Genomic DNA, 44,112 nt, shown 5'->3' with positions numbered 1-44,112 from the left:
TTCTCAAGAAACGGACGCGTACTTCCTCACCAGAACCCGTTCCCGGATCCTCGTTCAGAGGCGTTCATTTCGTCTTGCGTTCTTTCGTTGTGTCTTAATTCTTTCAGCCGTTCAAGTCTCTGTCAAATTGACCGGACTTGCTCGACCTGCGGTAATTAAGTCGCGCCCCGTTTCCGGGACAACCCCTCTAACTTACTCCCAGGCCCGATTCTTGTCGAATCGACCTTCCGTGGACGCGGACGTCCGCCGGAGTGGCAGTGTCTGGAGGTGGCCCCCGAGTGAGGCCGACGATCAACGCCGTCCTCGTGGGACTGGTGAACTCTATGTACGGCTCCCGGAACCGTCAAATCGGCGGCCCGCCCCTCGCCGACAAGGCATGGTGGGTAGGTATTCCGGCGTGCGAGATCAAGCCGTGCCGAGAGCACTCATCCTCCTGGTGGGCATCGCCGGCGCGGTGATCGCCCTTTTCGGACTTCGCGAGATCAATTCCATCGTCGGGCCTGTCGTGCTGGCGCTCGTGCTGGTCATCGCCGTCGCCCCGGTCCGCAGTTGGCTGGCGGCCCGGCGGGCGCCCATTTGGGTCCAGGTGGCAGTGCCGTTCCTGATCGTGGTGCTGGTGCTGCTCGGCATGGTGGGCATCCTGACGATCTCCGCCACCCAGCTCGCGTCACTGCTGCCGACGTACGCCAAGCAGTTCGAGGAGCTGCTGGCCGCGTCGGAGCACTGGGCCGGCACGCACGGTCTGGGCAACGACGTGCTGGGCCGGGCGGTGCGGGCGCTCGATCCCGGCAGGATGCTGGGGCTGGCGCAGAGCCTGCTCGGCAGCCTGATCGGCGTGCTGTCGAGTCTGTTCCTCATCGTGGTGCTGCTGCTGGCGATGTGCCTCGACGCACCGGCGACGGCGCGGATCCTCACCACCGGGGAGGGGAACAGGCCGCAACTGGTGACGGCGCTGGCGACGTTCGCGCACAAGACACGGCGGTATCTCATCGTCTCGACCGTGTTCGGGCTGATCGACGCCGTTCTCGACGTCATCGTGCTGTCGTTGCTGGACGTGCCGTTGCCGCTGTTGTGGGGGGTGCTGGCGTTGATCGCGAACTACATCCCGAACATCGGGTTCGTCATCGGGCTGCTGCCACCCGCGCTGCTGGCGCTCCTGCACGGCGGTGTGAAGACGATGGTGCTGGTCGTCGTGGCGTACATCGTCATCAACGTGGTCACGCAGTCGTTCATCATGCCCAAGTTCCTGGGGGACGCGGTGGGGCTCTCGACCACGATGACGTTCCTGTCGCTGATCGTGTGGACGTTCATGCTGGGGCCGCTCGGCGCGATCCTGGCGATTCCGCTCAGTCTTCTGACGCGGGCGTTGCTGATCGACAGCGATCCGAGCGCGAAGTGGGCGCAGGCGCTGGTGTCAGGGAAGATGCCGAACGGGTGAGACCAGGCGGCCCAGCGGGACGCCGCTCAGCCGCTTCACGTCGTGGGACAGGTGGGCCTGGTCGGCGTAGCCGGCGCGGACCGCCACCTCCGCCGGTGGCACGCCCGCGCGGGCCAGGGTGAGCGCGCGCTGGAAGCGGACGATGCGCTGGAGGGTCTTGGGCGAGTAGCCGAAGGAGGCGACGCTGCGGCGGTGGAGCTGGCGTTCGCTGAGGCCGAGGGTCCAGGCGACGTCGCGCACGCTGCGGCCCATGCGCAGCGCCCTGGCGATGGCGGGCGCGGCCGGGTCGGGGTCGGGGGCCTCGCGCAGGCGGGCCGCGACGGCGGCGCGCATGGCGGCCAGGCGCGCCGCCATGCCGGCGGGGTCGGTATCGGTACGGGCCCTCCACGAGGCGGTCGGTGCACCCTCCCGGCGGGAGGCGGCCCCGGCGGGCTCGAAGGCCGCGCCGCCAGGTGCGAAGGCGTCGGACGCGAGCCCCGCTCCAACGGACGCGAGCGCCGGGCCCGGTGCGAGAGCCGACTCAGGTGCGAAGGCCGGATCCGACGCGAAGGGCTGGGCGAGGGTCGGGTCGGTCAGGACGGTGAGGGCGGGGAGGTCGGGCAGGGGGACGCGGCGGTCGAGGAGCTCGTGGACCGGGACGCCGAAGACGGCCCCCACCGCACCCGGCCGGAAGCGGACTCCGACGAAGGTGTCACCCGCCGCCATCGGGGTCGGCACCGGCCCGGTGTCGGGGCCGGCCACGAAGAGGCCGCCGGGGCCCCAGATGAGGTCGACGCAGGCGTCGGGCACCACGAGTTGCGTGGTGTCGCCCTCGCTGACCTGCTGCCACACGCACACGACACGGCCGGCGAGGTCGTCGCCCGGGTGTCGTTCCGCGTACATGCGTCCAACGTATGCGACGCCACCGACAGAACCGGTTCAGGCGGGCAGGCGGCCGTACGCGCGCAGGGTCTTCAGGTGCTGGACGGTCAGGTAGCCCGCCCATTCGTGCGCCACGATCGGGGTCCAGACGGCCCAGTTCGGGTACCAGCCGCCTTCCTCGTCCTGCCCGTCGGCCAGGGCGTCGAGGTGGACGTCGAGGATGGCGGCGTCGAAGAGGGGCAGGGCCGACGGCGTGGGGGCGAGGTCGAGCGGATAGTGCACCGCGCCGTCGGCGTGGGTGTCGAAGGTGACCGTGGCCAGGACGGCCTCGCGCAGGCGGGCGAACTCGGCCAGCGCCCGTTCCCGGTCGGGGACGTGTTCGAGGAACACGAGGAGGGCGCGGGCCTCGTACGAGGTGGTCTGCGTGAGCGTGGCGATGCGTGACCAGCAGAAGTCGGTCGCGGGCCCGAGCCAGGGGTGGGTGACGCCGTGCTTGTGCAGGAGCCCGGCGAGCGCGGCGGTGGGGTTGAGGTTGCCGGGCGGGTCGTCGTCGGTCTGCCACCAGGGCGCGCGCGGCGTGTCGCGGACGGACGGCAGCACGAACGGCACCCCTCCCCCGGCGGCCGTGATGCCGACCAGGTAGTCGCAGGCGGCGGCGACCATCGGGGAGTCGAAGGCGTCGAGCTCGTCGAGGATCCAGAAGGCGACCTCGACCGGCTGCGGCTGGCTGCCGGCGCCGCGCAGGTCGGGCTCAAGGGCGTTGCCGAAGCCGCCGTCGGCGTTCTGGTGGCAGCGCAGGGCGTCGAGCACGCGGTCGCGGGAGCCGGAGGCGAACAGGGCCTCGAACCGCAGCCGGTCGATCAGCCTGCCGTGCAGGCGGAGGAAGTGTGCTGCCCGGTCAAGTGTGTCCATGTCGTCCTCCGTCGTTGGGCGCTTGCCTTGGCGAAGCTACCCGACCGGGCGGGACGGGCTCTTGTAGGAATCGGACACGCCGGGGTCACTTCATGTGGAAGACCGGGCCGCGCGGCCGGAAGGGCAGCGGCGCGCCCTGCGGCACGAGGAAGGCGTGCTCGCGGCGGATGCGCAGCACGTCGCACTGGCCGTCGGTGATCAGCAGGATCGGGCCGTCCGGCGGGAAGTCGTCGGCGCGTTCGAGCAGCTTGACGCCGGGCTGGAGGATCGTGCCGCCCCGGCCGCGTACCCTGACCCGGCCGGCGATCTCCTCGACCGGCAGGTAGCCGGCGTCGTAGGCCATGGCGTCGCAGAAGACGACCCTGGCCCGCGGCACGTCGCGGGCGGCGGCGTAGGAGGCGATGGCGCCGAGCGCCTTGCCGAGCAGCCTGACGTCCATGGAGCCGGAGGTGTCGAGCACGACGCCGAACGTCTTCTTCCGCACGACCTCCTCGGGCCGTACCCGGCCGGGGCGCGGGATGCCGGGGCTGGAGGCCTGGCGGCGGGAGGCGCGGGCGTACGAGCGGCGCGTCTCCTCGGGCTGGAAGTGCTCGTCGAACCAGCGGGCGAGCTGGGCGTCCCAGGGCAGGGGCGGCTGGTCGAGCGCGCGGATCTCCTGTTCGAGCCCGGCGGGCAGCAGGCCGCGTCCGCCGGAGTGGTGGTAGGCCAGGCCGGTGGACAGGGCGTTGCGGTAGTAGTCGTCGAGGTCGACGTAGTCGTGGGCCTGGCGGGGTGGGCGGTCGAGCACGTCGCCGGCGCCCTGGCCGCGCAGGGTGGCCAGCTTGCGCATGCGCCGCAGGTCTCCGGCGATCCGGTCGTAGACGGCCTCGGCGGACATCGCGCCGAGCGACTGGTCGAACAGCAGCCCTTCGGGCATCTCGCCGACGCCCATCTCGACCAGCCAGCCATTGATCACGTAGTCGCAGGCGACGTTCCACAGGTACGGGTCGCGCATGCCGACCCGTTCGCCGTGCCGCAGGGCGGCGTGCAGCATCTCGTGGGCCAGCACGAAACGCCATTCGTGCTCGGTGTGCGCGGCCAGCGGGTTGACGTAGATCTCGCCCGCCTCGGCGCTGACCGCGGCGATCGCGATGTCCCAGGCCCTGGCCAGCTCGGCGTCCGAGACGATCTTCATGCCCGCGGCCAGCGCGCCGAGCAGCGGGTACGACGACATGAACCAGCGCAGCGCGTTGTCCCAGGGGCCCTTGACGTGGCCTTCGGCGGGGGTGCGCGGCGCGCCCACGCGGTCGAGCGCGGACGTGGCGGACCAGGCGATGCCGATCGCGAACGCGCGCTGGAAGTCGAAGTGCGCGGCGTCCTCCTCGGTGCCGACGTGGAAGTCGGGCAGGCCGAGCGGCTGGAAGCGGGGCGGGACGCCGATCCTGCGCCATCGTTCGGACAGCGTGACCTCGTCCTCCTCGGGCAGCTCGTCGGGCAGCGGCGCGGGGCAACGTCCGATCTTGACCGTGCGGAGGAAACGATCGACCGCCACGCAGCAGGCGGCGTGGTAGGCGGGCTCGGGCAGGTGGCCGTCGACGTCCTTGGGCGCGCAGACGCGCGGGTCGGCGTGGCCGAAGCCCAGGTGGAGCAGCAGGTGGGCGAAGACCCACGCCCACTCCTCGGCGGGGGCGCGGCGCTTGGAGTGGAAGGTGACGTCGCCGTCGTCGCCGACGACCGCCCACGTCTCGGGTGACAGCCGGCAGTCGGCGTCCTCCAGCAGGGTGTTGCGGAAGCCGGCGAACATCGGGTGGCGCTTGACGGCGGCCCAGCCGTTCATGACCTCGGCCCGCCAGGGGTCGACCTTGGGCTTGTGGCGGCTCACGAGCGGGCCGCCATGAGCCGGGGCACGTCCCTGCCGATCTCGACGAGGAACCACGTGGGCAGCGCGGGCGCGCCGTCCGCGTCGTTGGCGATGACGAGCTGGGCGCATTCGAGGGAGATCTCGGCCAGCTCGACGAGCAGCGTCTTGGCACGGAAGCCCAGGTCGCGGCCGCGGGCGGAGGCGCCGCGCTTGTCGGCGGGCAGCTCCTTGATCAGGCGGGCGCGGAAGGTCTCGGCCAGGAAGTAGAGCAGGTCGCGCTCCTCGGGGCGGCGCGGCCAGGGCGCCTCGCCCTTGAGCACGGCGTCGAGGTCGTAGGCGTGCCGGACGGTCTTGACGTAGGCGCGGAAGGCCGAGGCGTGGGCGGTGGTGAGGGTGCCGAAGGCGAGCATCGCGATCGTGTCGTCGCCGACGTCGTCGCCGTAGGAGGTGAGCACGTCGGAGAGCATGTGCCAGGCGCGCGGCGAGGAGAACGGCTCCTCGGTCTTGGGCGGCGGGCTCCACAGGTGGTCGGGGCGCTGGACGAGGTAGTCGACGATCCACGGGTGGATGCCGGCGTCCGCCGCCCACTTCAGCCAGTCGTCGGCCGAGGCGCGCAGGTGCACGTGGACGAGGCGGTTGATCAGGGCCGAGGCCATCGGGCGGGCCAGCGCGTTGTCGGTGGCCCGGTTGCCGGCGCCGATCACGACCGAGCCGGGGGGCAGCTCGTACGCGCCGATGCGGTGGTCGAGGATCAGCGAGTAGAACGCCTTCTGCACCTCGGGCGCGGAGGCGTTGAGCTCGTCGAGGAACAGGCAGTAGGGCTCGTCGCGGGCGATCGACTCCGGGGGCGCGAACCGGCTGCGCCCGCCGACCAGCTCGGGCACGCCGATCAGGTCCTCGGGGGCGAGCTGGGTGCCGAGCAGGGTCACGCAATCCAGGCCGAGCGAGGCGGCGAACTCGCGTACCAGCGAGCTCTTGCCGATGCCGGGGGCGCCCCACAGGAAGACGGGACGGACGACGGCGACGTGCAGCAGCACCTCCGGGAGCTGCGCCGGGGTGACCGTGACCGTTGCCTGCATGCGTCCCAGGGTGACGAACCGGGCGCGGCGCCGCATCACATTTATTCGTTTGCCCTGGTGGCGCGGACCGGCCTACTGTCGGCGCCATGCATTCCACGTTCTGCACGGCGTTCTGCACCGTGTTCATCCGCATCCGCCACGGCCGGGCTCTGGCCCGCTAGCGGACGACTGACACCGCGCGTCCGCCGGCGCGCCCAGGGCCCTTCGAGACCTGTTCATCTCGAGGACCCGAAAGGGCAGTGCTGTGGCGCAGAACTTCGCGCACGGAAACTATTCACACACCCAGAAGAACGTCAGGAACGGCGGGGGCGCCGGTCGCACGCCCACCGACCGGCTCAGGCGTGAGCTCTCGCAGAACTTCCTGGCCGACCGGCACGCCGTGGACCTGATGGTCAAGGCGGCGGCGCCCGAGGGGCTGGTGCTCGAACCCGGCTCGGGGCCGGGCGCGCTCACGCTGGCGCTGGCCGAGGCCGGGGCGCACGTGATCGGGTACGAGCTCGACCCCCGGCTCGCCGGGCGGCTGGCCTCGCTCACGCGCGACAATCCCCGGATCGAGGTGGTCAGGGGTGACTTCACGGCCGCGCGGGCGCCGCGTGAGCCGTTCGCGGTCGTGGGCAACATCCCGTACTCGATCACGTCGAGGATCGTCGACTGGTGCCTGCGGGCGCGGGAGCTGACCTCGGCGACGTTGCTCACGCAGCGGGAGTACGCGCGCAAGCGCACCGGCGACTACGGCCGGTGGAGCCTGGTCACGGTGTCGTCGTGGCCGTGGTTCGACTGGCGGCTCGGCGACACGATCGGCAGGGAGAGCTTCCGTCCCGTGCCGTCGGTGGACTCGGCGATCCTGCGCGTGCAGCGGCGGCCCGAGCCGCTGGTGAGCGATCGTGCCGGCTACCTGGAGCTGGTGGAGCTGGGCTTCGGCGGGGTCGGCGGCTCGGTGCGCGCCTCCCTGCGTACGCGCCACCGAGGGGTGGACGCGGCGCTCGGCGAGGCGGGCGTGGCCCGCGACGCCGTCGTGGGCCACGTGCACCCGGACCAGTGGGTGGCCGTGTGGCGGCGGCTAAACCGCCGTTGAGGTGATCCTCGGCGGGACCGTGGCGACCCTGTCCTGGGCCGTCGACACACGACGGTTCCAGGGCATGGCCAGCAGCAGCACCGGCAGCAGCACGATGGAGGCCCGCGACCAGTCGCGGTGGAGGAACCACCAGTCGTTGGTGCTGAACTGCGTCATGTACAGGTAGCCGTAGGCGGCCCAGAAGGAGACGCCGACGATGGCCGGCCAGGCCCACCTGGTCGGCCTGGCCACCAGGAACGGCATGAACCACAGCAGGTACTGGGCGCCGAGGCGGGGCGTCATGACCATGAAGACGAGCAGGATGGCCGTGGTCAGGTCGATCGGGTCGGCCCGCCGCCACAGCAGCAGGACGACGATGACGCTGCCGTAGATGAGCTTCGTGCCGAACGAGGCCAGCTCCGGCATCAGGGCCCAGTCGCCGCCGGTGAACCACGGCGTGTAGCCCCATTCGCCGACGATCGGGCGGATGTCCTGGATCGTACGGATGACTGCGGGGATCTGGTCGAGCGTGGTGCCCGCGAAGATCGGCGAGGTGACCAGGAAGAACACCGGGACCAGGCCGGTGACGACGAGCGCGGCGATCCTGGCCCGCAGGTGGGGCAGGAGCAGCAGCATGCCGGGGATCAGCCAGATCGGCCAGCTCTTGGCGCACAGCGCGAGGCCCATCAGCAGCCCGGCCAGCAGGGCGCGCCGCAGGTCGGCCCGGTCGCCGGAGCCGGGCATGAGGGCGCGGCGCAGCATGCCGCCGCGGCCGAGCACCCTGCGCACCGAGGTGCCGACGCCGTAGGCGGCCATGCCCTGGCGCACCCTGGCGACGACGTCGGTGGTGAGGCCGGGACGGTCGGGGGCGCCGGGGCCGCGGGCGACCACGAACGCGGCCACGCCGAACACGAGCGCGACCGGCTCGACCTGGCCGTGGACGCTGGCGATGAGCAGGGCCAGCGGGTTGAGCGCGTACTGGAGGGCGCGCAGGGACGCCTTGGGGCCGCCGGCCAGCTTGGCGACCAGCGGGATCAGCACGATGTCGGCGACCACGGTGACCAGGCGGCCGGCGTACTCCCAGGGGATGCCGAGCCACAGCAGGATGCCGTAGACGTAGGGGATGGTCGGCAGGAAGTGCCAGCCGCCCTCGCTGGCCAGGACCGGGTCCTTGCCCTGGAGCACCGCCTCGCCGGCGGGCTTGAAGCTCTCCATGAAGTCGACGGGTTGCCATGAGTCGATCGCGGAGGTGTACATGATCAGCACCCGGACGGCGATGCCGACGAGGACGGCGGCCCAGAGGGGCGGTCTCCAGTCGCGCCACTGCGCGACGAGGGCGAACACGACACCGGCGACGAGGACTATCCCCGTGAGAACTGCGTAATCCATGGCGGCCCCTAGCCTGCCGTAACAATCTGAGTGCCGCCACCAGGGCTTCCAATTCTTATCCCCGACATGCGGACACGTAACGCGATAGAACATGACTGTCTGTGTTGAACTTTTTCCATGGGGGGATCGCAGGTCAACCAGGCACTGGTCAGGCTCTATTTCGAGGTGAGGGACGGGGTCCGTGACCCGGTCGCGGCCTGGGCGAAACTCACAGGGAACTCTCAGGTCTACCGCGCCCGGCGTGGCGAACGGCGCGTCCCGCTGGACGACGCCACGGCGGCCGAGCTGGCGGCGGCGGCGATTGTGCACACCGCGTCCGAGCACGGTGCGGACCGGGTGGCGGCGCTGGCCACGTCTCCGCTGGCCGGGCTGGTGGACGGGCTGGGCGGCGCGCTGCTGACCGAGCATCCGTGCGCGTCGGAGCAGGTGCTCGGGCCGCGGTTCACGGGGCCGGGGGCCGAGGACTGGGCGCGGGCGGCGTACGTGCTGCTGTGGGGCGAGAACAACCGGCTGGCCCGGACGGCGGACACGCCCTGGGTGATCGCCGGGCGGTACAAGGGCCAGAAGGTGGTGGCGATCGGCACCCATCCGACCCGGCTGTCGGACGAGACGCTGGTCGTGCGGCCGGGCACGGACGGCGCGCTGGCCATGGCGATGGGACACGTGCTGCTGAAGGAGTTCTTCCTCGACCGGCCGCCGTTCGCCGCGCACGCGATGGAGCACACGGACCTGCCGTTCCTGGTGCGGCTGCGGGAGCGTGAGGACGCGTACGTGCCGGGCGGGCTGCTCGGCCGGGCCTGCGACCGGCTCAGCCTGTACGGCGGCGAGGCGGTGCAGGTGCTGCTGCCGCGCTTCGACTTCGGGCCGGGCGTGCTGCGGCGCGGCGTGCCGGTCGTCCGGGACGGCGGCGAGCTGGTGACCACGGTGTTCGACCTGCTGCTGGCCGCCTACGGCGTGGCGCGGGACGGGCTGCCGGGGGTGTGGCCGCAGGGGTACGGGGACCGGGAGCCGTACACGCCGGGCTGGCAGGAGATCTACACCGGGGTGGCCGCCTCGCGGACCGTGAAGACGGCGCGGGAGCTGGGCGTGACGGCGGAGAAGACCGGCGGGCGGTGCATGATCGTGCCGGGACGGCTGGAGACGCCGCACGCCGACACCGCCTACCGGGCGATGCTGGCGCTGCTGGTGCTGACCGGGTGCGGCAGCGGGTGGGCGCAGCCGGCGGGCGGGGCGGGGATCCCGCTGGTGCCGTACCTGTGCCTGCACGCCTGCGGCGAGGACCGCGCGGACGTGGGCGCGCTGAGCTGGGCTCTGTGCGAGGGCCTGTTCGCGCGCCGCACGTCGCGTTCGGTGCTGCTGGAGGCGGTGCGCGACGGGTGGCCGATGGCCCCTTCGCCGCGCGTGCTGGCCATCCCCCGGCCGATCTACCCGCTGCCGCCGGAGGTCGACCTGCTCATCGGCCCCGACGAGCAGTGCGACCTGGCGCCGCCGGACGCGGGCCTGGTGGCCGAGGCGGTCACCAGGCTGGCCGGGCGGACGTCCCGGGCGGACCCGGACGGCACGCCGGCGGACGGGCGCATGCGCCTGCTGGTCGACCACGCCTGGATGCACGAGTACGGCGAGGCGCTGCCGACCTACCGTCCGCCGGGGTTGGGGGTGCCGCTCAAGCCCACCCAGCTCGTCCGGCCGTTCACAGGCCGTTGAGATAGGCCCGGTGGTTCCGTGAGAACTCGAAGGCGTTGTACCTGTCCCAGTTGATCGACCAGGTCATCAGGCCGCGCAGGTTCGGGTAGACCCCGCGTGGCCGGTAGGAGCCGCAGTTGCTGCCCTTGGCCAGGCAGTCGAACGCCTTCTGGACCTCGGCGACGGTGGTGAACCCGTTGCCCGCGTTGGGCGAGGCGGGCAGTCCGATGGCAACCTGGTCCTGGCGCAGCGGCGGGAACACGTTGCCGGCGTTGCCCATGATCGGGAAGCCGGCCAGCAGCATGTCCGTCATGGCGACGTGGAAGTCGGCGCCGCCCATCGTGTGGTACTGGTTGTCCAGGCCGGTGATCGGGCCGGAGTTGTAGTCCTGCACGTGCAGCAGGGTGAGGTCGTCGCGCAGGGCGTGGATGACCGGCAGGTAGGAGGCGGCCCTGCTGTCGGCCGAGCCGTTCGGGCCGGGGCCGTAGAACTGGTAGCCGAGCTGCACGAAGAACGTCTCGGGCGCCATGGTGAGCACGAACTTGGCGCCGTAGCGGCTCTTGAGCGAGCGCAGCGCGGAGATCAGGTTGACGACGACGGGCGTGGTGGGGCTGGCCAGGTTCGTGTCGCCCTGGTTGAGGTAGAGGGAGTGGCCCTCGAAGTCGACGTCGAGGCCGTCGAGGCCGTACCTGTCGATGATGGCCGCGACCGACTCGACGAACTTGTCCCTGGCGGCCGTGGTGGTGAGCTGCACCTGGCCGTTCTGGCCGCCGATGGAGATGAGCACCTTCTTGCCCTGGGCCTGCTTGGCCTTGATGGCGGCGACGAAGTCGGCCTCGGGCTCGACGTTCGGGCACTCGGCGACCGGGCACTGGCGGAAGCGGATGTCGCCGGAGGTCACCGAGGTGGGCTCGCCGAAGGCCAGGTTGATGACGTCCCACTCGGCGGGGACGTCGGCCATGCGGATGTAGCCGGAGCCGTTGGCGAAGGAGGCGTGCAGGTAGCCGACCATGACGCGCTTGGGCAGGCCGCCACCCCCGCCGCCGCCGGTCGTGGTGGTGCCGGTGGCCTCGGGGGTGTAGGCCGAGCAGTTGCCGGCCGCGTCGCAGGCCCGGACCTTGAAGCGGTAGGCGGTGGAGGCGCTGAGGCCGGTGGCGGTGTGGCTGGTGCCGGTCGCGGCGACCGGTGAGCCGCCGTCGCGGGAGACCTCGTACCGGTCCACGCCGACGTTGTCGGTGGAGGCCGACCAGGTGGCGGTGAGCGTGCTGCTCGTCGCGCCGCCGACGGTCAGGTTGCCGGGGACGGTGGGTGCCTGGGTGTCGCCGCCTCCTCCGCCGCCGGGTGCGCCGTCCAGGACGACGTCGTCGGCGACGTAGGCGCTCTGGCCGTACCAGGAGTTGAGGTAGATGGTCACGGACGTGGTGGTGGCGCCGGTGGTGAACGTGGTGCGCAGCTGCGTCCAGGCCGAGCCGGGCGAGCCCCAGGTCTGGGGGTCGGTGCCGCCGGTGCCGGTCGCGCCGAGGAAGACGTAGCCGCCCTGCACCCAGGCCGACAGCGTGTACGACGACGACGGCTGCACCTTGATCTGCTGCTGGCAGCGGGCGAGGTCGGCGCCCGCCGGGGTGGCCCGCAGGGCCTTCGTCCCGCCGTGGACGGGCGAGGTGACGGCGGCGGCGCCGGAGGAGACGCTGCAGGTCCAGCCGGTCAGCCCGTCCTCGAAACCGGGATTGACGGCGATGTTGGCCGCCAGGGCGGGAGTGGCGGTCAGTCCCGCCGTGCCGAGGGCGAGCGCGACCGCCGCCACGGCGGTGCGCCACCTGAAGATGCCGCTCATCCGGTGAACCCCTTGAAGATGTTCGTGAACTCGTAGGGCGACTGGGAGGTCCCGCTGCAGGTCGGGGAGACCTGGCCGTTGGGGCAGCCGCCGTTGTCGCGGGCGGCGGACCAGAAGCCGACGAATCCGATGTGGTTGCTGTTGGCCCAGGTCAGGAGCTTGCGGGCGTCGGCCTGGGTGGTGGTCATGCCGGTGTCGTTCTTGCCGATCATGGGGGTGACGCCGAGCGCGCGCCTGAGCTGGGCGTCGCTCTTGGCGGGCCAGACGCCCTTCATCTGGCCGAGCGTGGCCTGGGCGGCGGCGGTCATCGCGTCGCCCCAGTTGCCGGTGTAGCCGAAGTTCATCAGCATCGGGTTGACGATCACGTCGAGGCCCTTGGCGGCGGCGTCCTGGAGGATCTGCAGCGAGAACGGGTCCACGCCGTAGTCCTGGCCCTGCACGCGCAGCGTGTAGCTGATCACCGTGCCGCGTTCGGTCTGGAGCTGCTTGAGCGCGGTGTTGACCTTGCTCGCGTCGATGCTCGCCTCGACGTCGACGTCCAGGTGGTTGGTGCCGACGGTGTCGAGCACCTTCTTGTAGGCGGCCAGCAGCGCCGCCGAGGTGCCGCAGGCGTGCTCCAGGTACGGTCCGACCGCGCCGCCGCTGGCCACGACCACCTGGCCGCCCTGGGCCTGGAGTGCCTTGACGTCGTTGAGGATCCGGGTGTCGGCGAGCGGGATCGTGCCGCCCCAGGCCGGGTTGCAGCCGCTGCTGTCGCCGAGGACGAAGGCCAGCGTGTAGTTCTTCACGCCGGTCGCGGCGGCCGCGCTCACCAGGGACGGGCTCGTCATCGTGATGTCGATGTAGGGCGCGTACCTGATGTCGCCGGCGGGCGGGACGGTGTCCTTGGACGTGCGGCCGCCGACCGGGGCCGAGTAGGCCGAGCAGTTGCCGGCGGCGTCGCAGGCCCTGACGCGGAAGGAGTAGGCGGTGTCCGGGGTCAGGCCGGTCGCGGTGTGGCTGGTCGTGGTGACGGTGACGGGGGCGGCCTCGTCCCTGGAGACCTCGTAGCGGGCCACCGAGCCGGAGTCGTCGGTGGAGGGCGACCAGGTCACGGTGAGGCTGGTGCCGGTGGGGCCGCCGACGGCCACGCCGCCGGGGACGGTCGGCGCCTGGGTGTCGGGCGGGCCGCCGGGGCCGTCGAGGACGATGTCGTCGACGGTGTAGGCGCTCTGGCCGTACCAGCCGTTGACGTACACGGTCACGGAGGTGGTGTTCGCGCCGGTGGTGAAGGAGGTCTTGAGCTGGCCCCACTGGTTGCCGGGGGCGCCCCACGTGCTGGCGTTGACGCCGGTGCCGGTCGCGCCGAGGAAGACGTAGGAGCCCTGGGCCCAGGCGGAGAGCTGGTAGGCGGTGCCGGGCTTGACGGTCACGGTCTGCTGGCATCGGGCGAGGTCGGAGCCCTGCGGGGTGGCCTGAAGGGCCTGGGCGCCGCCGTGCGCGGGGCTGGTGACGGCCTGCGCGCCGGCGGGGCACGTCCAGCCGCTCAGGCCGGACTCGAAGCCGGGGTTGGACAGGATGTTCGCGGCGGCGGCCGGGGTGGCGTGCAGGGCGGTGAGCCCCAGCGCGGCCAGGGCCGTGGCGGCCAGCCCGCGCAATCTGATGCGGGGTCTCATGGCGGGTCCTTTCGGGGGGTGCGGACCGCGCGCCGGTGCGGCCCGCCACCGAAGGGGTGGCGGGCCGCCTCAGCGGGTCAGAAACCAGCGGTGATCTTGGTGAACTCCCAGTTCTCCTGGGCGATGCCGCTGCAGTTCTCCGCGACGCCGCCACCCGGGCAGGGACGGTCGCGGTTGACCGACCAGAACGCGAGCCTGGTCAGGCCGTGGGAGTTGGCGTAGTCGCGAATCTGGGTCCAGGTGCTCTGGTTGGTGAGCTCCTGCTGGTCCGACAGGCCGTTCATGCCGGAGATGCCCATGTGCGCGTACGCCTGCGCGTCGGTCCAGCCCTGGGCGGTCTTCAGGGCGTTCTTGAGACCTTCGGCCGCGTTGACGGTGTTCTGGTACATGTTGGCGCCGCCGCCGAAGTCGAACGGCATGATCGTGTAGTTGTCGATCGGCACCGCCAGCTCCTTGGCGCGGTTGATCAGGCGGGTGCCGTAGTAGGTCGGGCCGGTGGTCGCGGTGCCGAAGGTCACGGCGATCTTGACGTTCGGGTTGGCCGCCTTGACGATCTTGAGGGCGTTCAGGATGCGGTCCTGGACGGTCAGGTTCTCGAACTCGTCGGTGTTCTCGATGTCGAAGTCCACGACGGCCGGGCCGACGGCGTTGATGACCTTCTGGACCGCGCCGGCGAACAGCTCAGGCGTTGAGCAGTTCGGGCCGAGCTTGTTGCCCTGCCAGCCGCCGAAGGAGACCTGCACGCTGCCGCCGGCCGCCTTGATGGCCGAGATGGCCTGCGCGTCCTGGCCGCCGGACAGCGGGCGCTGCCCGTCCCAGGCCGGGTTGCAGCCGTTGCTGGCCAGGATGAACGCCATCGTGAACGACTTGATGCCGGTCGCGCTCATCACCGTGGTGGGAGAGGGCGGGTCGCCCCAGCCGGTGTAGAGGTAGGGGGCGCCGGGCATCTTGCCGCCGGTCGGGCAGCCGGTCGTGGTCGCCGAGACGTCACGTCCGGCCGACTCGCCCACCGAGTTGTACGCCTTGACCGTGTACGTGTGGCTCTGGCAGGCGCTCAGCCCGGAGATCGTCGTGCTGGTCCCGGTGACGTCGGCCTTCTGGGTCGCGCCCTCGTAGACGCGGTACCCGGTCACCGTGCCGGAGGAGGCGCCCCACGACAGCGCGATGCTGGTGTCGGTCACGGTCGTCGTGACCGTCCCGGGCTGGCCGGGCGCGCCGTTGCCGCCGGGGGTGGTGACGCTGAGCGCGTTGCTGACGCCGGACAGGTTCCCCGCGGCGTCGCGGGCCCGGACGGTGTAGCTGTAGGTGGTCGAGGCCGTCAGCCCGTTGTCGGTGTACGTCGTGCCGGTCGCGGTGCCGACCTGCGTGCCGCCGCGGTAGACGTTGTAGCCGGTCACGCCGACGTTGTCGGTGGAGGCGTCCCAGGCCAGGCCGGCGCTGGTGGAGGTGACGGTGGTCGAGCGGAGGTTGCCGGGCACCGAGGGCGGTGTGGGGTCGCCGCCGCCGCTGCCCTGCTTCCACAGCGCGGGCACGTTCGGCGGCTCCCAGCCGGGCTGGGAGGTGTGGCCCTGGAGGGCCACGTAGTCGACGCCGTTGTAGGTGACGGACGCGCCCGTGGCGTAGGCCGTCCACGGGGCCCAGGCGGCGGCCAGCTGCTGCTGGGCGGCGGCGCTGTAGGCGGTGGGGACGCCCGTGGCGAGGCCGGCCCCCGTGAGGGCGATGGCCAGGCCGGCCACCGAGGCGATCATCCTGCTACGTAATCTCATGGCATTCCCTGAAGGTGCGGCTTGACGGTCTTGGAGAAGGACCAGTTGTTGCTGGCATCCCAGTTGATGGACCAGGTCATCGCGCCCCGGATGTCCGGGTAGGCGCGCGGCGGCACGAAGGATCCGCAACTGGTGCGCTTGGCCAGGCAGTCGAGCGCCTGGTTGACGAGGGAGGGCGAGACGACGCCGCCACCCGCGGCGCCGGGCCCGGCCGGCAGGCCCAGCGCCACCTGGTCGGGGCGCAGGCCGTTCTCCAGCTGGATGCAGGCCAGGGCGGTCATGAAGTTGACCGTCCCCTGCGAGTAGGCGGCGGCCTGGTCGCAGCCGAGCATGGAGCCCGAGTTGTAGTACTGCATGTTGACGACCGTGAGGATGTCCTTGATGTTCAGGGCGAGCTTGAAGTACTCCATCCCGGTCGACTGCATGTCGATGGTCTGCGGGGCCATCATGATGATCAGGCCGCTGCCCGCCTTCGAGCGCAGCGAGCGCAGGGCCTGGCCCATGTAGGTGGCGTTGAGGCCGTTCTCCAGGTCGATGTCCACGCCGTCGAAGCCGTAGTTCTGCATCAGCGCGTACACCGTGTCGGCGAACTTCGTCGCAGCCGTGCCGCTGGAGACCTGGACGCGGCCGGCCTCGCCGCCGACCGACAGGATGACCTTCTTGCCGCGCTGGTGCAGCGCCTGCACGTCGGCCTTGAACTGGGCGTCGGTGTAGCCGCCGAGCGCGGTGGACAGGCCCGGGTCGACCGAGAAGACGACCTCTCCCGCGGTGGAGGTGGCCTCGCCGAAGGCGACGGCGACGACGTCGTACTCGTTGGGCACGGCCGACAGCTTCAGCTCGGTGGCGGCGTTGACGAAGTTGTGCCAGTAGCCGGTGAGGAAGTGCTTGGGCAGCGGGTCCGTCGGGCAGCCCGGCGTGGTGAAGGAGGCGGCGTCGCTGGGCGGGCCGTCGCCGGTCGCGTTCGTCGCGGTGACCGTCACCGAGTACGCGGTGCAGGCGGTCAGGCCGGAGAGGGTGGAGGAGGTGCCGGTGACGGTGGCGACCAGGGAGCCGTTGAGGCGGACCTTGTAGCCGGTGGCTCCGGCGACCGCCGGCCAGGTGGCCGTGGCGCCGGTCTGGGACGTGCCGGTCACGGTGATCGGGCCGGCCTTGCCGGGCACGCCGGTGCCGCAGCCCGTGGTGGTCGCGGTCACGGCGTCACCGGCGGCCGACTCGCCCGCCGAGTTGTATGCCTTGACCGTGTACGTGTGGTTCTCGCACGTCCCGAGCCCGGAGATCGTCGCCGTGGTGCCGGTGACGGTGGCCTTGACGGCGCCGCCTTCGTAGACGCGGTAACCGGTCACCGTGCCGGAGGAGGCGCCCCAGGAGAGGGCGATGCTGGTGTCCGTGCTGGTCGCGGTGGCCGTCCCGGGCTTGCCGGGGACCTCGACGGTCGAGCCGCCGCAGGAGGAGCCGTTCAGCGTGCAGCCGGTGATGCCGGGGAAGCTCCCCGGGGCGCCGTTGAAGCCGAAGCTCGTGCTCGCCCCGGCCGCCAGCGGCCCCGCCCAGCTCGGCGCGGTGAACGTGTAGTGCTGGCCGCTCCTGGTCATGACCGCGTCCCAGGCGGACGGGATGGAGAACCCGGCGGGCACGTCGAACTGCACGTTCCAGGTCAGGGAGGCGGTGGTGCCGTTGACGACGGTGACCTTGCCCTCGAAGCCGGACCCCCAGTCGGCGACCTTGACGAAGGTCGCGGTGGCGGCGGCGGCTTGGGCGGGCAGGGCCAGGAGACTCAGTGCGAGGGTCGCGAGCGCTAAGAAGATCGCGCGAAATCTCACTGTCGATTTCCGTTCTTCTGGCGTGCCGTACGGCTTGCACCGGGGGGTGAGAGCGCAAGCCGTACGGCACGGACCCGTGGAGATGAGACACGGGCCTTTCGGGGGGTGTTCGGCGCAGGCCGGTGGAACGGGGGCTCATGGAGCTTGCAGCGGCAGTCAGAGCCGACGCGTGCGGGCCGGGCGGCACCGCCGCTCCCGCGGCCAGGAGAGAATGGGGGGTGGCCACGCCCGCAGCGCCGGGGGCGTGGGAGAAGGGTCGTTCGAGCGGATGTCTCCGCAGCTCAGAAGCGAATCATGCGGGCGGCGAGCGGGTCATGGGCCATCCGATCCATGATTTCTTTTAGGAAAGTTTCCTAAGAGTTGTCGCGATCGTAGCCTTGACACCCATTGCTTACAAGACCCAATCCCGTGACGGCCCGCGACGTGCCGAAACGCGGGGCGCCGGCGCGAACGACGACGCCCCCTCGCCCCGGACGGGGATCCGGAACGAGGGGGCGCTTGGGGTCAGGTCAGGGCTGCTGAGTGATCTTGACGTCGTCCACGCCGGCCTCCACCAGGGAGGCCCCCGAGGCGTCGGCCGCGTCGATGAGGATGCGGACCGTCTGGCCCGCGTACGGGGTGAGGTCGGCCGTCGCCACGGCCCAGGCGCCATTGCGGTTGGCGGCCGCGCCGGCCTGCTGAAGCACGGTGGTCGTGGTGCCGCCGACCACGCGGACCCGGAAGTAGTCGGCGCTGGAGGCGTTCGAGCCGTGCGCCAGGTACCACGACAACGACAGGCTCAGCGTGCCCGTCGAGGGCAGCGTGATGGGCGGCGACTGGATCGAGCTGACGCCGCCGTCGAGGTCGTAGTCACCGGCGGCGGTTCCCGCCAGGCGGCCGGTCACCAGGTCGTTCGTGCCGCTGACCGTGGTGCCGAGCTGCTTGGCGCCCGAGGAGGTGGTCGCCTCGGGGTCGCCGCGCTCCCACGCGCCCGTGGTGGCGGTGTCGGTCCCGGACGGGTTCACCGTCCAGCCCGTCGCCGTCTCGAACGTGTCGGACCAGACCGTCGTCGGCGGCGTGCCGGTGCCGCAGTACTGGGCCTCCTTGCCGATGATCCGGTAGACGCAGTCGGAGTACTCCAGGAAGCGCAGCACGGCCTCCTTGTTGCGGGTGGTCTGCGGGACGATCTGCTCGTCCGGCGGGTAGAAGCCGGGGCTCGCGCCGACCGGATACATCTCGAACGTGAAGCTGAAGATCTTGTACGTGCCCCACATCCAGTCGTCGATCGTCCCGTCGGTGATGTAGAGGTCGCTGGACTGCTCGGGTGTGTAGTTGTTGGTGGCGGCCATGTTCTGACCGAGCGTGGCGTGGGCGTCCCGGTCGTCCTGGGTCAGCCCGGGGGCCGTGTCGTTGTAGGTGAAGCCGTAGGGCCACAGGACCAGCTCGCTGTAGGTGTGCCAGTCGAGGTTCGTCCTGATCTGCTGCACACCGCCGACGACCCGGCTGCGCACCCAGTCGGCCGCCGCCTTGACCTCGGGGGCCGACTCGCCGCTCGCGCCGCGGTAGGTCTCGCTGGAGGTCGAGCCCGAGGAGCCGCCGCAGCAGCCCCACTGGTAGGCCCAGTTGCGGTTGAGGTCGGTGCCGACGGCCGAGGAGCCGGAGTTCGGCTGCCGGTTCTTGCGCCAGGAGCGGTAGGTGCCGCTGGCGATGTCGTACTCGCCGCCGTCCGGGTTGAGGTCCGGCATGATCCAGATCTCGCGGGTGTCGACCAGGTTCGTGATCCTGGGGTCGGTGCCGTAGTTGTCGGTCAGCAGGTGCATGATGTACAGCGCCATCTCGACCGTGAGGTGCTCGCGGGCGTGCTGATGAGCGGTGAACAGCACCTCGGGCTCGGCCTCGTCCGTGCCCACGTTGTCGCTGATCTTGACCAGGCGCATCGGCCGTCCCTCGTACGAGGTGCCGAACGTGCTCTGGCTCATGATCCCCGGATGCGACGCGACCAGGGTGTTGATCTCAGTCGTCATCTCCGCGTAGTTGTGGTAGCCGGAGTCCGACGGCGGGAAGTCGAACGCCCCGACGGCCGACGGGGGCGCCGGGCGCGGGGCCTCCGCCACCCGGTAGCCGAGCCGTCTGATGGCCGCGAGCTCGGTCGGCGTGGCGGTGACCAGCACCGAGTCCGCCTCCACCTCCTCGATGGCGGCGCCGGTCGCCGCCACGGCGCTGCGCTGCCGCGCGTCGGCCGGGCCCGAGACCCGGTACTGCTTGTTCGCCGGTGGCTCCGCACCGGCCCCGGCGCCGGTCATGCCGGTCAGGCAGACCATGCTCAGGACCGCCAGCAGGGTGAGTAATCGGCGTTTCACCTCGTCCTCCTCGCCCGCGCGGGACTGGGGGGTTTGACCCGCGCCTGAACCGAGAGTGAAGACGAACAGTGCCCTAGGAAAGGCCCAATTTTCCGTCGAACCGGATCAGCGTCTCTTCCAGCGGTTTCCTGGCAAGATCGGGCACTTCGGCGTCGGGGGCGGCGTACCCGACGGGGAACAGGATGTAGGGCCGCTCGTTGGCCGGGCGTTCGCAGATGTCGGTGAGGAAGGCCATCGGGTTGGGGGTGTGGGTGAGCGTGGACAGGCCCATGGCGTGCAGGGCGGTGATGAACAGGCCGCAGGCGATGCCCACGCTCTCGTTGACGTAGTAGTGCTTGACCTTGCGGCCGCCGGGGCGCACGCCGTACTTCTCGGCGAAGCACACCACCAGCCAGGGCACGACCTCCAGGTAGCCCTTGTCGGAGGTGGTCTCCAGCGGCGCCAGCGCCTCGCGCCACTCCTGCGGCAGCCGGCCGCCCTCGTAGTTGCGGCGCTCCTCCTCCTCGGCGGCCTCGCGGATGCGCCGCTTGGTCTCGGGGTCGCCGATCGCCACGAACTTCCACGGCTGCTGGTGCGCGCCCGACGGCGCGGTGTTGGCCGCCCGTACGGCCAGCTCGACGCACCGGTACGGCACCGGCTCGTCGCTGAAGAAGCGCACGCTGCGCCGCCGGTCGGCCAGCGCGTGGAACTCCTCCCCGCGCTTGATCATCTCGTCGGCGTCGTAGCGTTCGGGCCGGTAGGGGACGAACGGATACTGGTGCTCCATAAGATCCGCAGTCTCCGCACGACCGGCGGGTCTGACAACACCGCTCGCCGTATGCTGCCGATCTGACAGCCGAGTGGGCTTTTGGGAGGCGAATATGCCGGCACGTCGCCGCGGGCTCGACGATCTGGACCTGCGTGTCCTCCGCCTGATCGCCGACCGGCCGCGCAGCGGGCTGCTGGAGATCGCCCGGCTGCTCGGGGTGGCGCGCGGGACCGTACAGGCCAGGCTGGACCGGATGGCCGCGGACGGGGTGATCACCGACTACGGCCCGAACCTGTCCCCCGCCGCCCTCGGCTACCCGGTGCAGGCGTTCACCACCCTGGAGGTCGAGCAGGCCGCCCGCGAGCACATCTCCAGGACCCTGGAGTCCATCCCCGAGCTGCTCGAAGCCTGCATCGTGACCGGTCCGGGCGACGTGTGGTGCCGCATCGCGGGCCGCGACAACGAGCACATCCAGCGGGTCATCGACCAGATGCTGACGATCCCCGGCGTGCGCAGGAGCACCACGGTCATCACGCTGTCGACCGTGGTGCCGCACCGGGTCCAGCCGCTGGCGGCGGCTGACAGGTAACTGCCAGGGCGCTGCCAGCGTGCCCCTCGACAGTAGGGACATGACATACGCGATCGAAGCGGAAGGGCTCGTCAAGCGGTACGGCGACAAGACCGCGCTGGACGGCGTCGGCCTGCGGGTCAGGACCGGCACCGTGCTCGGCGTGCTCGGCCCCAACGGCGCGGGCAAGACCACCGCCGTACGCATCCTGGCCACCCTCGCCGCCCCTGACGCCGGCCACGCCACGGTCGGCGGGTACGACGTCGTCACCCAGGCCCGCCGGGTCCGCGAGCTGATCGCCCTTACCGGCCAGTACGCCTCGGTCGACGAGAAGCTGACCGGCACCCAGAACCTCGTGCTCGTCGGCCGCCTGCTCGGCCTGTCCAGGCCGGCCGCCAGGGCCAGGGCCGCCGAGCTGCTGGCCAGGTTCGGCCTGGAGGAGGCGGCGGGCCGGGCGGCCGGCGGGTACTCGGGCGGCATGCGCCGCCGGCTCGACCTGGCGGTCAGCCTGGTCAGCCGGCCCCGGATCCTGTTCCTGGACGAGCCGACCACCGGCCTCGACCCGCGGGCCCGCGGCGACCTGTGGGACGTCGTCAGGGAGCTGGTCGCGGACGGGGTGACGGTCCTGCTGACCACCCAGTACCTGGAGGAGGCCGACCAGCTCGCCGACGACCTGCTGGTGGTCGACCGCGGCCGGGTGGCGGCGAGCGGCACGCCGGCCGAGCTCAAGGCGCTGGCCGGCGGCCACCGGCTGGACGTCCGGCCGCTGCGCGCCGACGACCTGGAGAAGGCCGGCTCGATCCTCGGCGTGGCAGCCGTGGACGGGCTGCTCAGCGTCCCCGTGCACGACCTGGCCGCGCCACCCGACCTGCTCGGAAGGCTGGACGACGCCGGGATCGTGCTGGCCGAGCACGCCCTGCGCCTGCCCTCCCTCGACGACGTCTTCCGCACACTCACCGGAGCAAGCTCATGACCACCGCGCTCTCCCAAGGGCTGACGCTCGCCTGGCGCAGCCTGATCCCGCTGAGGAACAACCCCGGCCAGCTCGCCGGGCTGCTGCTCCAGCCCGTTTTCATGATCGTCATCTTCGTCTACCTGTTCGGCGGGGCGGCCGGGGGTGACCGGGCCGGGGCGGTGTCGTACATGCTGCCCGGCGTGCTCGTCCAGGTCGCGCTGATGGCGACGATCACGACGGGCATGAACCTGGCCACCGACATCGGCAACGGCGTGTTCGACCGGTTCAGGACCATGCCGATCGCCCGATCGGCGCCGCTGGCCGGACGGATCATGGCCGACCTGCTGACCCTGCTGATCACCATCGCCATGTCGCTGGCCGTGGGGTACGCCGTCGGCTTCCGCGTGCGGACCGATCCGCTGAGCGCGCTGGCCGGGGTCGGCCTGGTGCTGCTCATGGTGACGGCCCTGAGCTGGGGGTCGGCCTGGATCGGGCTGGTGGCCAAGTCGGTCGCCTCGATGCAGGGCATCGCCACGGCCGTGCTGCTGCCGCTCACGTTCGGCAGCAGCGCCTTCATCCCCGCCACCGACCTGCCGGGCTGGCTGACCTGGTGGATGGGCGTCAACCCCGTCTCGCACCTGGCCGGAGCCCTGCGCGGCCTCATGGTGGGCGGTCTGGCGGCCTCCGACGTGTGGATCACGCTCGGCTGGGCCGCCGCGCTGCTCGCCCTGTTCGCGCCCTTCGCCCTGCGCGCCTACAACCGCAAGGTCCGGTGATCGAGACCGCTTCGCGGGGCCGGGGCCGGACGGCACGCTCTCCCTATGTGGTGCCGCCGACCAGCGAGTGGAGGTCGTCCAGCGACAACGCCGCGCCCTCGGCGAAGCGGCGGCCGAAGAGCTCCTCGCCCAGTGCCTTCTCGGCCGCCGCGCGTCCCTGCGCGGTCTCGGGCGAGGTGTCCTGCGGGACGAACGCCGACGCGCCGCCGAACAGCACCGCCGCCCGTTCCTGGTCACCCGCGGCCTGCGCCGCCAGCGCGAACCCGGCCAGCGTCATCGACAGCAGCGGGCGGTCCGGGCGGACGTGCCCGAGCACGTCGAGCGCCTGGCGGTGCCGGGCGAGCGCGGCCTCCAGGTCGCCGGCGCGGGCCAGCACCCTGCCGTAGGACGTCAGGTACATCGCCGTGAGCTGCGGCACCTGGGGTGCCGCCGCCACGGCTCCGCTCATGTCCCGGTAGATCGCCAGGCTCCTGTCCAGGTCGCCGCGCCGCGTCTCGTACGCGGCCTCGCCCAGGCCGAGCAGCACCAGCGTCCACGGGGACGTCTCCTCCCCCACCCGGGCCCTGGCCAGGGCGAGGTCGGCGCCCGCGCCGTCCAGGTCGTCCACCCGCAGGCGGACCTGGGCGAGCCGGATCAGGGTGGAGATCGACTCGTCGTCGCTGACCCACTCGCTGGTCAGCGACCAGGTCTCGGCGATCAGGTCGTCGGTCGGGGCACCGCGCTCGGCCCGCAGGTCGGCCAGCCCCAGCAGCGCCTCGCTCAGCCCCCACCGGTCGCCGAGCCGCCTGAACCCCTCGACCGCCTGCTCCAGCTCCCGTTCACGCTCCGACGCCGAACGCATCCGGCCACCGATCATCAGGGCCGCGGACGACAACCACAGGTCGTCGCTGCCGGCGTACTCGCCGAGCAGCGCGGCCGCCTGCTCGTCCCGTCCGGCCGCGGCGGCCATGACGACCCTGCTGATCAGCAGCAGCGGGTGCACGGGCCCCTCCTGGACGGCCCGCTCCACCAGCGCGTCCATCCGGGTCGACAGCTCGGTCATGGCCGCGCGGTCGTTGCTGATCGTCCCGAACATGTCGATCCCGTAGGCGAACATGCAGGCCGTGTACGCCGCGGCGAGCCCCGGGGGCGGCGTGTCCCCGGCCAGGTCGAGCGCCTGCACGGCCCACGCCGCGCTCTCCCGCCGGTAGCCGCACATCCACCAGTACCAGTTGAGCGCCCCGCACAGCCGCAACGCGGGCCCGGCGTCCCCCCGGTCGATCAGCCAGCGCAGCGCCGCCGCGAAGTCGTCGCGTTCGGCCGCGAGCCGCTCGATCCACGCCACCTGCGTGGCGGTACGCAGCTCGGGCACCGCGCGTTCGGCCAGGTCGAGCAGGTGGAGGGCGTGCCGGTCGCGGTACTCGGCGGTCTCGCCGGCCTCGGCCAGGCGTTCCAGGGCGTAGGCGCGGATGGTCTCCAGCATCGAGTAGCGGCCTTCGGGCGAGACGCGTACCAGGGACTTGTCGGCCAGCGCGCCGAGCACGTCGGCCGTGCCGCCGCACACCTCCTCGACGGCCTCCAGGGTCGCGCCGTCGGCGAACACGCCGAGCCGCCTGGCCAGCACACGTTCCCCCTCGTCGAGCAGGTCCCAGCTCCACTCGACGACCGCCCTCAACGTCTGCTGGCGCGGCAGCGCGGTACGGCTTCCGCCGTCCAGCAGCCTGAACCTGTCGTCCAGGCGGTCGGCGAGCTGGCGTGGCGTCATCGTCCGCAGCCGGGCGGCGGCCAGCTCGATCGCCAGCGGCATGCCGTCGAGCCGGCGGCAGAGCGCGACCACGGCCGCCGCGTTCTCCTCGTCCACGGCGAACGACGGCCGGGCCGCCGCCGCCCGGTCGACCAGCAACCGCACCGACGGGTACGCCGTCGCCTCGTCCGCCCCGGCCCCCACCGGCGGCGGTTCGAGCGGCAGGAGGGGCACCAGCCGCTCGCCCGGCACGTTGAGCGGCTCCCTGCTGGTGGCCAGCACCCGCAGCGCCGGGCACTCGTCGAGCAGCCGCTCCACCAGCACGGCCGCCGCCGTCACCACGTGCTCGCAGTTGTCCAGCACGACGAGCAGGGGCCGCCCGCCCAGCGCCTCGGCGACCTGCTCGACCACGTCGCGGGCCTCCTCGGGCGGCCGGTAACCGGGACGGTCGTCGCGCAGGCCGAGCGCGTCGAGCACGGCCCCGGGCACACCGGCCGGCTCACTGACGGGCCCCAGCTCCACCATCCACGCCCCGGCCGGCCACCCCCCACGGGACTCCACGACGGGCTCCCCGGCGGGCTCCCCGACGATCCGCCGTCCATCGCGCCATCCGGCCGTCCGGGGCGTGCCGGGTCCTTCCGTCACTGGTCCGTGGGGTTCCGGGGCGAGGCGGAGGGCCGCTTCGGTCGCCAGCCTGGTCTTGCCCGCGCCGCCGGGGCCGACGAGCGTCACCAGCCGGTCCCGCCCGAGCAGGTCGGTGAGCCGTGCGAGCTCGGCCTCCCGGCCGATGAAGCTGGTGCGCGGCTTGCGTACGTTTCCCTTGGGCCTGCTCCTGGGCCAAGCGGCCGGAGGCGATTCGGCCGACAACACGGCCAGGTGCGCGGCCCGCAGCTCGGCGCCCGGATCGACGCCCAGCTCGTCGGCCAGCCGGTGGCGGGTGCGCTCGAACATCTCCAGCGCCTCGGCCTGCCGTCCCGACGTGGCCAGCCCGCGCATGGCCAGCCCGACCAGCCGCTCGCGCAACGGATGCGCCGCCACCTCGGCGGTGAGCTCGACCGGCCGCCCGTCCGCCAGCAGGCGCTCGGCCCTGGCCTCGACCGCCGCCAGCCGCTCCTGCTCCAACGCGGTCGCCACGTCGGCCAGGTACGGGACCGACGTCAGATCCGCCAGCGCCGCCCCCCGCCACAACGCCAGCGCCCGTTCGGGGTCCTCGCCCGCCAGCCGCCGGAACGCCAGCGCGTCCACCTGTTCGGCGGGCAGCGCGAGGGCGTACCCGCCGGGGCGGCTGTCGATCACCTCGTCCGGCCTGAGCGCCGCCCGCAGCCGCCTGACCAGCGTCTGCAGCGCGTTGGCCGCGTTGGCGGGCGGCTCCTGCGGCCAGAGCACGTCGATCAGGCGCTCGGCGGTGACCAAACGGCCCGCTTCGAGCGCCAGCACGGCCAGCAGCGCCCGCAGCCGGAGACCACCGACCGCGACCGGCCCTCCGTCGCCCTCGACCTCCAACGGCCCCAGGATGGATATCCGCACGCACCACATCCTGCCCTGCCTGCGAACATGCTCAGGTAGAGGTTTTTCTACCGCCCTTTCTTCCACGGATAAGTTCTTTCCACCGTCAAGCGCCTGCTGTCCGTTATTTGTCAGCACACAGTGTCATCAGCCGCTAACGTTCCGCGCATGATCTCCCTCCAGCACGAGGCGCTGCATCGCGTCTTCCGTGACAATCCAGAGCTCTACACGAGCGTCTTCAAGGTGCTCGACATCCCCTTCCCGTCCCCGACCGAGGTCGCGGTGGTGGACACCGACCTGACCGAGATCAAGCCGATCGAGCGGCGCGCGGACACGATCATGATGTTCACGTCCCTGGAGGGACGGCACGTGGTCATCAGCGAGTCGCAGTCGAAGCCCGACGAACGCAAGACCGCCGCCTGGGCGCACTACATCAGCCACGTGCACGTCAAGTTCAACTGCCCGGTGACGCTGCTGGTGATCTGCCAGGACGAGGCGACCGCCACCTGGGCCGCCGCCCCCAAGACGATCGGCCTGCCGGACTGGCCGACCCTGTCCGTCCGCGCGGTCGTCGTGGGCCCGCACAACATCCCCGTGATCGACGACCTCGCCGAGGCGGTGAACGACGTGGTGCTCACCATGTTCTCGGCGCTCACCCACGCCCGTTCCGGCGAGGTCACTGCCATACTGGAAGTCCTGGCAGACGCCTTGGACACCACCGACACCACCAGCGCCGGACACATCGCCGAACAAACCGAAGTAGGCCTCGGAAACACCGACGCCCGACGAATCTGGAGAGATCTGATGGCGACCAAGACCTACCGCTACCAGTCCGAGTACGCCCAAATGCTCCGCGCCGAAGGGAAGGCCGAAGGGAAGGCCGAAGGGAAGGCCGAGGGTGAGGCTGCAGTGTTGCTGCGGCTGCTCGACCACCGGGGCGTGGTGGTTCCCGACGCCGTGCGGGAGCGCATCACCTCCTGCACCGACACCACGGTGATCGAAGCCTGGGTCGACAAGGCCTTCTACGCGACCAGCCTCTCCGACATCTTCGGCGTGGACGACGAGCGGCAGGAACAGGGCTGACGGCGGCCATGACCTACCGCTACCGATCCGAGTACGCCGAGATGCTCCGCGCCGAAGGCCAAGTGCACGGCGGAGTCAGAGCACTGCTTCTGTTGCTCGACCATCGTGGTGTGGTGGTTCCCGACGCCGCGCGGAAGCGCATCACCTCCTGCACCGACACCACGGTGATCGAAACCTGGATCGGCAGGGCCGTCCACGCGACCAGTCTCTCCGACGTGTTCGACGACGGCGGTCCGGTCAGGCCTGGAGGAGTGTGAGCACGCCGGCGCCGATCAGGGCGACGGCCCACATGCGGTCCACGTTGAACCAGGCGCGGCGCAGGATCGTCAGGCCGAGCACCTCGTAGACCACCACGGCCACGACGCCGGCCACCACGAACATGGCCAGCGTGTGGAGGGCCGCCACCGCCAGTCCGCCTGAGACGGCGTGGCCCGCGTGGCCCTCCGCCCGCATCCCGGTGAGGACGGGCAGCAGCATCAGGCCCGCCCCGTGGGCCGACGACATCAGGAACGACCACCCGGCGAGCTGGCCGAGCGACAGTCGCATGCCCACCCAGCGGAAGTGGCGGTTGGACAGCAGCCGCCACAACCCGAACGCCACCAGTACCAGCCCGCCGATCACCGGCAGCGCCGCGCCCGTCACCACGGAGCCGGTGGCGGCCACCACCAGGGCGACCAGGGCCACCGACGCCAGGTGGCCCAAGGCGATCACGGGGAGCGACTGCAGCAGCAGGTCACGGCTGCGCTCCTGGAGACCGCGGGCCACCGCGAAGAGCCAGCCCATGGCCGGGTTCAGACCGTGGAAGGCCCCGAGCAGCAGGACGGTCGCGGTGCTCATGGCAGGCATGGTCACGGTCGGCAGAACCTCACCTCGGGCGGGACGACGGAAAGCAGGAACCACAAGGGGCAGCGCGACGGGGAGCAGGAACCCGTCAAGGGCGGGAGGACGGGGGGCGTCGGGGCGGAACCTTGGCCGCGGGTGGGGTCAGGGGTAGCAGTAGGAGTCGGAGGAGGCGTCGCCGCCCTGGAGGCGTACCTGGTGGGGGCGCAGGCCGCGGAAGGCGTCGCCGTGGGGGAAGAAGCGGGTGTCGAAGGTGAAGGAGTCGGCGTCCACCTTGGCGAGCCAGGCTCCGACGCCCTCGGGGTAGAACTGGTCGTCCCAGGAGCCGTACAGGGAGTTGGTGAGGTAGACGCGGCGGCCGTCGCGGCTCACCTCGACCATCTGGGGGCCGCCGCGCAGCGGCAGGCCGGGTTCGGCGGGGTGCGGGGTGCGCCGGGTGATGCCGCCGATGCGCAACGACCCCAGTTCGACCGGCTTGTACGGGTCCGACACGTCGTACTGCTTCAGCTCTCCGGTGCCCCAGCATGAGACGTAGAGGCGCTGGTCGTCCACGGACAGGGCGATGTCGGTGACCAGCGGCGGCACGGCGGCGAACGGCTGGAGCACCGGCGGCAGCAGGGCGGGGTCGGCCGGCTCGGCGGGGATGGTGATGACCTGCCGCGCCTGCCAGCGGCCGTCCTCGTGGAACCACAGCCAGACGGAGGCCGACAGGTCCTCCACGCTGGTGACCACGCCGACGAAGCCGTACAGGCGGGTGGGGTCGTGGGCGGGGCGCAGCTCCAGCGGCATCTGGTACTGGTCGCCCAGGTCCACCTCCTGGACGTGCTTGCGCTTACGCAGGTCCCAGAAGTGCAGTTTGTGGCCGTACTTGCGGCCGAGCAGCAGCTCCCCGACCACGCCGTCCTCGATCATGGACGGCGTGCCCCACTCGGAGGTGATCAGCACGTCGTGGTTGATGTGCCACCAGAAGTCGTAGGCCAGGTACTGCGGCCCCCGGTCCAGCTCCCACCGGCCGAGGACCTCGAAGGAGGTGTGGTCGAGCACGGCGATCCCACCGGGCCCCTCGGCGCCGTCCGCGCCGCCGAGCGCCGAGACGTACAGGCCCTCGGGCCCGCAGTGGACGGTGTGCGGGCGGGAGTAGCCCGCCCGCCTGGCCAGCGACTCGGCGTCGATCACCTTGACCAGCTCGGGGCTGACCCGGTCCTTGGTGTCGTAGATGTGGATGCGCGAGGAGCGCAGCCCGGGGACGACCAGGTAGCGCCGCTCGACGTGCGGGTGCGGCGCGTTCGGGCACAGGGCGCTGCTGCAGGCGTTCCAGCCGAAGTGGTGCAGCTCGTCGCCGGTGCCGGGCAGGTCGGTCCAGCCGACGATCGTGCCGTAGGCCGGGGAGGCGGGGTCGGTGTCGAGCACGGCCAGCGCGTCCGGACGCTGCGCCGACCTGTCGAAGGCGGCGACGTAGGCCAGCTTCTCCACGGGGGCCTCGACGGCGTCGCGCGGGGAGGGGTAGAACGTGGGGTCGGGGGTCCAGAGTGCCATGACACCAGATATTCACGAGTATCCCTACCCGGTCAATAGGCATGCGCGTCGCAATGAGCGACCACCAGGCGACTGAATCGGCATATATCACGCGATACCGTTAAGCGTGTTCTTCGGTATCACGGACGTCTGGACCTACGTCGTCGGCGCCTTCTTCATCGTGCTGCTCCCCGGCCCGAACTCCCTGTACGTCCTCAGCTTCGCCGCCCAGCACGGCGTCCGGCAGGGCTACCGGGCCGCGATGGGCGTGTTCCTCGGCGACACCGTCCTGATGGTGCTCGCCGCCGCCGGGGCCGCGTCCCTGCTGCGCGCGACGCCCGTGCTGTTCACCGTCGTCAAGTACGCGGGCGCCGCCTACCTGGCCTGGCTCGGCTTCCAGATGATCCGCGGCGCGGTACGGGCCTGGCGGGCCGGTCCGGCGACGACGGCCGACGCCGCGGCGGCCCCCGTACGGCAGGCGCGGCCGTTCCGCAAGGCCCTGACGATCAGCCTGCTGAACCCGAAGGCGATTCTGTTCTTCCTGTCGTTCTTCATCCCGTTCGTGGACCCCGGTTACAGCGCCCCCTGGCTGTCCTTCCTCATCCTGGGCGCGGTGATCCAGGTCTTCAGCGTGCTCTACCTCACCACGCTGATCTTCTCCGGAACGTTCCTGGCCGCCCAGTTCCGCCGGCACAAGAAGCTCAGCGCGGGCCTGACCTCGGGCGTCGGCGCGCTGTTCCTCGGATTCGGCGCCAAGCTCGCCACGGCGTCACTCGGCTGAAAGCCGGGTTCAAGGGTGGACTGGTTTCGTATGGAACAGCTGGAACGCGTCAAAAGCGGCAGTCCTACTCACCGGGCTCCGGTACGGTAGGCCACCGGCCTTCGGGGTCGCACTCGTCGGTGACGAGGACCGGTCCATCCGGCAAGCCTTGACCCCCGAAGCCCGGGTAGACGCTGATCGTCGGCCTATCTGCGGAGCAGCCTTGAACCACCATCCGGTCGCCCTCCCCCGTCTGACCGCGCTCGCCCGTCAGGCGGCCCCCCGCCTGCTCGAAGGTGTGGTCGCCCCCCTGCTGGTGTTCTACCTCGCCATGGTCGTGCTGGGCTTCAAGTGGGCCCTGGTGGCCACGGTCTCCTGGGTGTACCTCGGCGTGGCCTGGCGGCTGGTCAGAGGGGTCAAGGTGCCCGCCACCATGTTCCTGGCCGCGTTCGCGATCACGGTACGGGCCCTGGTGTCGTTCTGGACGGGCACCTGGATGTGGTTCTTCATCCAGCCGGAGCTGGGCACGATCTGCATCAGCATGGTGTTCCTGGCCTCCGTCCGGCTCAACCGGCCGCTGGTGCAGAAGCTGACCCTCGACTACATCCATCTGCCGTCGGCGGTGCTCAAGCACGAGCGGGTGCGCAGGTTCTTCGCCAGGATCACGCTGCTGTGGGCGTTCGTGCTGCTGGCCAACTCGACGCTGAGCATCTTCCTGGCCGTCTACGAGAAGCTGGAGGGCTCGCTGGGCGCGTTCATGGTGCTGCGCACCTCAGCGGTGGCCGTGATCAGCGGGCTGGCGATCACTTTCTCGATCCTCGCCTTCAAGCGCGTCCTGGCCCGGCTGCACGTGGCCCACGCCTGACCGTTCGGCCAGCAGGAACGCTCCGCACATCCCCATGACCAGCCCGGTCAGCATGCCGAACAGCTCGGCGAAGTCCGCGACGCCCGTGCCGCCGTAGGCCAGCGGGCCGCCCGTGGACCGGACGATCATCGAGAACAGCCCCCAGCCGAACAGCGAGCCCGACCCCAGCCAGGCCAGAACGAGCGGCCGCCAGAACGGCCCGTTCCCGCGCCGCCTGACCAGGGCCACGAGCGCGACCGCCCCGCCGACCGCCAGTACGGCCTTCACCCCGTTCTGGATCGCCTGGGCGGTCCCGTCGAACGCCAGGACGACGCGCAGCACCGCCACGGCGGCCGCCGCCAGGAGCGCACCCCAGGCCACCACCTCCTGCAACGACCGGGTCGCACTCGGGAAGGGCGAGCGGACCGGGGTGACGAAGACGGCCGGCCAGCGGTCGCGGGCATAGAGGGCGAAGGCCGTCATGAGGGCCAGGCCCAGGGTGATGAAACCGCCGTAGACGACCAGGTAGACCCACGTCCGGATGGGGCCGCCGCTGAAGACGTCCAGGCCGCCGACCAGCAGGATCAGCGGGGTCGTGACGGCCAGCACCGACAGCAGGCCGGTGCCCACCCACAGCGGCAGCAGCACCAGCCAGGCGGGCAGCCGCATGCCCCAGCGCATGGTGAAGGCCAGCGCCAGCAGCAGGCCGACGGCCTCCATGGCGAAGGTCAGCGCGTTCATCCCCATCATCTGCCCGCCCTCCATGAGCGCGGGGTCGGAGACGCCGACGGAGTCGCCGGTCAGCCAGAGCGTCTTGATCGTGAGATAGGGCAGCGTGGCGGCGACCGCCACGATCGAGGCGGTGAGCCGGCCGATGCCCGCTCGCTGTTCTGTCATGCTCCGATCGTGCGGCTCAGGCGGGCTCTTCTCCTCCCGAGCGGCGGGGATCCGCCTCCCCCGCGTGGGGGAGCTCGACGGCCAGGCTGAAGCCGTCGCCGTCGGGTCCGGCGGTCAGCGTGGCGCCGGCCAGCCGTACGCGCTCGCGCAGCCCCGCCAGGCCCAGCCCGCCGGACCGGGCGCTGGGACGCGAGCGCGGCGGGCCGTTGCGCACGACCACCCGGTGCGGCGCGACCGACACGGCGACCGCCGCCCCCGGCGCGTGCTTGGCCGCGTTCGTGAGCCCCTCCTGGACGACGGCGTGCGCCAGCTCGGACGACGCCCCCGGCGCCAGGTCGAGGGTGATCGACATGCCGGAGTCGCGGGCCCGGCCGACCAGCTCGGTGACGTCCTCGTCCACCGGGGACAGCGGGGCCGCCTCGGCCTCCTCGCGCAGCAGGCCGATGATCTGGCGCAGCCGCTCGGTCGCGTCGGCCGCCGCCATGCGCAGCTCGCCGGCCGCCTTGACCTGGGCCGGGCCGAGGCCGGGGGCGACTTCGAGCCCGCCGGCGCGGACCGCGATCAGCGCCAGGTCGTGGCCGAGCGAGTCGTGCATCTCGCGGGCGATCCTGGCCCGCTCGCGCAGCCGCGCCTGCGCCTCGACCGACAGCCGCGCCTGCCGCCGCTGCTGGAGCAGGCCGCGCCGGAGCAGCCCCAGCAGGTACGGCACCGCGTACGTGCCGACGAGCCCGGTGCCCATCGACACCCACAGTGCCAGGTCGCCGCCCTGGACCAGCACGACCGCGCACCCGACGGCCGTGATCAGGCAGAACAGGGCCCCGGCGGGCCACAGCCGGGCCATGCGCCGGCCGGTGAGGTAGGCGTACCAGATGATGAACGGCGAGGTGGCGAGCAGCGGGAGGATCTTCACGTCGCGCCGGGGCAGCAGCCACGTCAGGTCCACCGTCGCGAAGCCGTCGGTGAAGCGCCACGGGCCGAGCGGCAGCAGCAGCACCAGTGCCGCCAGCGGCCAGGGCCGGCCCACGAGCACGGCCAGCGCGGCGAGGCCCACCCTGGGCAGGGTCACCATCGCGAACGCGGCAGGGTCGACGAACGGGTCGGGGCCCATGGCGGTCACGAAGATGCTCAGGACGACCCAGAGCAGCAGGTCCGAGACGACCTGACGGCGATTCTCACGGCGCAGACGGTTCACGCACCGACGGTATCCGCCGCCGGCCGGGGCGCGTCCCGCCCGAAGGTCATCCGGCACCCCTGACGAAAGTCAGGGTGGGGCCTGCCGCACCGGTCACGGTGGGGCTAGCTCCACCTGAAAGGCGGATACCTCCTCTCCTGTTTCCGGGGCGCGCAACCGGTTTGATCGTGGGTGTCACGCGGAAGTCGCAGGTCCGCCCCTGACGAAAGTAGGGGGTGACGCGTGCCGATGGTCCGATGCGCCACGACCTGCGGAATTTCTACCTTCATGGGGTAGGCGGCCCTGACCCTCCTAGGGGAAGGGCCCGCGTTCGACCGGGGGCATCCCCGATGTCCCCGGTCCGCTCACACCGACAGGCTTTGTGAGTGCCCTGACGATCGGAGTCCACCCATATGTCGCACGCCATTCTCGACCTGGTCCAGCAGGTGATGTCATCGCCATGGTTGTACGTGGCGCTGTTCGCCCTGGCGCTGCTCGACGGTTTCTTCCCCATCGTGCCCGCCGAGACGTCGGTCATCACCGCGGCGGTGTTCGCCGCCTCCGGCCAGACCAACCTGGCCCTGGTGATCGTGGTCGCGGCGCTCGGCGCGTTCGTGGGCGACCACGTGTCGTACCTGATCGGCAACAAGTCGGCCAGGCGGCTGCGGGACAAGAAGGCGTTCGTCTGGGCGCGCGGCGCGCTGGCCGAGCGGGGCGGAATGGTGCTGATCGTGGCCAGGTACATCCCCGGCGGGCGCACCGCGACGACGCTGACCATGGGCGCCGTGGGTCATCCGCTGCGCTCGTTCACGTTCTTCGACGCCATCGCGGCGAGCTCGTGGGCGGTGTACTCCGGGCTGATCGGCTTCTTCGGCGGCATGGCCTTCGAGAACGACCCGATCAAGGGCCTGCTGCTGGGCCTCGGGATCGCGCTGTCGATCACCGGGCTCGTCGAGCTGGTGCGGTGGGTCAGGAAGCGGCGCGCCACCCAGCCTTCCCCGGAACGTCTTCCGGCGGACACGTCCGTTTGACCCTGTCCGGCAACCATCCGTCTGAAGGGAGTGAGCAATGAGTGTGCTGGCCGCGGCGATCGCGCTGGTCGGTTCGCTGTTCTTCGCGCTCGGAGCCGCGCTGCAGCAGTTCGAGGCGGCGGGCTCGGCGAAGCCCGCTCTGCTGACCCTGCTGCGCAGGCCGCGCTGGCTGCTCGGCGGCGTCTCCATCGTGACGGGCGGCGGCCTGCACATCGTCGCACTCGGGCTCGGCCCGCTGACCGTGGTGCAGCCGATGGGGGTGGCCAGCCTGCTGTTCGCGCTGCCCATCGCCGCCGCGCTGCACGGGCGCAGGCCCTCCGGCAAGGAACTGGCCGCGGCGGGCGTGGTCGCGGCGGGGCTGATCGGCCTGGTGCTGCTGGTGCCCGAGTCCGACGGGCCGACGTACCTGGCGCCCACGGGCGTACTCACCCTGCTCGCCGTGTCGGGCGTCGCGACGGTGCTGCTGTGGGCGGGCTCGAAGGCGGCCTCCCCCGCCGGCCGCGCCGCGCTGCTCGCCACGGGCTCCGGCGTCCTGTACGGCGCCACCGCCACGCTCATGCGCGTGCTCGTGGACGGCGGCTGGAACTGGTGGTACCTGCTGGCCCTGCCGGTCCCGCTGCTGCTGGCGCTCATGATGCTGCAACGCGCCTACGCCGTCGGGCACTTCGGCGTCTCCTTCGCCTCGCTGCAGATCGCCGACCCGCTCACGGCGGTGGCGTTCGGGGCGCTGCTGCTCGGCGAGCCGCTGCCGTCCGGCATCGCGCCGATCGCGGCCGCCGCCCTGACCGCGGCCGGCACGGTCGCCCTGGCCCGGACGACCCCGCTGGAGGCGCGCAACGACCTCGCCTGACCTCCTCCCCCTGCCCCTCCCCTGACCGAAACCCCCTGTTCGCCCCTCGGCCCTCCCCCAGCCGTCCCCCCTTGTGAAAGCGGAGTCACCGTCATGGCCATGCCCCTGCAGAACGTCACCGACCACGCTCACCTCGCCCCCGCCCCCGAACGTCCCCGCCGCGTCCTGATCTCGACCGACACCTATCCCCCCGACGTCAACGGCGCCGCCTACTTCACCCACCGGCTGGCCACCGGCCTGGCCGCGCGCGGCAACGAGGTGCACGTGGTGTGCCAGTCGGAGGCCGGCCCGGCCAGCGCCGACGTGGTGGACGGCGTGATCGTCCACCGGCTGCGCTCGGCCCCGCTGCTGGTGCACCCGACCATGCGGGTCACCGTGCCGACCAGGCTCGACCGGCTGGTCGCCGACATCGACCCGGACGTGCTGCACACCCAGGGCCACTTCGTGGTCGGCCGGGCCGCCATCGCCGCCGCCCGCCGCCGCGGCGTGCCGGTCGTGGCCACGAACCACTTCATGCCCGACAACCTCTTCCAGTTCGGGCACGTCCCCGAGGCGCTGCGGACCAGGGCGGGCCGGCTGGCCTGGCGCGACTTCAGCCGGATCTTCAAGCGGGCCGACCACATCACGACGCCGACCCCGCTGGCCGCCAAGCTCCTGGCCGACCAGGGCTTCTCCCGCGACGTCGAGGCCGTCTCGTGCGGCATCGACCTGGCCAGGTTCCACCCGCACGCCGAGCCCAAGTCGTGGGCGCGCCGGCGGTTCGCGCTGCCCGACCGGCCGACCGTCCTGTTCGTGGGCCGCCTGGACGAGGAGAAGCACCTCGACGAGCTGATCCGCGCCCTGCCTCTCGTGCTCAACGAGACCGACGCGCAGGTGGCGTTCGTGGGCCGCGGCAACCAGCGGATGGAGCTGGAGAAGCTGGCCAAGCGCATCGGGGTGGGCGACCGGGTGTTCTTCGTCGGGTTCGTGCCCGACGAGAGCATGCCGCAGGCGTTCGCCGCCGCCGACGTGTTCGGCATGCCGGGCGTCGCCGAGCTGCAGAGCATCGCCACGCTGGAGGCCATGGCGTCCGGCCTGCCCGTCGTGGCCGCCGACGCGATGGCGCTGCCGCACCTGGTGGACGGCAACGGCTACCTCTACCAACCGGGCGACGTCGTCTCGCTGGCCAGGCACCTGACCGCGATCCTCACCGACGACGACCTGCGCGCCCGCCTGGGCAACGCCAGCCGGGCGCTGGCGCTCACCCACGACGACCAGACGTCGCTGGCCCGCTTCGAGCAGATCTACGACGAGGTGACCCGATGACCTGGCGCACCGTGCTCGCTCCGGTCGCCGGAGCGGTGACGGCGGTGGCCGCCCTCGGCTACGCGCAGGCCGTCCTGCCCGCGCAGCCGCTGATCAGCGACTACGCGCTCGTCCCCGGCGGCATGCTGCCCGTGCTGGTCGGGACGCTCGCGCTGGCCGTGGCCTGCCTGTCGCTGGCGTACGGGCTGGCCGCCCGGGAGCCTGGGCGGACCGCCGCCACCCGCGTGCTGCTGCTGGCGGGGGCGGCCGGGCTGATGCTGAGCGCGCTCTTCCCCACCGATCCCGGCATGTCGGACATCAGCACTCTGACCGGCGAGATCCACCGCTGGTCGGCGGCCGTGGTCTTCACCGCGCTGCCGGTCGCCGGCTGGTCGCTGGCCAGGGGGCGGACGGCGGCCGTGCGCTGGAGCGCGGTCAAGGCCCTGAGCGTGACCTCGGGGCTGACGCTGGGCGCGTACCTGGCGGCGCACCCGGCCGCCTTCACCTCCTCGCTGATCGGCGGCGGCGCCTACTACGGGCTGCTCGAACGGGGTGTGGTGCTGGCCGAGATCGTGCTCGTCGTGTCGATGGCGCTGGCAAGCGCACCGGGCCGCGCGGCCGTAAGGATCGAGGGCACGCGGGCCACCGGGGCGCCCGCGCAGCCCGAGAGCCGGCAGCGGCTGGCGGCGTGACCGGAAACCGGGACAGCGGGGACACCGGGGACGCGTCCATACTTCGTCCCCCGTCGAACGGTCCGCGTCCTAGCGTGGACCCATGCTCATCACCCACCACGCCGAAGCCCGTGCGGTGCTCTCCGACAGCCGGTACGTGCCGCCGCCCGTCCCGCAGGACGGCGAGCCCGGGACGCTCGCCTGGCTGCGGGCCCACGTCTCGCGCTTCAGCACCGGCGAGACGCACGCCGGACGCCGCCGCCTGGTCGTCGAGCGCCTGTCCGCCCTGGACCCGGCCGCGCTGAGGACGGCTGCCAGGGCCGCGACCGAGGACCGCGGCGGCGACTGGCGTGGCGTGCCGACGGCCGTGCTGGGGGCCGCGCTCGGCGTGCCGGACACCTCGGCCGTGCCCGCGGCCGCGAGCGGTTACCTGTCGGGCGAGGGAAGCCCGCGGGCCGACGCCGCCGTCGCCGAACTGCTCGGGCTGACCGACCTGCCGGCCGTCACCCTGCTGCTCCAGGGCCACGCCGCCACCGAGGCGCTCATCGAGAACGCGCTCGCCCACGCCGTGCCGGGCGACGACCCCGAGGCGGTGCTGCACGAGACGCTCAGGCAGGACCCGCCGCTGAAGGCCAGCCGCAGGCTCGACACCCGCACCGGCCAGGAGGTCACGATCGACCTGGTCGCGGCCAACCGCGATCCCGAGGTGTTCGCCGATCCCGGCCGCTTCGACGCCTCCCGGGGCCCCGCCCCCCATCTGACGTTCGGGGACGGCCTGCGCCCGTGCCCCGCTCCCGCCCACGCCCTCGCGCTGGCCGCCGGCGTGCTCGACGCGCTCCTCGAAGGGACCGGCCGATGAACTTCCACGACCTGCACCGGCCGGGCGACCCGCTGCTGCTGCCCAACGCCTGGGACTACGGCTCGGCCGCGATCCTCGCCGCGCACGGCTTCCCCGCGATCGGCACCACCAGCCTCGGCGTGTCCGCCGTGCACGGCAAGCCGGACGCCGCCGGCGCGACCAGGGCCGAGACGATCGAGCTGGCCGAGACGGTCAAGGACCTGGACGTCCTGGTCACGGTGGACATCGAGGGCGGGTTCAGCGACGACCCGGACGAGGTGTCGGCCCTGGTGGCGAGCCTGGCCGCGCTCGGCGTGGCGGGCGTGAACCTGGAGGACGGCCGTCCCGACGGCACCCTGCGCCCGGTCGAGCTGCACCGGCGGATCATCGAGGCCGCCAAGGGCCACGGCGTGTTCGTCAACGCCCGCACCGACACCCACTGGCTCGGCACCGGCGACTGGCGCGAGCGGGTGGACGCCTACGAGCACGCCGACGGCATCTTCGTCCCCGGCCTGTCCGACCTGGCGGAGATCGCCGAGGTCGTCGCGCGTACGCGGCTGCCGCTGAACGTGCTCTACCAGCCGGGCGGGCCCACGCTCGACCAGCTCGCCGAGGCGGGGGTGGCGCGGGTGAGCACCGGGTCGCTGCTCTACCGGGCCGCGCTCCAGGGCGCGCTGGCCGCCGTGCTGGGCGCGCAGGGCAAGAACGCCCCCAAGCTGCCGACGTACGGAGAAATCGCCGCGCTCCTCCCCCAGGCCCGATAATCGAGACATGCGCTTCGAGATCCTCGGACCCACCAGCGTGCTGGACGAGGACGGCGCGCCCGTGGCGCTCGGCGGGCCCCGGGTGCGCGCCCTGCTCACCCTGCTGGCCCTGAACGCGGGCCGCGTCGTCGGCGCCGGCCAGCTCGTGGACGGCCTGTACGGCCCCCACCCGCCGGACGGTGTGGCCAACGCGCTGCAGTCCCAGGTCTCCAGGCTGCGCCGGGCGCTCGGCCGGGACCTGGTCGAGTTCCACCCGGCGGGCTACCGGCTGGTCGCCGATCCTCAGGACGTGGACGCGCGCCGCTTCGAGCTGCTGGCCCGGGACGGACGGCGGTCGCTGGCCGATGGGGACGCCCGGCGGGCGGCGGCGCTGCTGGGCGCGGCGCTGGAGCTGTGGCGGGGCGTGCCGCTCGCCGACGCGCCGCACGCCGTGTCGGCCGCGGCCGGGCTGGAGGAGCTGCGGCTGGCGGCCACCGAGGACCGGCTCCAGGCCGACCTGGAGCTCGGGCGGCACCGCGACCTGGTCGCCGAGCTGCGCCGGCTCACCGCCGCCCATCCGCTGCGCGAGCGCCTGCGCGCCCAGCTCATGCGCGCCCTGTACGGCAGTGGCCGCCAGGCCGAGGCGCTGGCCGTGTACGACGAGGCGCGACGGCTGCTCGACCGGGAGCTGGGCATCGAGCCGGGCGCCGAGCTGACCGCCGCCCATCTGGCCGTCCTCCGCGCCGACCCGTCACTCGCCCCCGCCGGCACGTCAGCCGGCGCGCCCGCTGTCACGCCCGTGGCCGCGGTGCCCGGTGGGCCTTCCGCGCCGCCGGCCGGAGGGCTCAAGCGGGGGTTGCGGGCGCAGCTCACCAGCTTCGTGGGGCGGGCGGAGGAGCTGGCGCAGCTCGGCGCGCGGCTGCGGGACAACAGGCTCGTCACGCTGATCGGCCCCGGCGGCGCGGGCAAGACCAGGCTCGCCCAGGAGGCGGCCGCCCAGGAACCGGGCGACGTGTGCTTCGTGCCCCTCGCCCACGTGACCGGCGCGGCCGGCGCGACCGGCGTGCCCGGCGCGGTGCTGGTCGCGCTCGACATCCGCGACGCCCTGCGGCACACGTCCCAGCGCCCGGCGATCGACCCGGTCACCCGGCTGCTCACCGCGCTGGCCGAGCGCGACCTGCTGCTCGTCCTGGACAACTGCGAGCATCTGGTCGCCGCCGTGGCCGAGCTCGCCGACGCGCTGCTGGCCGGTTGCCCCGGGCTGCGGGTGCTGACCACCAGCCGGGAGGCGCTGGGCATCACCGGGGAGTCGATCCTGCCGGTGTCCCCGCTGCGCCTGCCGCCGCCCGAGCCGGACGACCCGCTGGCGTACGCGGCCGTCCGGCTGTTCGCCGACCGCGCCGCCGCCGTGCGTCCAGGGTTCGGCGTGGACGGCGGCAACGCCGCGGACGTGGTGCGCATCTGCCGGGCGCTCGACGGGCTGCCGCTGGCCATCGAGCTGGCCGCCGCGCGCCTCCGTACGCTGTCGGTCGCCGACGTGGCGGCCCGCCTGGACGACCGGTTCCGGCTGCTGACCCGCGGCAGCCGGACGGCGCTGCCCCGGCACCAGACGCTCCGCGCGGTCGTCGCGTGGAGCTGGGACCTGCTGGACGACGCCGAGCAGCGCCTGGCCGGCCGGCTGAGCGTCTTCGTGGGCGGCGCCACGCCCGAGGCGGCCGAGCGGGTGTGCGGGGCACCGGAGGAGGTGCTGTTCTCGCTGGCGGAGAAGTCGCTGGTGGAGCACGTCGGCGGCCGTTACCGCATGCTCGACACGATCAGGGCGTTCTGCGCCGAACGCCTGGCCGAGTCCGGCGAGACCGCCGCGATCAGGGACGCCCACACCGCCTACTACCTCGACCTGGTGCTGACCGCCGACCCGCTGCTGCGCACCGCCGCCCAGCTCGACTGGCTGGCCCGCCTGGACGAGGAGAGCGACGACGTCGAGGCCGCCGTGCGCTGGACGACGGAGTCCGGGCAGCTGGCGACCGGCCTGCGGCTGCTGGCGCACGGCACCTGCTACTGGTGGATGCGCGGCCACCGCGGCGCCGTCGCCGGCCTGGCCGCCGGGCTGCTGGCCGCGATCGGCGACGCCCGCCCCGCCGGCATGGAGGAGGAGTACGTCATGTGCGTGCTCGTCACGGCCTGGACGGGCGTGGCCGACGACGACCTGCGCGAGCGGCTGGCCGAGGTGCGCGGGCTGCTGCCGATCACCCACCTGCCGGAGCGGGTGGAGTTCCTGATGATGATGCGGTCGATGTTCACCGGGCCGCCGGGCGACGTCGAGACGATCTACCACGAGCTGCGGGCCTTCACCGAGGGCCTGCCGCCCTGGCAGCGGGCGTTGTCGTACTGCGGCATGGGGTTCGTGCTGCAGATCCTGGGCCGGGCCGAGGAGTCGCTGGCCGCCTTCCGGCGCGCCCTGGCCGCCTTCCGCGCGATCGGCGAGCGCTGGGGGACGATCCTGGTGCTGTCGGGGCTCGGCGCGCTGGCCTCCGAGCGGGGGGACTACGCGGCCTCTTACGCGCTGTCGGACGAGGCGCTGACGCTGGCCCGCGAGCTCGACGCGCGGGCGGAGATGGCCGAGGCCCTGTGCCGGCGCGGCGACGCGCTGCTCGGCATGGGCGAGCCGCTGGGCGGGCGGGCCGACTACGAGGAGGCGGCCGAGCTGGCCCGCCGGGTGGGCTCCATGGACGTGCTGGCCTGGGCGGACCTCGGGCTGGCCGAGGTGGCGCTGTCCGCCGGCGAGCGCGGCCTCGCGCTGTCCCTGCTGGCCCAGGCCCGCGCGGAGTGCCCCGACGACTGGTACAGCACCGAGGACATCCGCAACCGCATCGACGCCGCCCTCGACAGGGTGGTCAGCGGACGGTAGGCGGGCCGTCAGCCGCCCCGGCCACCGTGGACGGCATGACGCGCAAATGGGCCTGTCTGGCCATAGCCTGCCTTGCGACACTGTTGCTCTCGGTCGATCTCACCGTGCTGCACCTGGCGCTCCCCCGCCTGGTCGCCGACCTCGGTGCGAACTCGACGCAACTGCTCTGGATCGGCGACATCTACGGCTTCGCCCTGGCCGGCCTCCTGGTCACCATGGGCAACCTCGGCGACCGCGTGGGCCGCAAGCGGCTGCTGCTGATCGGCGTGGCCGGGTTCGGCGCGGCCTCTCTGGTGACCGCCTACGCCCCGAACCCCGAGCTGCTGATCGCCGCCAGGACGCTGCTGGGCGTGGCGGGCGCGATGATCATGCCGTCCACGCTCTCTATCGTCAGGAACGTCTTCACCGACCCGGGCGAGCGGACCGCGGCCATCGGGATCTGGAGCGGGATGAGCGCGGCCGGGTTCGCGATGGGGCCGGTCGTCGGGGGCGTGCTGCTGGACCACTTCTGGTGGGGGTCGGTGTTCCTGCTCAACGTGCCGATCATGGTGCTGGTGCTGGTCTGCGGCTTCCTGGTGCTGCCGGAGTCGCGCAACCCCACCGCAGGGCGGATCGACGGGCTCAGCGTGGCGCTGTCGTTCGCCGGTGTCGTGACGGCCGTCTACGCGGTCAAGGAGGCCGCCCACCAGGGCCTGGCGCACGCCGACGTCCTGGGGGCGGCCGTGGTGGGCGTGGCGTGCCTGGTGCTGTTCGTCCGGCGGCAGAAGCGGCTGGACACGCCGCTGATCGACGTACGGCTGTTCCGGCGGCGGGCGTTCAGCGCGTCCGTGGGCACGAACCTGCTGGCGATCTTCGCGTTGTCGGCCATGAGCCTGCTGTTCGCCTGGTACCTGCAGCTCGTCCTGGGCTGGTCCCCGCTGGTGGCCGGGCTGGCGCAGATCCCCGGCGGCCTGAGCGGCGCGGTGGGCGGGGTGCTCGCGGCCCGGCTGATCAACCGGCTCGGCAGGAACGGCGTGGTCGCGCTCGGCCTGGCGCTGAACGCCGGCGCGTTCGTCCGGTACGGCATGCTCGGCACCGAGGTGGACTATCTCACCCTGCTGCCCGTGATGATGATCGGCGGGCTGGGGGTCGGGCTCACGTTCACCGTGAACAACGACAACATCCTGGCCACCGCGCCCAGGGAGCGGGCGGGGGCGGCGGCCGCGGTGTCGGAGACGGCGTTCGAGCTGGGCGGCGCGCTGGGCATCGCGGTCCTGGGCACCGTGCTCAACAGCGTCTACCGCGCGAACCTGCTGCTGCCCGCCGGGGTGCCCGGCGAGGCGGCGCGGGAGTCGATCGCCGGAGCCACCGCCACGGCGGCGGCCCTGCCCCCGCAGGCGGCCGAGCAGCTAATGCGCGCGGCGCGGGAGGCGTTCGTGGCGGGGATGCAGGTGACGACGCTGCTCACGGCGGTCCTGCTGGCCGTGGTCGCGGTGTTCGCGCTGACCGGGCTGCGCGGCGTGCCGAAGGTCATCCAGGAAGAGTCGCCGGTCCCTCACTGAGCGCGGGGACGTCCGCCGCGGGCCCGGCGGGCAGCGGGCGCAGGCTGCCGACCCTGGCCAGCACGAGCAGCGCGGCCACCCCGGTGGCCACCGGCGCGACCACGAACGCCCAGGACGCGCCGAAGTGGTCCACGAGCTGCCCGGCGACCGACGACCCGGCCGCGATGCCGAGCGCGATGCCGCCGTTCAGCCAGGTGAACGCCTCGGTGCGGACCTCCGCCGCGACCAGGCCCTCGACCAGGGTGTAGCCGGTGATCACCACGGGGGCGATCACCAGGCCGGCCAGGGCGGCGGCGACGTACAGGTGGGGGACCGCTCCGGCGAGCGTGAACGCGCTGGTCGCGACCGCGAGCAGGGCCAGCCCGCCGACCAGCCGGACGCGGGCGGGCAGCCGCCAGCGGACCGCGCCGTACAGCAGGCCGCCGAGCATGCTGGCGCCGGAGAAGACGCCGTAGACGGGACCGGCGGACGCGGGCGCGTGCAGGGCGGTGGTGAGCGAGGTGACGCCGACCTGGAGGCTGCCGAAGACCGACCCCATGGCGAGGAAGGCGGCGGCGAGCAGCGCCACGCCGCGCCTGCGCAGCACGCCCTTGGAGGCGGCGATCCGGACCGGCACCGGCTCGGGCGCGGCCGTCCGGACGGCGGCGAAGACCACCGTGCCGACCAGGATCAGCACGAGCCCGCCGAGCAGCGCGACCACCGGCGAGTACGCCGTCGACAACCCCACCAGCAGCACAGGGGCCAGCGTGAACGTCAGCTCGTCGGTGATCGACTCGACCGCGAACGCCGTGTTCAGCCTGCCGGTGCCGCCGAGCCGGTGCGCCCAGCGGGCCCGGACCATCGAGCCGACCTGCGGTCCGGACGCGCCGACGACGGCTGCCATGGCGACCAGCAGCGCGAGGTGGGCGTGCGCGGCGGCGAAGGCCAGCAGGCCGCCCATGGCCAGGGCGTGCACCGCGACCTGCGGCAGCAGCACCCGGGCCTGGCCGTACCGGTCGGCCAGGCGGCCGGTCTGGGGGCCGATGAGAGCCTGGAAGACGGCGGCGGCGGCGGAGGTGATCCCTGCCGCGCCGTAGGAGCCGGTGGACCATTGGACCAGCAGCAGGATGCCCATCTGGGTCATCGCGAACGGCACGCGGGCCAGCAGCGCGGGCACCAGGAACCGCCAGGCTCCGGGGGTGGCCAGCACGTCG

Annotated in this window: 35 protein-coding genes (1 of these 35 only partly in view); 18 read left to right on the top strand and 17 right to left on the bottom strand. The window is 72.3% G+C overall.

The genetic code is table 11. The annotated features are described in order from the left end of the window. Positions 1 to 412 precede the first annotated feature (412 nt). The gene (locus ABZ815_RS42760; protein ID WP_357707233.1) at positions 413 to 1,438 is read left to right on the top strand and encodes an AI-2E family transporter; all 1,026 of its coding nucleotides are present in this window, start codon (positions 413 to 415) and stop codon (positions 1,436 to 1,438) included. Here ABZ815_RS42760 and ABZ815_RS42755 read toward each other — a convergent pair. The 4 genes from ABZ815_RS42755 to ABZ815_RS42740 form a co-directional block, all read right to left on the bottom strand. Beyond that, positions 1,415 to 2,320 carry a helix-turn-helix transcriptional regulator gene (locus ABZ815_RS42755; protein WP_357707231.1) on the bottom strand — a complete coding sequence of 302 codons (906 nt, stop codon included), beginning with the start codon at positions 2,318 to 2,320 and terminating at the stop codon, positions 1,415 to 1,417. The two genes, ABZ815_RS42760 and ABZ815_RS42755, sit on opposite strands and share 24 nt — an antisense overlap. 36 nt (positions 2,321 to 2,356) lie before the next feature. Then, positions 2,357 to 3,211, bottom strand: a complete 855-nt coding sequence (locus tag ABZ815_RS42750; RefSeq protein ID WP_357707229.1) for a hypothetical protein — start codon at positions 3,209 to 3,211, stop codon at positions 2,357 to 2,359. Between the two features lie 85 nt (positions 3,212 to 3,296). Further along, positions 3,297 to 5,072, bottom strand: a complete 1,776-nt coding sequence (locus tag ABZ815_RS42745) for a hypothetical protein (protein WP_357707228.1) — start codon at positions 5,070 to 5,072, stop codon at positions 3,297 to 3,299. Then, positions 5,069 to 6,130 (bottom strand): MoxR family ATPase, encoded by a 1,062-nt coding sequence (locus ABZ815_RS42740; protein WP_357707227.1) that lies wholly within the window; start codon positions 6,128 to 6,130, stop codon positions 5,069 to 5,071. The genes ABZ815_RS42745 and ABZ815_RS42740 overlap by 4 nt, the downstream gene beginning before the upstream one ends. 244 nt (positions 6,131 to 6,374) lie before the next feature. On the opposite strand from ABZ815_RS42740, the gene erm reads away from it, so the two are divergent. Beyond that, positions 6,375 to 7,205, top strand: coding sequence for an ErmE/ErmH/ErmO/ErmR family 23S rRNA (adenine(2058)-N(6))-methyltransferase (erm, locus tag ABZ815_RS42735; RefSeq protein ID WP_357707225.1), 831 nt, complete (start codon positions 6,375 to 6,377; stop codon positions 7,203 to 7,205). On the opposite strand, the gene ABZ815_RS42730 is transcribed toward erm, so the two are convergent. Continuing rightward, positions 7,191 to 8,573, bottom strand: a complete 1,383-nt coding sequence (locus ABZ815_RS42730; RefSeq protein WP_357707223.1) for a hypothetical protein — start codon at positions 8,571 to 8,573, stop codon at positions 7,191 to 7,193. The two genes, erm and ABZ815_RS42730, sit on opposite strands and share 15 nt — an antisense overlap. A gap of 117 nt (positions 8,574 to 8,690) precedes the next feature. Here ABZ815_RS42730 and ABZ815_RS42725 point away from each other — a divergent pair, with 117 nt between their 5' ends. After that, complete coding sequence (locus ABZ815_RS42725; protein ID WP_357707221.1) at positions 8,691 to 10,277, top strand: molybdopterin-dependent oxidoreductase; 1,587 nt, start codon at positions 8,691 to 8,693, stop codon at positions 10,275 to 10,277. Here the strand turns inward: ABZ815_RS42725 and ABZ815_RS42720 are convergent. The 6 genes from ABZ815_RS42720 to ABZ815_RS42695 form a co-directional block, all read right to left on the bottom strand. Beyond that, positions 10,264 to 12,090, bottom strand: coding sequence for a glycoside hydrolase family 18 protein (locus ABZ815_RS42720; RefSeq protein ID WP_357707219.1), 1,827 nt, complete (start codon positions 12,088 to 12,090; stop codon positions 10,264 to 10,266). The genes ABZ815_RS42725 and ABZ815_RS42720 overlap by 14 nt on opposite strands. Further along, positions 12,087 to 13,745: a carbohydrate binding domain-containing protein gene (locus ABZ815_RS42715; RefSeq protein WP_357707217.1), complete on the bottom strand. Its 1,659-nt coding sequence runs from the start codon at positions 13,743 to 13,745 to the stop codon at positions 12,087 to 12,089. Before ABZ815_RS42715 ends, ABZ815_RS42720 begins: the two co-directional genes overlap by 4 nt. 77 nt (positions 13,746 to 13,822) lie before the next feature. Beyond that, complete coding sequence (locus ABZ815_RS42710) at positions 13,823 to 15,511, bottom strand: carbohydrate-binding protein (protein ID WP_357707216.1); 1,689 nt, start codon at positions 15,509 to 15,511, stop codon at positions 13,823 to 13,825. Continuing rightward, the gene (locus tag ABZ815_RS42705; RefSeq protein WP_357707214.1) at positions 15,508 to 17,328 is read right to left on the bottom strand and encodes a glycosyl hydrolase family 18 protein; all 1,821 of its coding nucleotides are present in this window, start codon (positions 17,326 to 17,328) and stop codon (positions 15,508 to 15,510) included. The genes ABZ815_RS42710 and ABZ815_RS42705 overlap by 4 nt, the downstream gene beginning before the upstream one ends. Before the next feature lie 509 nt (positions 17,329 to 17,837). Then, a complete protein-coding gene (locus tag ABZ815_RS42700) occupies positions 17,838 to 19,667 on the bottom strand; it encodes a M14 family zinc carboxypeptidase (RefSeq protein ID WP_357707213.1) in 1,830 nt (609 codons plus the stop codon). A gap of 73 nt (positions 19,668 to 19,740) precedes the next feature. Beyond that, positions 19,741 to 20,433 (bottom strand): nitroreductase family protein, encoded by a 693-nt coding sequence (locus ABZ815_RS42695; RefSeq protein ID WP_357707212.1) that lies wholly within the window; start codon positions 20,431 to 20,433, stop codon positions 19,741 to 19,743. Positions 20,434 to 20,527: 94 nt separating this feature from the next. Here ABZ815_RS42695 and ABZ815_RS42690 point away from each other — a divergent pair, with 94 nt between their 5' ends. Genes ABZ815_RS42690 through ABZ815_RS42680 form a run of 3 tightly spaced genes read left to right on the top strand, consistent with a single transcriptional unit; the run spans position 20,528 to position 22,714 of the window. Then, on the top strand, positions 20,528 to 21,004 hold the full coding sequence (locus ABZ815_RS42690) for an Lrp/AsnC family transcriptional regulator (protein WP_357707211.1): 477 nt from the start codon (positions 20,528 to 20,530) through the stop codon (positions 21,002 to 21,004). A gap of 40 nt (positions 21,005 to 21,044) precedes the next feature. Next, positions 21,045 to 21,956 (top strand): ATP-binding cassette domain-containing protein, encoded by a 912-nt coding sequence (locus ABZ815_RS42685; protein ID WP_357707210.1) that lies wholly within the window; start codon positions 21,045 to 21,047, stop codon positions 21,954 to 21,956. Beyond that, positions 21,953 to 22,714, top strand: coding sequence for an ABC transporter permease (locus ABZ815_RS42680; RefSeq protein WP_357707208.1), 762 nt, complete (start codon positions 21,953 to 21,955; stop codon positions 22,712 to 22,714). Before ABZ815_RS42685 ends, ABZ815_RS42680 begins: the two co-directional genes overlap by 4 nt. A gap of 43 nt (positions 22,715 to 22,757) precedes the next feature. On the opposite strand, the gene ABZ815_RS42675 is transcribed toward ABZ815_RS42680, so the two are convergent. Beyond that, a complete protein-coding gene (locus ABZ815_RS42675) occupies positions 22,758 to 25,964 on the bottom strand; it encodes a BTAD domain-containing putative transcriptional regulator (RefSeq protein ID WP_357707206.1) in 3,207 nt (1,068 codons plus the stop codon). Positions 25,965 to 26,111: 147 nt separating this feature from the next. On the opposite strand from ABZ815_RS42675, the gene ABZ815_RS42670 reads away from it, so the two are divergent. Both ABZ815_RS42670 and ABZ815_RS42665 read left to right on the top strand, forming a co-directional pair. Continuing rightward, positions 26,112 to 27,026, top strand: a complete 915-nt coding sequence (locus tag ABZ815_RS42670) for a hypothetical protein (protein WP_357707204.1) — start codon at positions 26,112 to 26,114, stop codon at positions 27,024 to 27,026. Between the two features lie 8 nt (positions 27,027 to 27,034). Beyond that, a complete protein-coding gene (locus ABZ815_RS42665; protein ID WP_357707203.1) occupies positions 27,035 to 27,283 on the top strand; it encodes a hypothetical protein in 249 nt (82 codons plus the stop codon). Here the strand turns inward: ABZ815_RS42665 and ABZ815_RS42660 are convergent. Both ABZ815_RS42660 and ABZ815_RS42655 read right to left on the bottom strand, forming a co-directional pair. Further along, a complete protein-coding gene (locus ABZ815_RS42660; RefSeq protein ID WP_357707236.1) occupies positions 27,264 to 27,872 on the bottom strand; it encodes a hypothetical protein in 609 nt (202 codons plus the stop codon). The two genes, ABZ815_RS42665 and ABZ815_RS42660, sit on opposite strands and share 20 nt — an antisense overlap. Positions 27,873 to 28,010: 138 nt before the next feature. Then, positions 28,011 to 29,402 carry a selenium-binding protein SBP56-related protein gene (locus tag ABZ815_RS42655; RefSeq protein WP_357707201.1) on the bottom strand — a complete coding sequence of 464 codons (1,392 nt, stop codon included), beginning with the start codon at positions 29,400 to 29,402 and terminating at the stop codon, positions 28,011 to 28,013. A gap of 106 nt (positions 29,403 to 29,508) precedes the next feature. On the opposite strand from ABZ815_RS42655, the gene leuE reads away from it, so the two are divergent. Then, the gene (gene leuE / locus ABZ815_RS42650) at positions 29,509 to 30,162 is read left to right on the top strand and encodes a leucine efflux protein LeuE (RefSeq protein ID WP_357707199.1); all 654 of its coding nucleotides are present in this window, start codon (positions 29,509 to 29,511) and stop codon (positions 30,160 to 30,162) included. 202 nt (positions 30,163 to 30,364) lie between these two features. Next, complete coding sequence (locus tag ABZ815_RS42645; RefSeq protein ID WP_357707198.1) at positions 30,365 to 31,006, top strand: VC0807 family protein; 642 nt, start codon at positions 30,365 to 30,367, stop codon at positions 31,004 to 31,006. Here the strand turns inward: ABZ815_RS42645 and ABZ815_RS42640 are convergent. Next, positions 30,914 to 31,882: a hypothetical protein gene (locus ABZ815_RS42640; protein WP_357707197.1), complete on the bottom strand. Its 969-nt coding sequence runs from the start codon at positions 31,880 to 31,882 to the stop codon at positions 30,914 to 30,916. The genes ABZ815_RS42645 and ABZ815_RS42640 overlap by 93 nt on opposite strands. Positions 31,883 to 31,898: 16 nt before the next feature. Further along, entirely contained in the window at positions 31,899 to 33,074 is a 1,176-nt protein-coding gene (locus ABZ815_RS42635) for a histidine kinase (protein WP_357707196.1), read from the bottom strand. A 392-nt stretch (positions 33,075 to 33,466) separates the two neighbouring features. On the opposite strand from ABZ815_RS42635, the gene ABZ815_RS42630 reads away from it, so the two are divergent. The 8 genes from ABZ815_RS42630 to ABZ815_RS42595 all read left to right on the top strand — a co-directional run bounded on the left by ABZ815_RS42630 (position 33,467) and on the right by ABZ815_RS42595 (position 42,919). Next, positions 33,467 to 34,084, top strand: coding sequence for a DedA family protein (locus tag ABZ815_RS42630; RefSeq protein WP_357707195.1), 618 nt, complete (start codon positions 33,467 to 33,469; stop codon positions 34,082 to 34,084). Positions 34,085 to 34,121: 37 nt separating this feature from the next. Beyond that, complete coding sequence (locus tag ABZ815_RS42625; protein ID WP_357707194.1) at positions 34,122 to 34,934, top strand: DMT family transporter; 813 nt, start codon at positions 34,122 to 34,124, stop codon at positions 34,932 to 34,934. A 99-nt stretch (positions 34,935 to 35,033) separates the two neighbouring features. Next, positions 35,034 to 36,239, top strand: a complete 1,206-nt coding sequence (locus ABZ815_RS42620; protein WP_357707192.1) for a glycosyltransferase — start codon at positions 35,034 to 35,036, stop codon at positions 36,237 to 36,239. Then, complete coding sequence (locus tag ABZ815_RS42615; protein ID WP_357707190.1) at positions 36,236 to 36,910, top strand: DUF998 domain-containing protein; 675 nt, start codon at positions 36,236 to 36,238, stop codon at positions 36,908 to 36,910. The genes ABZ815_RS42620 and ABZ815_RS42615 overlap by 4 nt, the downstream gene beginning before the upstream one ends. Before the next feature lie 82 nt (positions 36,911 to 36,992). Beyond that, the gene (locus ABZ815_RS42610; protein ID WP_357707189.1) at positions 36,993 to 37,748 is read left to right on the top strand and encodes a cytochrome P450; all 756 of its coding nucleotides are present in this window, start codon (positions 36,993 to 36,995) and stop codon (positions 37,746 to 37,748) included. Further along, positions 37,745 to 38,491, top strand: coding sequence for an isocitrate lyase/phosphoenolpyruvate mutase family protein (locus ABZ815_RS42605; protein ID WP_357707187.1), 747 nt, complete (start codon positions 37,745 to 37,747; stop codon positions 38,489 to 38,491). Before ABZ815_RS42610 ends, ABZ815_RS42605 begins: the two co-directional genes overlap by 4 nt. A gap of 7 nt (positions 38,492 to 38,498) precedes the next feature. Next, complete coding sequence (locus tag ABZ815_RS42600) at positions 38,499 to 41,378, top strand: BTAD domain-containing putative transcriptional regulator (protein WP_357707186.1); 2,880 nt, start codon at positions 38,499 to 38,501, stop codon at positions 41,376 to 41,378. A 35-nt stretch (positions 41,379 to 41,413) separates the two neighbouring features. Then, entirely contained in the window at positions 41,414 to 42,919 is a 1,506-nt protein-coding gene (locus ABZ815_RS42595; RefSeq protein WP_357707185.1) for an MFS transporter, read from the top strand. Here ABZ815_RS42595 and ABZ815_RS42590 read toward each other — a convergent pair. Then, positions 42,888 to 44,112 carry the 3' portion of an MFS transporter gene (locus ABZ815_RS42590; RefSeq protein ID WP_357707183.1) on the bottom strand. 14 nt of this gene lie beyond the right edge of the window, so 1,225 of the gene's 1,239 nt are visible here — the last part of the coding sequence; its start codon lies beyond the right edge, outside the window; its stop codon occupies positions 42,888 to 42,890. The two genes, ABZ815_RS42595 and ABZ815_RS42590, sit on opposite strands and share 32 nt — an antisense overlap.

The sequence above is a fragment of the Nonomuraea sp. NPDC047529 genome, from assembly GCF_040642995.1.
Lineage (GTDB): Bacteria > Actinomycetota > Actinomycetes > Streptosporangiales > Streptosporangiaceae > Nonomuraea.
Note: the sequence above shows the minus strand (reverse complement) of the source record. Positions and strands in the feature narration are given on the sequence as shown.

Bases quoted from the DNA above. Each gene is read 5' to 3' on its own strand.
- ABZ815_RS42755 (WP_357707231.1), bottom strand. From the start codon at position 2,320: ATGTACGCGGAACGACACCCGGGCGACGACCTCGCCGGCCGTGTCGTG.
- ABZ815_RS42750 (WP_357707229.1), bottom strand. From the start codon at position 3,211: ATGGACACACTTGACCGGGCAGCACACTTCCTCCGCCTGCACGGCAGG.
- ABZ815_RS42740 (WP_357707227.1), bottom strand. From the start codon at position 6,130: ATGCAGGCAACGGTCACGGTCACCCCGGCGCAGCTCCCGGAGGTGCTG.
- ABZ815_RS42730 (WP_357707223.1), bottom strand. From the start codon at position 8,573: ATGGATTACGCAGTTCTCACGGGGATAGTCCTCGTCGCCGGTGTCGTG.
- ABZ815_RS42725 (WP_357707221.1), top strand. From the start codon at position 8,691: ATGGGGGGATCGCAGGTCAACCAGGCACTGGTCAGGCTCTATTTCGAG.
- ABZ815_RS42720 (WP_357707219.1), bottom strand. From the start codon at position 12,090: ATGAGCGGCATCTTCAGGTGGCGCACCGCCGTGGCGGCGGTCGCGCTC.
- ABZ815_RS42715 (WP_357707217.1), bottom strand. From the start codon at position 13,745: ATGAGACCCCGCATCAGATTGCGCGGGCTGGCCGCCACGGCCCTGGCC.
- ABZ815_RS42710 (WP_357707216.1), bottom strand. From the start codon at position 15,511: ATGAGATTACGTAGCAGGATGATCGCCTCGGTGGCCGGCCTGGCCATC.
- ABZ815_RS42695 (WP_357707212.1), bottom strand. From the start codon at position 20,433: ATGGAGCACCAGTATCCGTTCGTCCCCTACCGGCCCGAACGCTACGAC.
- ABZ815_RS42690 (WP_357707211.1), top strand. From the start codon at position 20,528: ATGCCGGCACGTCGCCGCGGGCTCGACGATCTGGACCTGCGTGTCCTC.
- ABZ815_RS42685 (WP_357707210.1), top strand. From the start codon at position 21,045: ATGACATACGCGATCGAAGCGGAAGGGCTCGTCAAGCGGTACGGCGAC.
- ABZ815_RS42680 (WP_357707208.1), top strand. From the start codon at position 21,953: ATGACCACCGCGCTCTCCCAAGGGCTGACGCTCGCCTGGCGCAGCCTG.
- ABZ815_RS42670 (WP_357707204.1), top strand. From the start codon at position 26,112: ATGATCTCCCTCCAGCACGAGGCGCTGCATCGCGTCTTCCGTGACAAT.
- ABZ815_RS42665 (WP_357707203.1), top strand. From the start codon at position 27,035: ATGACCTACCGCTACCGATCCGAGTACGCCGAGATGCTCCGCGCCGAA.
- ABZ815_RS42660 (WP_357707236.1), bottom strand. From the start codon at position 27,872: ATGCCTGCCATGAGCACCGCGACCGTCCTGCTGCTCGGGGCCTTCCAC.
- ABZ815_RS42655 (WP_357707201.1), bottom strand. From the start codon at position 29,402: ATGGCACTCTGGACCCCCGACCCCACGTTCTACCCCTCCCCGCGCGAC.
- ABZ815_RS42640 (WP_357707197.1), bottom strand. From the start codon at position 31,882: ATGACAGAACAGCGAGCGGGCATCGGCCGGCTCACCGCCTCGATCGTG.
- ABZ815_RS42630 (WP_357707195.1), top strand. From the start codon at position 33,467: ATGTCGCACGCCATTCTCGACCTGGTCCAGCAGGTGATGTCATCGCCA.
- ABZ815_RS42625 (WP_357707194.1), top strand. From the start codon at position 34,122: ATGAGTGTGCTGGCCGCGGCGATCGCGCTGGTCGGTTCGCTGTTCTTC.
- ABZ815_RS42620 (WP_357707192.1), top strand. From the start codon at position 35,034: ATGCCCCTGCAGAACGTCACCGACCACGCTCACCTCGCCCCCGCCCCC.
- ABZ815_RS42615 (WP_357707190.1), top strand. From the start codon at position 36,236: ATGACCTGGCGCACCGTGCTCGCTCCGGTCGCCGGAGCGGTGACGGCG.
- ABZ815_RS42610 (WP_357707189.1), top strand. From the start codon at position 36,993: ATGCTCATCACCCACCACGCCGAAGCCCGTGCGGTGCTCTCCGACAGC.
- ABZ815_RS42605 (WP_357707187.1), top strand. From the start codon at position 37,745: ATGAACTTCCACGACCTGCACCGGCCGGGCGACCCGCTGCTGCTGCCC.
- ABZ815_RS42600 (WP_357707186.1), top strand. From the start codon at position 38,499: ATGCGCTTCGAGATCCTCGGACCCACCAGCGTGCTGGACGAGGACGGC.
- ABZ815_RS42595 (WP_357707185.1), top strand. From the start codon at position 41,414: ATGACGCGCAAATGGGCCTGTCTGGCCATAGCCTGCCTTGCGACACTG.